Origin of the sequence: Burkholderia cepacia (assembly GCF_001039005.1) — a bacterium.
Classification (GTDB): domain Bacteria; phylum Pseudomonadota; class Gammaproteobacteria; order Burkholderiales; family Burkholderiaceae; genus Burkholderia; species Burkholderia theae.
In genome coordinates this window covers 1-56,747 of sequence record NZ_LDWR01000037.1, presented here as the reverse complement: position 1 = coordinate 56,747, position 56,747 = coordinate 1, and the positions used below count along the sequence as shown (strand labels likewise).

The 56,747-nt window shown below is 68.6% G+C and carries 51 protein-coding genes and 1 pseudogene (1 of these 52 running past the window's edge); 29 read left to right on the top strand and 23 right to left on the bottom strand.

Features of this window, described 5'->3' with window-relative positions; genetic code table 11:
- Together VL15_RS21115 and pdeR are read left to right on the top strand one after the other, a co-directional pair.
- A protein-coding gene (locus VL15_RS21115) for a hydantoinase B/oxoprolinase family protein (RefSeq protein WP_048248290.1) crosses the window boundary here: on the top strand, positions 1–2,560 show its 3' portion. Its footprint begins 1,085 nt before the window's first position; only the last 2,560 of its 3,645 coding nucleotides appear in the window; its start codon lies beyond the left edge, outside the window; its stop codon occupies positions 2,558–2,560.
- A 524-nt stretch (positions 2,561–3,084) separates the two neighbouring features.
- Entirely contained in the window at positions 3,085–5,088 is a 2,004-nt protein-coding gene (gene pdeR, locus VL15_RS21110; protein ID WP_048248249.1) for a cyclic di-GMP phosphodiesterase, read from the top strand.
- Between the two features lie 49 nt (positions 5,089–5,137).
- On the opposite strand, the gene VL15_RS21105 is transcribed toward pdeR, so the two are convergent.
- Complete coding sequence (locus tag VL15_RS21105) at positions 5,138–6,001, bottom strand: crotonase/enoyl-CoA hydratase family protein (protein ID WP_048248248.1); 864 nt, start codon at positions 5,999–6,001, stop codon at positions 5,138–5,140.
- 933 nt (positions 6,002–6,934) lie between these two features.
- On the opposite strand from VL15_RS21105, the gene VL15_RS21100 reads away from it, so the two are divergent.
- From VL15_RS21100 to VL15_RS21035, 14 genes and pseudogenes are all read left to right on the top strand, one after another.
- Positions 6,935–7,657 (top strand): winged helix-turn-helix domain-containing protein, encoded by a 723-nt coding sequence (locus VL15_RS21100; RefSeq protein WP_048248247.1) that lies wholly within the window; start codon positions 6,935–6,937, stop codon positions 7,655–7,657.
- Between the two features lie 13 nt (positions 7,658–7,670).
- Positions 7,671–10,265: an ATP-binding protein gene (locus tag VL15_RS21095; RefSeq protein ID WP_230684494.1), complete on the top strand. Its 2,595-nt coding sequence runs from the start codon at positions 7,671–7,673 to the stop codon at positions 10,263–10,265.
- 157 nt (positions 10,266–10,422) lie between these two features.
- Complete coding sequence (locus VL15_RS21090; protein WP_080970900.1) at positions 10,423–11,700, top strand: ABC transporter substrate-binding protein; 1,278 nt, start codon at positions 10,423–10,425, stop codon at positions 11,698–11,700.
- A gap of 68 nt (positions 11,701–11,768) precedes the next feature.
- Positions 11,769–12,725: a carbohydrate ABC transporter permease gene (locus VL15_RS21085; RefSeq protein WP_048248245.1), complete on the top strand. Its 957-nt coding sequence runs from the start codon at positions 11,769–11,771 to the stop codon at positions 12,723–12,725.
- 1 nt (position 12,726) lies between these two features.
- The gene (locus tag VL15_RS21080; RefSeq protein WP_048248244.1) at positions 12,727–13,557 is read left to right on the top strand and encodes a carbohydrate ABC transporter permease; all 831 of its coding nucleotides are present in this window, start codon (positions 12,727–12,729) and stop codon (positions 13,555–13,557) included.
- 34 nt (positions 13,558–13,591) lie between these two features.
- The gene (locus tag VL15_RS21075) at positions 13,592–14,728 is read left to right on the top strand and encodes an ABC transporter ATP-binding protein (RefSeq protein ID WP_048248243.1); all 1,137 of its coding nucleotides are present in this window, start codon (positions 13,592–13,594) and stop codon (positions 14,726–14,728) included.
- 98 nt (positions 14,729–14,826) lie between these two features.
- Positions 14,827–15,636, top strand: coding sequence for a ThuA domain-containing protein (locus VL15_RS21070; RefSeq protein ID WP_048248242.1), 810 nt, complete (start codon positions 14,827–14,829; stop codon positions 15,634–15,636).
- Positions 15,633–16,781 (top strand): Gfo/Idh/MocA family protein, encoded by a 1,149-nt coding sequence (locus VL15_RS21065; protein ID WP_048248241.1) that lies wholly within the window; start codon positions 15,633–15,635, stop codon positions 16,779–16,781. Before VL15_RS21070 ends, VL15_RS21065 begins: the two co-directional genes overlap by 4 nt.
- Before the next feature lie 148 nt (positions 16,782–16,929).
- Positions 16,930–18,345 (top strand): maltoporin, encoded by a 1,416-nt coding sequence (locus VL15_RS21060; RefSeq protein ID WP_080970899.1) that lies wholly within the window; start codon positions 16,930–16,932, stop codon positions 18,343–18,345.
- A gap of 5 nt (positions 18,346–18,350) precedes the next feature.
- Positions 18,351–19,274: an aldo/keto reductase gene (locus VL15_RS21055; protein ID WP_230684493.1), complete on the top strand. Its 924-nt coding sequence runs from the start codon at positions 18,351–18,353 to the stop codon at positions 19,272–19,274.
- Positions 19,275–19,313: 39 nt separating this feature from the next.
- Positions 19,314–20,321 (top strand): annotated as a pseudogene (locus VL15_RS21050) (glucokinase); the annotation flags it as partial.
- Between the two features lie 186 nt (positions 20,322–20,507).
- Positions 20,508–22,478: an APC family permease gene (locus VL15_RS21045; protein WP_048248239.1), complete on the top strand. Its 1,971-nt coding sequence runs from the start codon at positions 20,508–20,510 to the stop codon at positions 22,476–22,478.
- 167 nt (positions 22,479–22,645) lie between these two features.
- Positions 22,646–23,077, top strand: a complete 432-nt coding sequence (locus VL15_RS21040; protein ID WP_048248238.1) for a DUF3617 domain-containing protein — start codon at positions 22,646–22,648, stop codon at positions 23,075–23,077.
- Between the two features lie 311 nt (positions 23,078–23,388).
- Positions 23,389–23,709, top strand: a complete 321-nt coding sequence (locus VL15_RS21035) for a DUF1840 domain-containing protein (protein WP_048248286.1) — start codon at positions 23,389–23,391, stop codon at positions 23,707–23,709.
- A 117-nt stretch (positions 23,710–23,826) separates the two neighbouring features.
- Here VL15_RS21035 and VL15_RS42765 read toward each other — a convergent pair whose 3' ends face one another.
- The 3 genes from VL15_RS42765 to VL15_RS21025 form a co-directional block, all read right to left on the bottom strand.
- Positions 23,827–23,985 (bottom strand): hypothetical protein, encoded by a 159-nt coding sequence (locus VL15_RS42765; RefSeq protein WP_193101287.1) that lies wholly within the window; start codon positions 23,983–23,985, stop codon positions 23,827–23,829.
- Between the two features lie 45 nt (positions 23,986–24,030).
- Positions 24,031–24,306: a hypothetical protein gene (locus VL15_RS21030; protein WP_048248237.1), complete on the bottom strand. Its 276-nt coding sequence runs from the start codon at positions 24,304–24,306 to the stop codon at positions 24,031–24,033.
- Between the two features lie 76 nt (positions 24,307–24,382).
- Entirely contained in the window at positions 24,383–24,568 is a 186-nt protein-coding gene (locus VL15_RS21025; protein ID WP_048248236.1) for a hypothetical protein, read from the bottom strand.
- Positions 24,569–24,935: 367 nt separating this feature from the next.
- Here VL15_RS21025 and VL15_RS21020 point away from each other — a divergent pair, with 367 nt between their 5' ends.
- Both VL15_RS21020 and VL15_RS42760 read left to right on the top strand, forming a co-directional pair.
- Entirely contained in the window at positions 24,936–26,846 is a 1,911-nt protein-coding gene (locus VL15_RS21020; RefSeq protein WP_048248285.1) for a DUF3857 and transglutaminase domain-containing protein, read from the top strand.
- Between the two features lie 56 nt (positions 26,847–26,902).
- A complete protein-coding gene (locus tag VL15_RS42760; protein WP_164992085.1) occupies positions 26,903–27,070 on the top strand; it encodes a hypothetical protein in 168 nt (55 codons plus the stop codon).
- Between the two features lie 95 nt (positions 27,071–27,165).
- On the opposite strand, the gene VL15_RS21015 is transcribed toward VL15_RS42760, so the two are convergent.
- Positions 27,166–28,215 (bottom strand): AraC family transcriptional regulator, encoded by a 1,050-nt coding sequence (locus VL15_RS21015; RefSeq protein WP_048248235.1) that lies wholly within the window; start codon positions 28,213–28,215, stop codon positions 27,166–27,168.
- A 71-nt stretch (positions 28,216–28,286) separates the two neighbouring features.
- Between VL15_RS21015 and VL15_RS21010 the strand changes: the two genes are divergently transcribed.
- A complete protein-coding gene (locus tag VL15_RS21010; protein ID WP_048248234.1) occupies positions 28,287–29,489 on the top strand; it encodes an MFS transporter in 1,203 nt (400 codons plus the stop codon).
- A 51-nt stretch (positions 29,490–29,540) separates the two neighbouring features.
- On the opposite strand, the gene VL15_RS21005 is transcribed toward VL15_RS21010, so the two are convergent.
- Complete coding sequence (locus VL15_RS21005) at positions 29,541–30,419, bottom strand: aldo/keto reductase family oxidoreductase (protein ID WP_048248233.1); 879 nt, start codon at positions 30,417–30,419, stop codon at positions 29,541–29,543.
- A gap of 96 nt (positions 30,420–30,515) precedes the next feature.
- Between VL15_RS21005 and VL15_RS21000 the strand changes: the two genes are divergently transcribed.
- A complete protein-coding gene (locus VL15_RS21000; protein WP_048248232.1) occupies positions 30,516–31,415 on the top strand; it encodes a LysR family transcriptional regulator in 900 nt (299 codons plus the stop codon).
- A 41-nt stretch (positions 31,416–31,456) separates the two neighbouring features.
- On the opposite strand, the gene VL15_RS20995 is transcribed toward VL15_RS21000, so the two are convergent.
- The 4 genes from VL15_RS20995 to VL15_RS20980 form a co-directional block, all read right to left on the bottom strand.
- Positions 31,457–32,302 carry a helix-turn-helix domain-containing protein gene (locus VL15_RS20995; RefSeq protein ID WP_048248231.1) on the bottom strand — a complete coding sequence of 282 codons (846 nt, stop codon included), beginning with the start codon at positions 32,300–32,302 and terminating at the stop codon, positions 31,457–31,459.
- A 48-nt stretch (positions 32,303–32,350) separates the two neighbouring features.
- On the bottom strand, positions 32,351–32,908 hold the full coding sequence (locus VL15_RS20990; protein WP_048248230.1) for a carboxymuconolactone decarboxylase family protein: 558 nt from the start codon (positions 32,906–32,908) through the stop codon (positions 32,351–32,353).
- Positions 32,909–33,043: 135 nt separating this feature from the next.
- Entirely contained in the window at positions 33,044–33,805 is a 762-nt protein-coding gene (locus tag VL15_RS20985) for an isocitrate lyase/PEP mutase family protein (protein WP_048248229.1), read from the bottom strand.
- Entirely contained in the window at positions 33,792–34,850 is a 1,059-nt protein-coding gene (locus tag VL15_RS20980; protein ID WP_048248228.1) for a saccharopine dehydrogenase family protein, read from the bottom strand. The genes VL15_RS20985 and VL15_RS20980 overlap by 14 nt, the downstream gene beginning before the upstream one ends.
- Before the next feature lie 119 nt (positions 34,851–34,969).
- Here VL15_RS20980 and VL15_RS20975 point away from each other — a divergent pair, with 119 nt between their 5' ends.
- The gene (locus VL15_RS20975; protein ID WP_048248227.1) at positions 34,970–35,563 is read left to right on the top strand and encodes a TetR/AcrR family transcriptional regulator; all 594 of its coding nucleotides are present in this window, start codon (positions 34,970–34,972) and stop codon (positions 35,561–35,563) included.
- 31 nt (positions 35,564–35,594) lie between these two features.
- On the opposite strand, the gene VL15_RS20970 is transcribed toward VL15_RS20975, so the two are convergent.
- Positions 35,595–36,062, bottom strand: a complete 468-nt coding sequence (locus tag VL15_RS20970) for a MarR family winged helix-turn-helix transcriptional regulator (RefSeq protein WP_048248226.1) — start codon at positions 36,060–36,062, stop codon at positions 35,595–35,597.
- A gap of 81 nt (positions 36,063–36,143) precedes the next feature.
- Between VL15_RS20970 and VL15_RS20965 the strand changes: the two genes are divergently transcribed.
- Positions 36,144–36,512 (top strand): YciI family protein, encoded by a 369-nt coding sequence (locus VL15_RS20965; RefSeq protein WP_048248225.1) that lies wholly within the window; start codon positions 36,144–36,146, stop codon positions 36,510–36,512.
- A gap of 98 nt (positions 36,513–36,610) precedes the next feature.
- On the top strand, positions 36,611–37,228 hold the full coding sequence (locus tag VL15_RS20960) for a glutathione S-transferase family protein (protein WP_048248224.1): 618 nt from the start codon (positions 36,611–36,613) through the stop codon (positions 37,226–37,228).
- A 60-nt stretch (positions 37,229–37,288) separates the two neighbouring features.
- Here the strand turns inward: VL15_RS20960 and VL15_RS20955 are convergent, their stop codons facing one another.
- The 5 genes from VL15_RS20955 to VL15_RS20935 form a co-directional block, all read right to left on the bottom strand.
- Positions 37,289–38,011 carry an HAD family hydrolase gene (locus VL15_RS20955; protein ID WP_048248223.1) on the bottom strand — a complete coding sequence of 241 codons (723 nt, stop codon included), beginning with the start codon at positions 38,009–38,011 and terminating at the stop codon, positions 37,289–37,291.
- Positions 38,012–38,033: 22 nt separating this feature from the next.
- A complete protein-coding gene (locus tag VL15_RS20950) occupies positions 38,034–39,005 on the bottom strand; it encodes an ornithine cyclodeaminase family protein (protein ID WP_048248222.1) in 972 nt (323 codons plus the stop codon).
- Between the two features lie 108 nt (positions 39,006–39,113).
- Entirely contained in the window at positions 39,114–40,244 is a 1,131-nt protein-coding gene (locus tag VL15_RS20945; RefSeq protein ID WP_048248221.1) for a DSD1 family PLP-dependent enzyme, read from the bottom strand.
- Between the two features lie 128 nt (positions 40,245–40,372).
- The gene (locus VL15_RS20940) at positions 40,373–41,299 is read right to left on the bottom strand and encodes a LysR family transcriptional regulator (protein WP_155420268.1); all 927 of its coding nucleotides are present in this window, start codon (positions 41,297–41,299) and stop codon (positions 40,373–40,375) included.
- Between the two features lie 87 nt (positions 41,300–41,386).
- Complete coding sequence (locus VL15_RS20935; RefSeq protein WP_048248219.1) at positions 41,387–42,301, bottom strand: NAD(P)/FAD-dependent oxidoreductase; 915 nt, start codon at positions 42,299–42,301, stop codon at positions 41,387–41,389.
- 140 nt (positions 42,302–42,441) lie between these two features.
- Between VL15_RS20935 and VL15_RS20930 the strand changes: the two genes are divergently transcribed.
- From VL15_RS20930 to VL15_RS20915, 4 genes are all read left to right on the top strand, one after another.
- A complete protein-coding gene (locus tag VL15_RS20930; RefSeq protein WP_048248218.1) occupies positions 42,442–42,882 on the top strand; it encodes an Rrf2 family transcriptional regulator in 441 nt (146 codons plus the stop codon).
- Positions 42,883–43,142: 260 nt separating this feature from the next.
- Complete coding sequence (locus VL15_RS20925; protein ID WP_048248217.1) at positions 43,143–43,721, top strand: DUF2760 domain-containing protein; 579 nt, start codon at positions 43,143–43,145, stop codon at positions 43,719–43,721.
- Positions 43,718–45,559 (top strand): Hsp70 family protein, encoded by a 1,842-nt coding sequence (locus VL15_RS20920; RefSeq protein ID WP_048248216.1) that lies wholly within the window; start codon positions 43,718–43,720, stop codon positions 45,557–45,559. The genes VL15_RS20925 and VL15_RS20920 overlap by 4 nt, the downstream gene beginning before the upstream one ends.
- Before the next feature lie 5 nt (positions 45,560–45,564).
- Positions 45,565–48,321 (top strand): Hsp70 family protein, encoded by a 2,757-nt coding sequence (locus VL15_RS20915; RefSeq protein ID WP_048248215.1) that lies wholly within the window; start codon positions 45,565–45,567, stop codon positions 48,319–48,321.
- A 135-nt stretch (positions 48,322–48,456) separates the two neighbouring features.
- On the opposite strand, the gene ctlX is transcribed toward VL15_RS20915, so the two are convergent.
- On the bottom strand, positions 48,457–49,458 hold the full coding sequence (ctlX, locus tag VL15_RS20910) for a citrulline utilization hydrolase CtlX (protein WP_048248214.1): 1,002 nt from the start codon (positions 49,456–49,458) through the stop codon (positions 48,457–48,459).
- Between the two features lie 59 nt (positions 49,459–49,517).
- Complete coding sequence (locus VL15_RS20905; RefSeq protein WP_048248213.1) at positions 49,518–50,597, bottom strand: ornithine cyclodeaminase; 1,080 nt, start codon at positions 50,595–50,597, stop codon at positions 49,518–49,520.
- Between the two features lie 294 nt (positions 50,598–50,891).
- On the opposite strand from VL15_RS20905, the gene VL15_RS20900 reads away from it, so the two are divergent.
- A complete protein-coding gene (locus tag VL15_RS20900; protein ID WP_048248212.1) occupies positions 50,892–51,323 on the top strand; it encodes an Lrp/AsnC family transcriptional regulator in 432 nt (143 codons plus the stop codon).
- Between the two features lie 45 nt (positions 51,324–51,368).
- On the opposite strand, the gene VL15_RS20895 is transcribed toward VL15_RS20900, so the two are convergent.
- Positions 51,369–52,292 carry a LysR family transcriptional regulator gene (locus tag VL15_RS20895; RefSeq protein ID WP_048248211.1) on the bottom strand — a complete coding sequence of 308 codons (924 nt, stop codon included), beginning with the start codon at positions 52,290–52,292 and terminating at the stop codon, positions 51,369–51,371.
- A 146-nt stretch (positions 52,293–52,438) separates the two neighbouring features.
- Between VL15_RS20895 and VL15_RS20890 the strand changes: the two genes are divergently transcribed.
- The gene (locus VL15_RS20890; RefSeq protein WP_048248210.1) at positions 52,439–53,290 is read left to right on the top strand and encodes an SDR family oxidoreductase; all 852 of its coding nucleotides are present in this window, start codon (positions 52,439–52,441) and stop codon (positions 53,288–53,290) included.
- 149 nt (positions 53,291–53,439) lie between these two features.
- On the opposite strand, the gene VL15_RS20885 is transcribed toward VL15_RS20890, so the two are convergent.
- The 4 genes from VL15_RS20885 to VL15_RS20870 all read right to left on the bottom strand — a co-directional run.
- Complete coding sequence (locus VL15_RS20885) at positions 53,440–54,033, bottom strand: peroxidase-related enzyme (RefSeq protein WP_048248209.1); 594 nt, start codon at positions 54,031–54,033, stop codon at positions 53,440–53,442.
- A complete protein-coding gene (locus VL15_RS20880; RefSeq protein ID WP_048248208.1) occupies positions 54,030–54,560 on the bottom strand; it encodes a CMD domain-containing protein in 531 nt (176 codons plus the stop codon). The genes VL15_RS20885 and VL15_RS20880 overlap by 4 nt, the downstream gene beginning before the upstream one ends.
- Before the next feature lie 45 nt (positions 54,561–54,605).
- Complete coding sequence (locus VL15_RS20875; RefSeq protein ID WP_048248207.1) at positions 54,606–56,048, bottom strand: NAD(P)-binding domain-containing protein; 1,443 nt, start codon at positions 56,046–56,048, stop codon at positions 54,606–54,608.
- Positions 56,045–56,747: LysR substrate-binding domain-containing protein (locus VL15_RS20870; RefSeq protein ID WP_048248206.1), on the bottom strand; the 703-nt coding region annotated here is incomplete at its 5' end. The genes VL15_RS20870 and VL15_RS20875, both read right to left, overlap by 4 nt.

Here is a 56,747-nt window from a genome sequence, read left to right as displayed (position 1 = left end):
GTACCGGCGCGGCGGCCCGCTGACGGTGACCGACTGCAACGTGATGCTCGGCAAGATCCAGCCCGATCATTTCCCGCGTGTGTTCGGCCCGCACGCGGACGAGCCGCTCGACCGCGACGGCGTGGTCGCGAAGTTCGCCGCGCTCGCCGACGAGATCCACGCGGCGACCGGGCGGCGCGAGACGCCCGAGGCGCTCGCCGAAGGCTTCCTGGAGATCGCGATCGGCAGCATGGCGAACGCGATCAAGAAGATCTCCGTGCAGCGCGGCCACGACGTGTCGCGCTACGTGCTGACGACGTTCGGCGGCGCGGGCGGCCAGCACGCGTGCGGCGTGGCCGACGCGCTCGGGATGACGCAGGTGTTCGCGCATCCGCTCGCGGGCGTGCTGTCCGCGTACGGGATGGGCCTCGCCGACCAGACCGCGATGCGCGAGCGCGCGGTCGAGGCCGTGCTGTCCGACGCATCGCTGCCGGCGCTGAACGCGGCGCTCGACCGGCTGGCCGACGAGGCCGTCGGCGCGCTGCTCGAACAGGGCGTGCCGCCGGAGCGGATCGCGACCGAGCGGCGCGTGCACCTGCGCTACCAGGGCACCGATTCGGCGCTCGACGTGCCGGCCGGCAGCGTCGACGCGATGCAGCAGGCGTTCGAGGACGCGTACCGGCAGCGTTACGCGTTCCTGATGCCTGGCACGCCGCTCGTCGCCGAGCTGGCGTCGGTCGAGGCGATCGGCCGTTCCGACGCGCCGGTCGAAATCGCACCGCTCGCGCCGCGCGAGGAGGGCGAGGGCGCCGCGCCGCGCGCCGATTCCGCCGTGCGCTTTTATTCCGGCGGCCGGTGGCACGACGCGGCGCTCTACGTGCGCGACACGCTGCTCGCCGGCGACGCGATCGACGGCCCGGCGATCATCGCGGAGAAGAACGGCACGACCGTCGTCGAGCCCGGCTGGTGCGCGCGGATGACCGCGCAGGGCAACCTCGTGCTGACGCGCACGACGCCGCTGCCGACGCGCCGCTCGCTCGGTACCGATGCCGACCCCGTGCGGCTCGAGATCTTCAACAACCTGTTCATGTCGATCGCCGAGCAGATGGGGCTGCGGCTGCAGAACACCGCGTACTCGGTGAACATCAAGGAGCGCCTCGACTTCTCGTGCGCGATCTTCGACGGCGACGGCAACCTGATCGCGAACGCGCCGCACATGCCGGTGCATCTCGGCTCGATGGGCGAGAGCATCCGCACGGTGATCGAGCGCAACCGCGGCCGCATGCGCGACGGCGACGTGTTCATGCTGAACGACCCGTATCACGGCGGCACGCACCTGCCGGACGTGACAGTCATCACGCCGGTGTTCGCGGATGGCGCGGACGCGCCGCTGTTCTACGTCGGCTCGCGCGGCCACCACGCGGACATCGGCGGCACGACGCCGGGCTCGATGCCGCCCGATTCGACCCATATCGACGAGGAAGGCGTGCTGATCGACAACTGGCAGCTCGTGTCGGCCGGCGTGCTGCGTGATGCCGACACGCGCGCGCTGCTTGCGTCGGGCCGCTACCCGGCGCGCAACGTCGAGCAGAACATGGCCGACCTGCGCGCGCAGGTCGCCGCGAACCAGAAGGGCGTCGACGAGCTGCGCCGGATGGTCGCGCAGTTCGGCCGCGACGTCGTGCTCGCGTTCATGGGGCACGTGCAGGACAACGCGGAAGAAGCCGTGCGGCGCGTGATCGGCGCGTTGCAGGACGGCGCGTACCGCTATCCGCTCGACAACGGCGCGGAGATTCGCGTCGCGATCCGCGTCGACCGCGCGGCGCGGTGTGCCGAGATCGATTTCACCGGCACGTCCGCGCAGCTCGACAACAACTTCAATGCGCCGAAGGCCGTCTGCATGGCCGCCGTGCTGTACGTGTTCCGCACGCTGGTGGGCGACGACATCCCGCTGAACGCCGGCTGCCTGAAGCCGCTCACGGTGATCGTGCCCGCGCGCTCGATGCTGAATCCCGAGTATCCGGCCGCGGTCGTGTCGGGCAACGTCGAGACGTCGTCGGCGATCACCAACGCGCTGTACGGCGCGCTCGGCTGCGTCGCGTCGAGCCAGGGCACGATGAACAATTTCACGTTCGGCAACGACCGATACCAGTATTACGAGACGATCGCGGGCGGCAGCGGCGCGGGCGACGGTTTCGCGGGCGTCGGCGCGGTGCAGACGCACATGACGAACTCGCGGCTCACCGATCCGGAAGTGCTCGAATGGCGCTACCCGGTGCGGCTCGACTCGCACCGGATCCGTGCCGGGTCGGGCGGCGGCGGGCGCTGGCGCGGCGGCGACGGCGCGGTGCGGCGGATCCGCTTCCTCGAGCCGATGACCGCGTCGATCCTGTCGAACAACCGGATCCACGCACCGTTCGGCGCGGCGGGCGGCGCGGCCGGCGCGCTCGGCCGCAACACGATCGAGCGTGCGGACGGCACGGTCGAGGCGCTCGAACATATCGGCCGCGCGCAGATGGCGCCGGGCGACGTGTTCGTCGTCGAAACGCCGGGCGGCGGCGGCTACGGCACGGCGAGCTGACGGCATTGCAACGGACTGTGGAATAAAGCCGCGCATTCACGCACAAACAGAATCAAAAATGGCCGAAAGTCGGGTCGCCGGAATGCGATCCGACCCTGCCGCCACGGTCCTGAAGTCTATCGGGCCCTATATTCAAGGTTCGGCCGCAGATGCCCACCCGGCGGGGCTTTCAGCCTGCCTCTCCGGCCCCGATGCGGGCCGCCGCACCCGCTCCGGCGCACGCCGCCAAACATGAAAAATCCGGCTTGCCAACCGAGTCCCGATTCCTTGACACTCAGTTCTAAATGTGAGTGCCAATCCTCATCGTCATTTGATAAGATGGCTCTCATCATTCGTTAGGCAGAACCTGCGCGCGTCATGCGCGAACGCCGGGTCGCATTGGTCGGAAACGAGTACGGAACGAGGAACGTTGTCACGGCAATCACGGCTGCCCTGCCGGGGACGCGCGCTGCGCGGCCCGGGGAGGCGGTCGGCCAACTCGCCTCCGTCTACACTGTGCGTTTTTTCTGGATCGGGGCGTGTCCATGGATGACGAAAACGATAGCGCGGTGCTCGAGGCGCATGTCGGTACGCGCAGCCCCTGCTGGCGTCTCGGCAGCGACAGCAATGCGCTCGAGCTGGCCGCCGTCCGCGGCCTGACCAACGTCGCCGTTGCGCTGACGGTCGAGCAGGCCGCGCGCATCCGTGCGCTGACGGGCGTCACGTCGCACCTCGTGCTCGACATCGTGCTGTTCGGCGATCAGGTCAGCCTCCATCTCGTCGGCAGGAAGGTCAACACGACCGACTGGGCCGGCACGGCCTCCGCCTATTCCGATACCGTGTCCGTCGCGGGCGACCTCGCGCACGGGCTCGCGTTCGCCGAGCAGGTCGTGTCCGAAGTGAATTCGCTCGTCGTGATCCTCGACCGCAACGGGATGGTGCAGCGCTTCAACCGCCTGTGCGAGGAAGTGACGGGCAAGCGCGAGGTCGACGTGATCGGCCGCAGCGCGTTCGAGCTGTTCATGAGCCCCGAGCAGGGCGCGCAGTCGCGCACCAACATCACGGGCTTTTTCGCGAGCAACCACTCGTACGCGGTCGAGCGCTACATCAACACGGTCAACGGGCCGCGCCTGTTCCAGTTCCGCAACAAGTTCGTGCAGAGCGGCAGCGGCGTCGAGGAGCAGTTCCTGATCTGCTCGGGCATCGACATCACCGAGGAGCGCAGCGCGCAGCACCGGCTCACCGAACTGGCGAACACCGACGTGCTCACCGGGCTGCCGAACCGCCATGCGATCAGCGAGCGCATCCACGCGGCGATCGCCGACGAGAACGCCGCGTCGCGCGGCCAGGTCGGCATCCTGTTCCTCGACCTCGACAACTTCAAGCGCGTCAACGATCACTACGGGCACATCACCGGCGACCGCCTGCTGCAGGACGTGTCGGGGATCATCGGCGGCTGCCTGCCGTCCGGCGCGACGCTCGCGCGGCTCGGCGGCGACGAATTCCTCGTGCTGTTCGAGCACGGCACGCGGCCGCTGCTCGAAGCGACCGCGCAGATCATCCTCGAACGGCTGCGCACGCCGATCCACCTCGGGTTGATGGAGGTCTACACGAGCTGCTCGATCGGCATCGCGATGCATCCGCAGCACGGCGATTCGCTCGAAACGCTGATCCGCAGCGCGGACACCGCGATGTACGTCGCGAAGGAAGAAGGCAAGCATACGTACCGCGTGTTCTCGCTGGAGATGAACCAGAAGGTCGCGAAGTACATGTGGCTCGACACGAACCTGCGCAAGGCGCTCGAGGAAGAGCAGTTCGTGCTGCACTACCAGCCGGTCGTCGACATCGCGACGGGCGACGTGCACGGCGTCGAGGCGCTGATCCGCTGGCAGTCGCCCGATCGCGGGCTCGTCGCGCCGGTCGAGTTCATCCGCTTCGCGGAGGAGTCGGGCCTGATCGCGCCGCTCGGGCGCTGGGTGATGCGCACCGCGGCCGCCCAGGCCGCCGCGTGGAAGGCGAAGGGGCTCGGCATCCGGATCGCGGTGAACATGTCCGCGCGGCAGTTGCAGGACATGAACATCGTGCACCAGCTCGCGTCGATACTCGACAGCGCGGGGCTGAAGCCCGGCCTGCTCGACATCGAGCTGACCGAGAGCTGCTTCATCGACGACGAGGATTCCGCCATCGGGCTGATGCGGCAGTTCCGCCAGCTCGGCGCGGAGATCCATCTCGACGATTTCGGCACCGGTTATTCGTCGCTGTCGCAACTGTCGCGCCTGCCGCTCGACGCGATCAAGCTCGACCGCACCTTCATCACGGGCATCGACCGCAATCCGCGCTCGCAGGCGCTGGTGCGCTCGGTCGTGTCGCTCGCGAAGGCGCTCAATTTCACGGTGGTCGCCGAAGGTGTCGAAACGCATGCGGAAGCCGACTTCCTCAAGCAACTCGACGTCGATCACGCGCAGGGCTACTACTACGCGCGCCCGATGCCGGCCCAGGCATTCGAGGCGTGGCTCGCGGAGACGAGAAAGCTCAGGCTGATCGCCTGAGCTTCGTTCCTGCGCGGGGCGCCGCCGGCAAGCGGCGGCGCCCGTCGCGTTACACCGTGCGCAGCTTCGACACGCGCCGGTTCTGCAGCATCACGAGGCGTTCCATGTACGCGAGGTCCTTCGGCTCGATCGTGAACGCCGCATGCACCCACGCTTCCGTGATGTCCATCAGCTCCGAGCGCGACAGCTGGAACACGCGCTCGCGTGCGCGCAGCATCGCGCGCACGCCGTTGAGCTTCGGTTTCGTCACGTCGATGAAGGTGCGCGTCGCGAGATACGCGTCACCGGCGTCGAACGTCTGGTCGATCAGCCCGCAGTCCTGGTACCACTCGGCCGCATGCGGTTCGCCGGTCGAGATCAGCGATTCCGCGAGGCCGCGGTTCGCCTTGCGCGCGACGAGCGAATAACCGCCCATGCCCGGGAACAGGTTGAACGCGATCTCGGGGAATCCGAGCTTCACGCCTTTCTGCGCGAGCACGAAGTGATGCGCGAGCGCGGCCTCGAAGCCGCCGCCGAGCGCGCTGCCCTCGACCATCGCGAGCGAGATCGCACCGGTGCCGAAGCCCGTGTAGATCTCGTAGACGCCGTCGATGCAAGAGCGCGCATAGGCCATCAGTTGGTCGCGCCGGCCGCTGCGGATCGCGTCGACGAAGAAGCTCAGGTCGCCGCCGACGTTGAACAGCTCGGGGACGAGCGAGCCCGTCACCCAGAAGTCGAACGGCAGGCCCGAGTCGCGTGCGACGCGCGCCAGGTGGATGATGTCGGTGACGAGTTGCTGGTTGAAACACGGCCGCGGCTCCGATCGCAGCATCATCCACATGACGTTGCGGCCTTCTTCGTAGAAGGCAGTCAGTTGCGAGAGTTCGCCAGCTTCATAAAACGGGCGGCACGCCGGATGGGATAGGAGTTGCATGGTATGTCCTCGTGAGATGTGGTTATTGAAGACCGCGCGCCCGGCGCCATGCGGGAATCGGGTAACCCGCATGGCGCCGGGCGCGAGGCATTGACATTGTTGCGCGCACAATCTCGGCCGATGTGTTGAGTGGGTCACCCGATTGCGCCGTCGGCGAACACGCGGCGGCAGGAAAATCGGTTACACGCGAACGAATCGATGTGTGACCGCCGTGCGACGCGGGAAGCCGGTTTCTCGCGGATTTCGCGCAAGACGCGCGCGATTCGGCGGGCTGCGCAGGTATTTCGCGTGTGAATTTTTTTGGAGAGGAACCGGCAGCGACGGCGATGCGGAGCGATCGTCGCTACAACGGAAACCGGATGGGCCGCGATCGAGCGATCGCGGTGAGTGGCACTGTGACGCCGAACACGACATGAGCGATCGTGATCGGGCAGCGACAACGAGACGTCGATTTAGTTCGTCATGCAGATCGATTGATGAAATCACCGTGGATCGATGCGCGCGTCAGGCGTGCGTGACGTGTCGGCGGTCCGATCGTGTTCGGGCATCGGGCACGCCGGTGCGGCCGGTGTTTCTGCTCGGCCCGTGAGCCCGATGCAATCGCGTGGCATTCCGTACCGTCGGCTCGCCCGTTCGGGCGGCTATCCGGGCAGGGTATTCACCGATCGCGACACGGTTGCGCCGCAATTTTGCGACGTTAAAATCCCGCGCGCGTTCTATTGCGCCCCGCGCAGGCGAAAGCAGTGCCCCGCCCATCGTCATGCCCATGCGCGTGCACGGGAACTTGCCAGGATTGGCCCGGATCGGCCACCATTCGCTTCCGGCCCGACTGCGTCATCCCACCGCAGTCCGGCCTCATACCGACAAAAATGCCAGCCCGCACCGCGCGGCCGATCGAATCGGCGCGCGCGACCGGCTTGGAGGAGAACACCCATGTCAGAAAAACATCGGATCCTGGTGCTGGACGACGATCCGGACGTGCGCGTCTGGCTGAAGAGCGTGCTGGAAGAGGCCGGGTTCGAGGTCTCGGCCGTCGACAGCGCCGCCGGGATGCAGCAGCAGCTCGCGGCCGCGCCGCACGCGCTCGTGATTCTCGACCTGAAGCTGCGCGGCGAGGACGGCCTGACGGTCGCGCGCGAGCTGCGGCGCCGGTCCGACGTGTCGATCATCATGATCAGCGGCCTGGGCGACGAGACGGATCGGGTCCTCGGCCTCGAGACCGCGGCCGACGATTTCGTCACGAAACCGTTCTCCGGGCGCGAACTGATCGCACGGGTGCGCGCCCAGCTGCGGCGCACGATCGAGCTGTCGATGCCGCGCCCCGCGTCGAACGGCGGCGGCCCGCGCTACTGCTTCGACGGCTGGACGATGGATCTGGCCGCGCGCACGCTGACGCACAACGGCGGCCCGTGCGCGCTGACGCAGGGCGAATTCGAGTTGCTCGCGGCGATGGTGCAGCAACCGTCGCGGGTCTGGTCGCGCGACCAGTTGCTCGAACATACGCGCGGCTTCGGCATCGACGTGTACGACCGGACGATCGACGTGCTGATCCTGCGCCTGCGCCGCAAGATCGAGCCGAACCCCGAGCAGCCGACCTACATCCGCACGCAGCGTGGCATCGGCTACGTGTTCGCGGTGCCCGTCGTGCGCGTGTGACGCGATGCGCACGATGGTGAGGCTGTTGCCGCCCTGGAGTGTCCGGGCCAAGCTGATCGCGACGTTCCTGCTGCTGTTCGGCATCACGCTCGCGGTCGTGGTGGTCGGCGTGCTCGGCATGCGCGCGAACCAGAACGCGCTCGACGAATATGAGGCGAACGTGGTGCCGGAGATTGCCCGCGCGCTCGAGTTGTCGGACAAGGTCGCACAGCTCGCCGCGGTCGCGCCGAGCATGATGCTGACCGATTCGCCGGACTTGCTGCACAACGACACCGAGCTGATGCGCGGCCTGCTCGGCGACATCCGGCGGCTGTCGCCGGGCTTCGGCAAACAGCCGGGCCCCGCCGCGAAGGCGGGCGAGCAGCTCGCGGTGATCGACGATCTCGACGCGATCGACCAGGATCTCGCCCGGCTGCTGATCGTGTCGGGCCGGCAGCGGCAGCTCAAGGAGGAGCTGAACGCGCTGCGCCTCGCGAACGACCGCATCGGCGACAGCATCGCGCGCGACAAGAGCGTGATCGCGCAGCGCGCGCCGACGCTGCTCGAGATCTGGGCCCGCACGGCCGGTGCGCTGCAGGCGGCCAACGCCGCGGAGCTCGGCAGCGCGGAAAGCGACAACGAGGCGCTGTGGCTGCGCGTGCGCGAACGCGCCGAGGACCGCCGCCAGCCGGCGCTTGCCGATGCGCTGCAGCAACTCGACGGCGGCGCGCGCAGTGTGTTCGCGGTGCGCCGCGAGTTTCTGTCGAGCGAAGCGCAGACGGGTTATCTCGTCACGCTCCTGCGTGGCCACGCGGATCACCTGAGCGGCAAGTCGGCACGCTATGTCGAGCGCTTGCGGCAGATCGCCAGCGAGCGCAGCGACAAGGTGCGCAAGGTCGCGGTCTCCAGCCAGTCGGGCCTGCTGCTGCTGGCCGTCGCGGGTGTCGTGGTGGCGCTGCTCGGCGTCGCGTATGCGAGCCGTATCCTGCACAAGCTGCAGGCGATGACGCGCGTGATGGCGCGACTCGCGAAAGGGATCACGTCCGACCGGATGCCGTCGACGCACCGGCCGGACGAAATCGGCGAGCTGGCGCGCGCGTTCGAGGTGTTCCGCACCAACCTGATCGAGAAGGAGCAACTGACCCACGGGCTCGAGTCGCAGCGCCGCCTGCAGGAGTCGGTGCTCAATTCGATGAACGACGGGGTGTCCGTCCACGACACGCACGGCAGCCTGATCGCGTGGAACCCGACCTTCGCGACGCTGCTCGGGATCGACCCGGGCACGCTGCATGCGGGTCTGTCGCTCGCGATGCTGCGCCAGGCCATGCATCAGCCCGCGCGCTGGCGCCAGGTGTCGCGCGCGACCGCGACCCTCACGTCGGACGGCGCGCGCATTGCCGCGTCGGCCGAACTGCACCTGCGCGACCAGCGGACCCTCGAATTCCACTGCCAGCCGCTTCCGGACGGCGGATGGGTGGCGGTCTGCCGCGACCTGACGAGCCGGCGCGCGGTCGAGGCGGAATTGCGCCAGGCGCAGAAGATGGACGTGCTCGGCCAGTTGACGGGCGGCGTCGCGCACGATTTCAACAACTTCCTCGTCGCGATACTCGGCAACCTGGAGTTGCTGCTGCCGCGGCTCGACGGCCAGCAGGACGCGCAGACGATGGCCGAGCGGGCGCGCCGCGCGGCCGAACGCGCGTCGCGGCTCACGCGGCGGCTGCTCGCGTTCGCGCGGCGCCAGCCGCTGCAGGCCGAACGCGTGTCGGTCAGGGCGATGCTCGCGGAGATGCTCGATCTCGTCGAATACTCGGCGGGCCAGCGGGTGACCGTCGTGCTGGAGCCGGCCGCCGAGCCGATGTGGGTGAACGTCGACCGCGGCCAGCTCGAGAACGCGGTCCTCAACCTGGCGCTCAACAGCGCCGCCGCGATGCCGGGCGGCGGGACGCTGGCGCTGGCCGCGCGCCGCGCACCGGCGGCCGACGGTGTCGCCGCGCCGCACACGATCGTGCTGAGCGTGACCGACACGGGTTGCGGGATCGCGCCGGTGCTGCTCGACAAGGTGATCGAGCCGTTCTTCACGACCAAGGCGGCCGGCGAGGGGAGCGGTCTCGGGCTCAGCAGCGTCTACGGCTTCGTGCGCCAGAGCGGCGGCGATCTGCACATCCACAGCGAGGTCGGCCAGGGGACGCGCGTGGAGCTGTGGCTGCCCGAGAGCGCCCCGCCCGAACGGCGCGGCGCGCCGGCCGTCACGGTGGCCGCGCCCGTTGCCGGACCGGCCGGTGCCCGCGTGCTCGTGGTCGACGACGATCCCGAGGTGCGCGACACGGCGCTCAGCCAGTTCGCGGCACTCGGCGCGTGGGCCGACGCGGTGGCGACCGGCGACGCGGCATTGCGCTGGCTGGCCGAGCACGGCCCCGTCACGCTCGTGCTGTCGGACATCTCGCTCGGCGCGGGCGGCAGCGGCATCGCGTTTGCGGCGAGGCTCGCCGAGCGCTGGCCGGCGCAGCGCGTCGCGCTGACCTCGGGCCTGCCGCCCGAGATTCATCAGACCCATCCCGACTGGCGCGCGGACCTGCCGTTCGTGCCGAAGCCGTTCGATCTGGCGGCGCTCGCCGCGCTGCTGGGCTGACGCACGACGGCGATTGTTTCGATTGTTAATGGCGCGGCGCGTTTCCGAAATTTTCGATTAACCGGACTGGAGTCTCATAGACCCACGGCACCCGGCGACGCGCTCGCGACACCGCGGCGCACGATTCGAACGATTCGAAAAAAACTGGAGACACCGAATGATGAAGCTCAAGGCGGGTTTGCTGACGATGGCGCTCGCGATGACGGCCGCCACGGCCACCAGCGCCGGCGCGGCGACGCTGCGGATCGCATGCGGCGCAGCCGGCGTCGACCAGGACATTTGCCAGGTCTCGGCGAAGCGGTGGGCCGAGAAGACCGGCAACGAGGTCGAGTTCATCAGCATGCCCAATAACTCGAGCGAAACGCTGGCGCTGTATCAGCAGTTGCTCGGCGGCGGCTCGGACAAGATCGACGTGATGCAGATCGATACGGTCTGGCCGGGCATCCTCGCGAACCACCTGATCGACCTGAAGCCGTACAGCAAAGGGCTGGAAAGTCAGTCGTTCCCGAGCATCGTCGCGAACGATACGGTGAACGGCAAGCTGGTCGCGATGCCGTGGTTCATCGATACGGGGCTGCTCTACTACCGCAAGGACCTGCTCGACAAGTACCGCGTGAAGGTGCCCGCCACGTGGGAGGAGCTCGATGCCACCGCGCGCAAGGTCCAGTCGGGCGAGCGCGCCGCGGGCAACGAGAAGGTCTGGGGCTACGTGTGGCAAGGGCGCGCGTACGAAGGGCTGACCTGCGATGCACTCGAATGGGTCAGCAGCTACAACGGCGGCACGGTGGTCGACGACAAGGGCCGCGTGACGATCGACAACCCGGGCGCGATCAAGGCGCTCGAGCAGTCGGCGAAATGGGTCGGCACGATCAGTCCGAAGGCCGTGCTGAACTACGGCGAAGAAGAGGCGCGCGGCGTGTTCCAGGCCGGCAATGCCGTGTTCATGCGCAACTGGCCGTACGCATGGGCGATCGCGAACCGCGCGGGCAGCCCGATCAAGGGCAAGGTCGGCATCGCGCCGCTGCCGAAGGGTGGCGCCGACGGCCGCCCGGCCGCCGCGCTGGGCGGATGGCAGCTCGCCGTGTCGCGCTACTCGCCGAACCCGAAACTGGCCGCCGATCTCGTGATGTACATGGCGAGCGCGGACGTGCAGAAGATGCGCGCGATCCAGGCGTCGTTCAACCCGACGATGCCGGCGCTCTACCGCGACAAGGACATCCTGCAGGCCAACCCGTTCATGGCCGACCTGCTGCCGACCTTCAGCACGGCGGTCGCGCGGCCGTCGACCGTGACCGGCGCGAAGTACAACCAGGTCAGCAACCAGTTCTGGAATGCCGCGCACGACGTGCTCGCCGGCAGCGACACCGCAGCGAGTGCGCTCGCGCGGCTCGCCGCCACGCTCAACCGGCTCGCGCCGGGCGGCAGCTGGCACTGAGCGCCGCGGCGCGCGATTGATCGATCGGGCCGGCCTCCGCAGGGTGCCGGCCTGACAGGAGACATCGAATGAGAACCGGAAGCATCGAGATAAGTAGCACTCCTGCATTCGTGCAGGAACCCGTCCGGGCCCGAGCCGGGCTTGCCCGCGCGCGCCGGCGCCAGGCGTGGCTGCTGGTGGCGCCCGCGTTGCTCACGCTGGCGGCAATCGCCGGCTGGCCGCTGCTGCGCACCGCGTGGTTCAGCCTGACCGACGCGCAACTGTCCGACCTGTCGCAGCGTCATTTCGTCGGCCTCGACAACTATCTCGGCGCGGCGGGTGTGCTGCGCGACCCGGCCTGGTGGCAGGCCGTCGGCAATACCGTGCTGTTCGCCGTCGTATCGGTGGTGCTCGAGACGGGCACGGGCCTCGGCGTCGCGCTGCTGCTGGACGTGCCGTCGCGGCTGCGGACGCTGCTGCGTGCGGCCGTGCTCGTGCCGTGGGCGATCCCGACCGTCGTGTCGGCGAAGATCTGGAGCTGGATGCTCAACGACCAGTTCGGGATCGTCAACGCGATGCTGATGTCGATCGGTGCGATCCATGAGCCGCTCGCCTTTACCGCCGATGCGCACCTCGTGTTCCCGACCATCGTGCTCGTCGACGTGTGGAAGACCACGCCGTTCATGGCGCTGCTGATGCTCGCCGCGCTGCAGACCGTGCCGCGCGATTGCTACGAGGCCGCGCGTGTCGACGGCGTGCCGCGCTGGCGCGTGTTCCGCTCGGTGACGCTACCGCTGATCCTGCCCGGCGTGCTGGTCGCGATGATCTTCCGCTCGCTCGACGCGTTGCGCGTGTTCGACCTGATCTACGTGATGACGTCGAACAGCCGGATCACGAAAAGCATGTCGATCTATGTGCGCGAACAGCTGATCGATTTCCAGCAGGTCGGGTTCGGGTCGGCGTCGGCGATGTTGCTGTTCGTCTCGATCGTGCTGTTCACCATCGGCTACATGGCGATCAGCCGCCGCCGGATGCAGGAGGCCTGACATGAAGAAGCATCCGCTCGACATCGCGATTCACGGGCTGCTGTCGGCGCTCGTGCTGGTGATCTCGCTGTTCCCGTTCGTCTACATGATCGGCACGTCGATCAAGCATGGCGACGCACTGTTCGATACATCGCTGTTTCCGGCGAGTCCGTCGCTCGACAACTATCGCCAGCTGTTCCGCGACCAGCCGTTCGGCGCATACCTGCTGAATTCGGCGCTCGTCGCGGGCGGCGCGGTCGCGCTGTCGCTCGCCGTGTCGGTGCTCGCCGCGTATGCGCTCGGCCGCGTGTCGTTCCGCGGACGCGGGGTGCTGATGATGTGCATTCTCGGCGTGTCGATGTTTCCGCAGGTCGCGATCCTGTCGGGCCTGTTCGAGCTGGTCCGCTCGCTCGGCCTGTACGACCACCTCGGTGCGCTCGTGCTGTCCGACCTGATCTTCACGCTGCCGTTCACGATCTGGATTCTCGTCACATTCATGCGCGAGTTGCCGCGCGAGCTGGAGGAGGCGGCGCTCGTCGACGGCGTCGGCGTGTTCACGCTGATCTTCCGGATCTTCATGCCGCTGCTGCGGCCGGCGCTGGCCGCGACGTCGCTGCTCGCGTTCGTGTCGGCCTGGAACGAGTTCCTGTTCGCGCTGACCTTCATGATCTCGTCGAGCCAGCGCACGGTACCCGTCGCGATCACGATGATCTCGGGCGCGAGCAGTTACGAGTTGCCGTGGGGAACCATCATGGCCGCGTCGGTCATCGTCACCGTGCCGCTTGTGCTGCTGGTGCTGGTGTTCCAGCGGCAAATCGTCTCCGGCCTGACTGCCGGTGCGGTCAAGGGTTGACGCGTAGCGGCCCGAACAGGATCAAGAGGAAAACATGAGTCAGATCAAGTTGAGCGGTCTTCGCAAGCAGTTCGGCACGACCCCCATCCTCAGCGACGTGAATCTCACGGTCGAGCAGGGCGAGTTCTGCGTGTTCATCGGCCCGTCGGGCTGCGGCAAGTCGACGTTGCTGCGGATTGTCGCCGGCCTCGAGGAACAGAGCGCGGGCGACGTGTGGATCGACGGCCGTTGCGTCAACGCGTTTGCGCCCGCGCAGCGCGACATCGCGATGGTGTTCCAGAGCTATGCGCTTTATCCGCACATGTCCGTCTACGAAAACATGGCGTTCGGCCTGCGTCATCTGCGTTTGCCGAAGGACGAGATCGACCGGCGGGTGCGGCTCGCTTCCGAGTCGCTGCGCCTCGGCGAGCTGCTCGAACGCAAGCCCGGCGCACTGTCGGGCGGCCAGCGGCAGCGTGTCGCGATCGGCCGCGCGATCGTCCGCAAGCCGAAAGTGTTCCTGTTCGACGAACCGCTGTCGAACCTCGATGCGGCGCTGCGCGTGAAGACGCGCGTCGAGATCGCGAAGCTGCACCGCAGCCTCGACAGCACCAGCATGATCTACGTGACGCACGACCAGGTCGAGGCGATGACGCTCGCCGACAAGATCGTGCTGCTGCGGCCGCTCGAAGGGCGCAGCGGGATCGCCAGCGTCGCGCAGATCGGCACGCCGCTCGATCTGTATCACCGCCCGGCGAGCCAGTTCGTCGCCGGTTTCATCGGCTCGCCCGCGATGAACTTCCTGCCGGCCAGCGTCGCGGTGGCCGGCAGCGGCGAGGTTCGCGTGCTGGTCCGCGATCATCCGCTCGGCGCCGATGTGTCCGGCGACGGCCTCGAGACGGGCGCCGGCGTGACCCTCGGCATCCGCCCCGAACACGTGCGGGTCGGCACCGGCGCCGTGACCGGCCAGGTCGCGCACGTCGAGCAGATGGGCGAACACACCTATCTGTATCTCGACACGCCGCTGTGCGACCAGCCGATCGTCGCGAAGACCGATGCCGCCGGCGCGCGGGTCGGCGAGCGCCTGCGCGTCGATCTGCCGGCGGGCGCGCTGCATCTGTTTCATCCGGACGGACGCGCGGCGGTACGCACGCCGCGCGAGCCTGCCGCACCGGCGCTCGCGATCGCCTGAGCGGCGCGCGGTACCCGGCGAATCCAGCTACAGGTTTCAGGCGGCCACGGCGCATGGCCGCTGTCGAATTGGCGCCAAATCATCGATAAAGGATAGTCATGCTAAACAAGAAGCTTTCAGTGATCGTATGGAACGAGTTCGAGCACGAACGGGAAAACGCGGGCGTGCGCGCGATCTATCCCGATGGCCTGCACCAGGTGATCGCCAGCGCGCTGGCCGAGACGCCGGCGCTCGGCCACGGTGCGTTGCCGCTCGAGATCGGCACCGCGACGCTCGACCAGCCCGAGCACGGCCTCAGCGAAGCGCGGCTCGCCGCGTGCGACGTGCTGATCTGGTGGGGGCACAAGGCCCACGCGAAGGTCTCCGACGAAATCGTCGAGCGCGTGCAGCGCCGCGTGCTCGAAGGGATGGGCCTGATCGTGCTGCATTCCGGGCACTTCTCGAAGATCTTCCGCCGCCTGCTCGGCACGAACTGTTCGCTGAAGTGGCGCGAGGCAGCGGAGAAGGAGCGGCTGTGGGTCGTCGAACCGTCGCATCCGATCGCGGCTGGGCTTGGCGAGTACTTCGAGCTGCAGCACGAGGAAATGTACGGCGAGCGTTTCGACATCCCGCAGCCGGACAGCACCGTGTTCATCTCGTGGTTCGAGGGCGGCGAGGTGTTCCGTTCGGGCTGCTGCTGGGAGCGCGGTCACGGCCGGATTTTCTATTTCCGCCCCGGGCACGAAGCCTACCCGACCTATCACGACCGCAACGTGCAGCGCGTGATCGCGAACGCGGTGCAGTGGGCCGCGCCGCGCGTGAACCTCGCCGACCGCTGCCCGAACTCGCCGCCGCTCGAAAAGCTCAGCGAGAAAAGCCAGCAGTTCGCGCACGTCGGCATCCAGCAGGGCGCAGGAGACCTCGCATGAACGACGATTACAAGGTTGAGCTGCCGGAAGCGGCGGCGATTGCACGCGGCCGGCGCCTGCGTGTCGGCGTGATCGGGCTCGGAATCGGCGGCAAGCATATCGAAGGCTGGCGCGAGCATCCGGACGTCGACGTGGTCGCGATTGCCGACCCCGATGCGAAGCGGCTCGCGAAGGTCGGCGACGCGTTCGGCATCGACGCGCGTTATGCGTCGGCCGACGCGATGCTCGCAGCGGAAAAGCTCGACGTCGTCAGCGTGTGCACGCCGAACAAGTTCCATCGCGAGTTGACGCTCGCCGCGTTCGACGCCGGTTGCCATGTGCTGTGCGAGAAGCCGATGGCGCTGAACGCTGACGAGGGGCGCGAGATGCTGATCGCCGCGCAGCGCGCCGGCAAGCGGCTGATGATCAATTTCTCGTACCGTTTCAGCGCGCAGTCGCGCGCGCTGAAGGCGCAGGTCGAAAGCGGCTTGTTCGGCGATTTCTATTTCGGGCGGACGGTCTGGCATCGCCGGCGCGGGATGCCCGGCTTCGGTGGCTGGTTCGGCACGAAGGCGCTGGCGGGTGGCGGGCCGCTGATCGATCTCGGCGTGCATCGTCTCGATCTCGCGCTGTGGCTGATGGGCTATCCGAAACCCGTGTGGGTGATGGGCAGCACCTACGATCCGATCGCGCGCGAGCTGGCGGCGCGTGCGGGCAAGACGTTCGACGTCGAGGATCTCGCGGCCGCGCTGATCCGCTTCGACAACGGCGCGACACTCGCGCTCGAGGCGTCGTGGGCGACCAACATCCAGGAAGCGGAGCTGATGGAAACCCGCCTGCTCGGCACGCGCGCCGGGCTGTTGCAGAAGAACCTGAACGAGGGCTACACGTTCGACGCGCACGTGTTCATCGAGCAGAACGGCGCGCAGTTCGACATGCGCCTGAATCCGCCCGCGGAGGGCGCGCATTCCGCGATGTACGACTACGCGGAAGCGATTCTGTGCGACGTCCCGCATCCCGCCCCCGGTGAGGAAGGGCTGATCGTGATGGAGATTCTCGACGCGATTTATGCGAGCGCGGCCGCGGGCGAGCCGATCCGCATTCACGCGCCGGGACCGGCGGCCGTCGACGCGTCGCCGGTGGTGGATCTCGACGTCGCGGGCTGAAGCCGCGGGCTGACTTCGTACCGGGCCGGCGCGCGGATCGTCCACCACGCCGGCCCGTCAGCAGCATGACGGACGACGCAGCACACACACCTATTCGATGACGCCGCGCATTGCACGCGGCGCACAAATAACGTTTGGAGACACGTTCATGATCGACGAAGCAGGCTGCGCCGCGCGCGGCCCCGCACGCACCCCGTTCAGGCTCACGCGGCTCGCCGCCGCTTTTTCGCTGGCCGTCGCGTCGGCCGCACTGCATGCGGCGCCGGACCCGGCCACGACAGTCGCCGACAGCGCGCCGGGCGGTCTCTCGCAGGCGACCGGCGTCGTGCCGGCCGACACGAGCCCCGCCAACGTGGTGACACCGACGCCGTCGTCGGCCTGGAACCAGCTGACGCCGTGGACGCAGTTCCATGGTTATATGCGGGCCGGCGTCGGCACGAGCGACGGCCATACGCAGGCCTGCTTCCAGTTGCCGGGCGCACCGAGCAAATACCGGCTCGGCAACGAATGCCAGGTCTACAGCGAGCTGGAGATCGACCAGACGCTGTACAAGTTCTCGAACGGCATGCAGCTGTCGGCAGTGGGGATGGCGAGCCTCGTCAACGATCTCGATCGCACGCCGACCTTCAGCGGCGATCACGGCCGCGTGCGCATGCCGGAGTCGTACGTGCAGCTCACGAATTTTCCAGGGCTCGACGACATGCGGGTCTGGTTCGGGCGCATCTACTACCGGCGCAACGACGTCCACATGAACGACTTCTATTACTGGAACCCGAGCGGCCTCGGCGCGGGCATCGAGAACGTACCGATCGGCGGCGGCCTGAAACTCAGTTATGCGCTGTTCCGCGAGGACTACATCGACCAGCCGAACTACGCGACGCGCCATGACCTGCAACTGTCCGGCGTGCATCCGAACCCCGGCGGCGAACTGCAGTTCGGGCTGTCGTACATCCCGGCCCGCGCGCCGGTGCTGAATTCGAGCGGTGTGCTGCAGGACGCGCACAGCGGCTGGTCGTTCACGGTCCAGCACGTGCAGACCAACCTGCTCGGCGGCAAGAACAAGCTCGCGTTCCAGTATGGCGTCGGCCCGGGCACGGGCCTCAGCTACACGGGCACGCTGACGAACGACAACCGCTACAAGAGCTTTCGCGTGCTCGATGCGTTCGACTGGCAGGCGACGCAGAACTTCAGCGGACAGGTGGTCGGCATCTATCAGCGCGACATCGCACCGTCGGGCGGTTCGCAGACGTGGGTGTCGATGGGCGTGCGTCCCGTGTATGCGTTCACGCAGCACATCAAGCTGCAGGGCGACCTCGGGCACGATCGCGTGACGCCGTCCGGCGGCCCGACGCGCACGCTGCTGAAGGCGAGCGTCGCGTTGACGCTCGCGATGGACCGCTCGTTCTGGTCGCGGCCGGAATTCCGCGTGTTCTACACGTATGCGCGCTGGAACCAGGCGGCGCAGGACGCGGCGGCGCCCGGCGATCCGTTGTCGACGACGGGCATTTTCGGCACCTCGCGCTCGGGCTCGACGGTCGGCGCGCAAGTCGAATGGTGGTGGTGAACGACATGACGGAACGCTGTACGACGATATCGATGGGGGTCGATGCCGCGCCGTTCTCGCGCATCGTGTTCGGGATGTGGCGGATCGGCGATTGGGCGTTGTCGGTCCGCGAGCGCCGTGCGCTGATCGAGGCGGCGCTGGAACTCGGCGTGACGAGCTTCGATCATGCGGACATCTACGGCGACTACACGGCCGAGGGCCTGTTCGGCGACGTGCTGGCCGATGCGCCGCACTTGCGCGAGCGGATGCAGATCGTCACGAAGTGCGGGATCCGGCTCTTGTCCGCGCGCCGGCCCGCGCACGGGATCAAGCACTACGACACGCGGGCCGCACATGTCGTCGCGTCGGTCGAGCAGTCTCTGCGCGCGCTGCGCACCGACCGGCTCGACCTGCTGCTGCTGCATCGGCCCGATCCGCTGATGGATGCCGACGAGGTCGCCGCGACCTTCGCCGCGCTCCGGCGCGATGGCAAGGTGAAGGACTTCGGCGTATCGAACTTTACGCCGGCGCAGGCTGCGTTGCTGCAGGACCGTATGGCGGCGCACGGCATGTCGCTCGCGACGAACCAGGTCGAGTGCTCGCTGCTGCATCTCGCGCCGCTCGACGACGGCACGTTCGACCAGGCGCAGCACTGGCGCTGTCCGCCGATGCTGTGGTCGCCGCTCGCGGGCGGACGCCTGTTGACGGAGGCGTCGCCCGCCGCGGTGCGCGTGCGTGCGAGCGCGGCGCGGATCGGCGACGCGCTCGGCGTGTCCGCGACGACGGTGCTGTTCGCGTGGCTGCTCGCGCTGCCGTGCCGGCCGCTGCCGATCGTCGGGTCGAGCCGGATCGCGGCGCTGCGCGAAGCGGTAGCGGCGACCCGCGTCGCGCTCGGGCGCGAGCACTGGTTCGAACTGCTGGACGCGGCGCGCGGCGTGGAGGTGCCATGACCGTTGCGATCGACACACGATGACAATTCGGGAGATGGGATGAGCGTAGCAACCCTCAACGGGGATCCGGTCGCGCCGCGCGGCGTGCGCGCCGGCGAACCCCGCTTGCTGGCGGACATCGGCGGCACGCATGCGCGTTTCGCGCTGGAGACCGCGCTTGGCGGAATCGGCGACGTGCGCGTCTATCGATGCAGCGCCCATGCCGGCATGGACGACGCGGTGCGCGCGTTCCTGCGCGACACGGGCGGCGCGCGGGTGCGGAACGCGGCGATCGCGATCGCCAATCCCGTGGACGGCGACATGGTCAGCATGACCAATCATGACTGGCGCTTCTCGATCGACGCGACGCGTCGCGCGCTCGGGTTCGACACGTTGCACGTCTTCAACGACTTCGCGGCGCTGGCGATGGCCGTGCCGCATCTGTCCGCCGGACAACGGCGGCAGGTCGGCGGCGGGCACGCCGCGCCAGCGGGTACGATCGGCGTGCTCGGCGCGGGAACGGGGCTGGGCGTCTCGGCGCTCGTGCGCGCGGGCGACGCATGGGTGCCGTTGTCAGGCGAGGGCGGGCATGTGTCGTTCGCGCCCGCCGATGCACGCGAGGCCGACGTGCTGCAGTTCGCGCGGGCGCGCTGGCCGCACGTGTCGTTCGAGCGGCTGGTCGCGGGCCCCGGCATCGCGGTGATTCACGCGGCGCTCGCCGCGCGCGACGGCTGCGACGCCCCTTGTGCCGACGCGGCCGATACGGCCGCGATCATCGATCGCGCGCTCGCCGGCGACGCGCGCTGCATGGCGACCCTGGATTGCTTCTGCGGCATGCTCGGCACGTTCGCGGGCAATCTGGCGCTGACCCTCGGCGCGACCGGCGGCATCCATATCGGCGGGGGCGTCGTGCCGCGCCTCGGGGTATTGTTCGATGCATCGCCGTTTCGAGCTCGCTTCGAGGCGAAGGGCCGCTTTGCCGCTTACCTCGCGAAAATTCCGACCTTCGTGATCACCGCGCCGCATCCGGCCTTCGTCGGTGTGTCGCGCCTGCTCGCCCGCGCGTTGGGCGAGGCCGGCTGACACGAGTCCGGCCGGCGGAGTTGTAGTGCGACTGTCTGCAATAAGTCAGCATGTCGAAAGAAATCCGGTGCGCGCGGCGCCGCCCTATGGAATACGCCGACTGGAAGTCGTCCCGGAACTCATTTACTTTTAGAGGAGTGTCGCCGAGGCGTCGTGCGTTCCGGAGGAGTCGTGACTGCATTCCAGAAGGTGTGGCAGTTGTTCGTCGGAAAGCCGCTGGACCCGCTCGATCCGCGCACGCGGCATGCAATCGCCGTGACACCGTTGCTGGCCTGGGTCGGGCTCGGCGCCGACGGCCTGTCGTCGTCGTGCTACGGCCCGGAAGAGGCGTTCCTCGCGCTGGCGCACCACACGCCGCTCGCACTGTTCCTCGCGCTCGCGACGGCGGCGACCGTGTTCATCATCGCGCTCGGCTACAACCAGGTGATCGAGCTGTTCCCGACGGGCGGCGGCGGCTACCGCGTCGCGACCGCGCTGCTCGGTGCGAAGCCGGGGCTCGTGTCGGGCGCGGCGCTGCTGGTCGACTACGTGCTGACCGTCGCGACGTCGCTCGCGAGCGGCGTCGATGCGTTCTTCAGCCTGCTGCCCGTCAGCGCGCAGGCGTTCAAGCTCACGACCGAGATCGTGCTGATCCTGATGATGACGGGGCTCAACTTCCGCGGGATGCGCGAATCGATCATGGTGCTGCTGCCGATCTTCATCGGCTTCGTGATCCTGCACTTCGGGCTGATCGTGTATGGCGTCGCCGTGCACGGCAGCAACCTCGCGATGATCGTACCCGATGCCGTGCACGAGGCGCACGGGATGTCGCAGTCGCTCGGCGTATTCGTGATGCTCGCGCTGCTGATGCGCGCGTTCTCGCTCGGCGGCGGCACGTATACCGGCCTCGAAGCCGTGTCGAACAACGTCAACATGCTGGCCGATCCGCGCGTGCCGAACGGCAAGGTGACGATGTGGTACATGTCGACGTCGCTCGCGTTCACGGCCGGCGGCATCATCCTGCTGTACATGCTGTGGCACGCGCGGCCCGTCGAAGGCGAGACGCTCAACGCGGTGGTATTCGGCAGCGTGATCGACCATCTCGGGCTCGGCTCGGCGTTCGCGCGCCACGCGTTGCTCGCGGCCGTGCTCGCGTTCGAGGCCGGGCTGCTGATGGTCGGTGCGCAGACGGGTTTTCTCGACGGTCCGGCCGTGCTGTCGAACATGGCGTCGGATTCATGGGTGCCGCGCCATTTCCGCGACCTGTCGACGCGTCTCGTGCGGCAGAACGGCATCATCGTCGTCGGCCTGTCGAGCCTGCTGATCCTGCTGTGGACGCACGGCAACGTCGACGTGCTCGTCGTGCTGTACAGCATCAACGTGTTCCTCACGTTCAGCATGTCGCTGCTCGGGCTGTGCACGTACTGGTGGCGCCATCGCAGCGAGAGCGGCTGGTTCAAGCATTTCTTCCTGTCCGCGCTCGGGCTGAGCGTGACGGCGACCGTGCTCGTCATCACGCTGATCGAGAAGTTCACGGCCGGCGGCTGGCTCACGGTGCTCGTGACGAGCGCGGTGATCGCACTGTGCTTCATGATCAACCGCCACTACGCGTACACGCGCGCGCAGCTCGCGAAAGAGGACGCGCTGTTCTCGGGGCAGCCGCCCGTGGTCGACGAGGCTACCGCGCCGGGCAAGCCCGATCCGTCGCAGCCGACGGCCGTGCTGCTGGTCGGCAAGCATCGCGGCGCGAGCATGCATGCGCTGCTGTGGGTCAACCGGCTGTTTCCCGGGCACTTCCGCAACGTGATCTTCCTCGCGGTCGGCGAGGTCGACGCGAAGGCGTACGACGGGCACGAACATCTCGAACGGCTGCGTCACTCGATCACCGAAGCGCTCGACTACTATGTCGCGCACTGCCGCCGCAACGGCATCGCGGCCGACTACCGGATCGCATTCGGCACGAATCCCGTCGTGGAGTTCATGAACCTCGCGTCGTCGACGCTCGACGTTTATCCGAACGCCGTGTGTTTCGCGAGCAAGCTGATCTTCCGGCGCGTGAATTTCCTGACCGCGTGGCTGCACAACCAGACGCCCGTCGAGCTGCAGGCGCGCCTGCATGTCGAGGGCAAGCAGATGGTGCTGCTGCCGATGAACGTCGGCTGATGGCGGCGCGGCGGCCGGCGGCCAGCGCCGCGAACGCGTGAAAACGATCTCATCGCGCCGGCTCCGAAGAAGACGTTCTGCAGTCGAAATCATCGGAAAAGATTTGCTAAGATGCGCGGCGCGTTGGCGCGATCAATCGAACGACAAATCCTTTCCGAGAGACCTCCATGAAATTCCTGCTTGCCGCCGGACTCGCCGGCTTCGCCGTCTCGGCATTCGCACAGACCGTGTCGCCGGGCGTATGGCACGACGAAACCGCCTACACGTTGAACGGCAAGCCGCTGCCGCAGGCGTCCGGCTCGATGCCGGACCAGTGTCTGACCGACGCGGACGCGAAGAACCTACGCAAGACGATGGCGGCGCGCATGCAGCGCGACAACGTCAACTGCACGATCACCCACTGGGACTATGCGGGCACGACGCTGAAGGTCGCGCTGGCCTGCGCGAACGAACAGGAGCACGGCAACGGGACGGTGACGGGCGCAGTCACGCCGACGAGCTACGACCTGAAGGGGCAATTGCGCGGGCAGCATGCGCAGGCCGGTGCGTACACGCTCGCATGGACGTGGCGCGGCAAGCGCGTCGGCGACTGCCAGTAACGGATCGACACGGCGCGCATCGCTTGCGCGTATCGCGCCGGTCGGCAGTTTCGCGACACGACTGCAGTCATGCCGGGCCCGAACGCTTGAATACATCACATTGTGATATAAAATAGAAACAGGCCTTCGTGCCATCCGGCCTCTACGCCGCAAACGAACCCGGCCGCGCGACGCGCGCATCGTGCCGGGCGAACGTCCGGTTCAGAAGAACGGGGCGGCGATCACGCGCGGCGGGATGGTCGACAGGCCTCGCCGCGACCGGCGGTGCGACGCGCCGTGCGGATTCGCGGCGACGCCAAGGGGAAATGACGATGCTGGTGACGTTTCGGTCTTCCGCCGCACCCGATATCGTGATGTTGCGCGATCTGGCGCAGTATCTGCTGGGGCTCGTCGGCAAGGGGCTCGACGTACGCGGCGTGATTTCCACCGACGAGCTGCCGGGCGCGATCGCGCGGCTCGAGCAGGCAATCAGGGACGATGCGGCGCGGGAGCGCGCGCACGAGCATTCGACGCGGACGCCGCGCGACGATGCGGCGCCGCATGCAGCCGGGCTCGCGCAGCGCGCGTGGCCGCTGCTGGACATGATGCGTGCGGCCCACGAACAGGGCCGGCACGTGATGTGGGGTGTGTAGCGCGCAGCGCGCGTGCTCCCCGCGGAACCGGACCTCCGCTGAAAGGCCGACGACCTCGCGTCGAACGACGCGCAAGCCGTCGGCCGATTTTTTTGCGCGGCGTGATCGTCGGAAAAATTACGGATGACGATGCGTATGCGAGCGCGGCGAGCGCCGCGCGGGCCGGTGCAGCAGCCTGTCGCGCGTACGGTCGCGGCCGCGCCGTGCCGTGAAGAACAGCACCGCGAACACGAGGAGCGCGAGCAGCACGAGGGTCTGGACGATACCGTTTTCCATGTCGCCTCCGGCAGGTTGGGGGACGAGGTGCGCCGCGGCCGGCCATCAGCCGCCTGGCATGGCGGCGTCGGCGAGTTTCGCGTCGATGAAGCGCTTGGCCAGCGCGATCGAGATCCGAAGCGCGTCCGCGTCGCTGCGGAACACGTGATGCTTCGGGTCAAGCAGGTGCGCTTCGTGGCATCCGCCCGCATCGCGCCAGACCACGACCGCGAGCGGCTGGTACAGCGCGCCGAGTTCGAGCCCTTCGCCGGCCACCGGGTCGACGAGCGCGACCGCGCGGATCCCGCAGTGGCGATAGGTCAGGCAGAGCGGCGAATCCATGACGGTTTTCCCGACGGGCACCGGCCGTTCCGACCCCGCGCGACGCATGATCGGACGAATCGGTGCAGGGCCGTGTTCACGTCAGCAGCGGCATCGCCTCGATCAGCGCGATGCCGAGCAGCGCGCCGATCGCGGCGCCGACCAGTTTCGGGTGCCACCGTTCGAGATGCAGCGCCGTCAGCAGTGCGCCGAACAGGATCACGCCCAGCAGCGCGAACGCGATCACGAGATAACCGATTTCGAAATCGTTGTTGATCAGCATGATGTCTCCTTTTCCATGTCGGCGTGTTCCGTCCGGCGGAGCTGCGTTCCGGCGACGTTGTACGACCGGATGACCTGTCTGAATTATATATCACAACGTGATACAAAAATCGATCGGAACCGGTGTGGAGTGAACAAGGCTGACATTGCGATGTTGCGAAGCTTGTGACGTTGCCGTGGCGCGCCGGACGCGTCGCGAGCCGGCCCGCCGCCACGCGGCTTGACGCTCGCCGGCACGTCACCCACACTGGTCCGCACGACCGGCCCGTAGTACACGGCCCGTCATGCGCGCGTCATGCGGGTCGAAGAACCGTCCGCGCCGGCGCGCGGCCCTGGCGTCCAGCAACGAACGCGCGGAGAGTGTCGACGTGGTGCGTTTCCTTTCCCGATGGGCCGGCTGCCTGCTCGTCTGCGCCGTTGCGCTCGGCGCCGGCGCGCTTGCGCGGCCGGTCGCGGCCGACACACGCGATACGCACGACACGGGCGACGAAGCGCCCGTGACGCTCGTCAGCGATGTCCACGAATTCGTGATCCAGCACGACGGTTCGCTCGACGAGCACGACGATTCGACGCTGCGCGCGAACAACGCGAACGGCATCGACGCGGTCGCGCAGCGCTACGTGTGGTTCGACAAGAATCTCGAGCAGGTCGACCTGCTCGCGGCCGAGACGATCGATCGCGACGGCGTCGCGCATCCGGTCGGCGCTGACGGTATCCGCGACGTGCAGGAGCCGCGCTCGGCCGGCGCGCCGACGTTCCAGGACGGGCTGTTGCGCACCGTCGTGTTTCCCGGCGTCGAAGCCGGGTCGAGCACGCGCGTGGCATTCCGCAAGACGCGCACGAAGCCCGTCAATCGCGGCTACTTCGGCTACACCGTCGAGCCGTCGCGCGAGCCGGTCGACAGCCAGCGGCTGATCTTCGACGTGCCGGCCGACCTGCCGCTGTACGCGGACGCGCGCGGCTACGTCGCGCTGCCGCCGGTCACGGCGAACGGCCGCACGCGCTACGAGTTCGATTACCGGCACGGCCCGTACGACCGCATCGAGAACGGCTCGGTCGGCTACCCGACCTACGGCGACCGGCTCGTCGTGTCGACGCTGCCCGACTACGCGGCGTTTGCCGCGCGCTACCGCGACGCGGCCGTTGATCCGGGCGTGAACGATCCGGCTGTCGTGCAGCTGGCCCGCACGCTCACCGCGGATGCCGCCGATCCGCGCGACAAGGCGCGCATCCTGTACGACTGGGTGCAGGCAAACATACGCTACGTCGGTTTGTTTCTGGGCGAAACGGCCGCCGCGCCGCACCGCGCGACGGACATCCTGCGCAACCGCTACGGCGACTGCAAGGACCACGTCGCGCTGTTCGGCGCGCTGCTCGCGGCGGTCGGCATCCGCAGCGAACCGGTGCTGATCAATCTCGGCGCGGTGTACACGCTGCCGTCGGTGCCCGGTTACGGCGGCGGCGCGATCAATCACGCGATCACGTGGCTGCCCGATCTCGCGCTCTACGCGGATACGACGACGGCCGGCATCGCGTTCGGCTACCTGCCGCCGATCGTGATGGATCGCCCCGCGCTGCTCGTCGACACGGGCGTGCTGTCGCGCACGCCGGCCACGCAGCCGCGCGGCCGTGTCGCGCGGGTCGAGATCGATGCCGCGCAGCCCGGTTCCGCGCGTTTTCATGCCTACATCGAGGACGACGGCTGGACGGCCGAACTCGAACGCAACCTGTTTCGCCGCGCGACGCACGACGGCATCGAGCAGCTCGCGACCGCGCGCCTGCGGCAAAGCGGCTTGCGCGGCCGCGCGCAACTGTCGACCAGCGACCGGCGCGCGACCGACGGACCGTTCGACGTGACGCTGTCGGGCACGCTCGATCATTTCATATGGCCCGACGGCACGACCGCGTTGCCCGCGCTGTCGAGTCTCACGGGCGGCATCGCGACGCAGGTCGAAAGCTGGCTGGCCGAACCGGTGCGCACGCAGCCGTGGGGCTGCATCGGCGGCACGTTCGACGAGACCGGCCAGATCGTGCTGCCGGCCGACGTCGTCGTGACCGACCTGCCGGCCGACGCGGCCGTGCACGCGCGCTTCGTTGATTTCACGTCGCATTACGTGTTCGATGCGGCCGCGCGCGTCGTGCAGGTCACGCGGCGAATGACGGCGGATTTCGGCCGGCAGGTGTGCACGCCCGACGAATTCACGGCGCTGCGCGCTTCGCTGGAACGCATCGAACGCGACACGCAGGCGCAGATCGTCGTGCGGGCGAAAGGGCGTTGAACGGGCAGGGGCAGTGAACGCGTCGCCGCCATCGGTCGATGCGCAGGAGAGACATCATGACGGAACGGGACTACGAGATCGCCGATCTCTCGAAGGAATTGCTGGGCCGGATCGTGCAGGGCACCGTCGCGAGCGGCGCGGCCGTGGATGCGGAGCAGTGTGCGGCGCTCGCCGTGCAGTGCGCGACGGCGCTGGTCGACAAGCTCGGGGCGCGTAGCGGTTGAACGCGGAGGGGCGTCACGCACGGTGGCGGTAGTTTGAGCGACGTCGGAGCGACGCATAGCGGCCCCGGTCAGCCTCGTACGTCAAGCGTCAGGCGTTACGCGTCGACGCGCGCGTCGCCGTCCGCGCGCACGGCCCCCGGCGGCTTCCCCACCACCCGCTTGAACGCGCGGCTGAACGCCGCCAGCGAGCCGTAGCCGAGCCGGTACGCCACCGCTTCGATGGCCTCTCGGTCGCGCGCGATCCACTGCGCGGCGAGCCGCATCCGCAGCTCGGTCAGGTAGCGCACGGGCGTCATCCCGGTGGCCGCGAGAAAGCGCTCGGCGAACACCGAGCGCGACACGCCCGCTTCGGCGGCCAGTTCCGCGACGCTCCAGTTGCGGCCCGGGTCGCGATGCAGCGCGACGATCGCGCGGCCGAGCTTCGGCTCGCGCAGCGCCTGCACCCAGCCCGTCGCGTCGCCGCATCCGCACTCGACCCAGCCGCGCACGATGAACGCCGCGACCACATCCGCGAGCCGCGCGAGGATGCCCGCGAAACCCGCGCGCGCCGAGCACGATTCGCGCTCCATCGCGTCGAGCATCGGGCGGATTTCCGGGTAGCGCGCGAGCAGCGTGCCGACGTGCATGAACTCGGGCATCGTGCCGACCAGCGGCTGCATGCCGCCGAGATCGAGCTCCATGCACGCGCTGAAGATCAGCGCATCGCCGGCGCCCGGCTCCGTCGCCGCGCCGGCCGCCGGCGACGCGCCGGCCGATGCCACCGACGCGACCGTATCGCAGATCTTCGCGGCCGCGAAGCCGTGGATCTCGCGGCACGGCGCATCCGGATCGGACACCAGCGCATGCATGCCGCCATGCGGCAGCAGGATCGCGTCGCCGGCCTCGAGCCGCATCGTCGCGCCGGCCGCGTCGCGCAGCAGCACGGGCCCGCGCCCGACGAAATGAAACTGCGCGCGGCCCGGCGCCTCGCCGAAGCTCAGCCCGAACGGCCGCGCGACCTGGATGCGGCGGTACTGGACGCCGCTCAGCCGCATCCCCAGCAGCAGCTCGCTGACGAGGTCGTGCACGTCGGGGACGGGGGGAAGCAGGGGCTCGGACATATCGAGATTCGGACGATCGATCAACAAGAACGGATTGTATGTCATAGACCGTCCTGTTGCCGTTCCTTACGATACGCCGTCATCGGTATTTTCCCTATACGACAACGGAACGACGCATGAATCCCGGAATCTCCCCGGCCGCCTCGATGGCGGCCCCCCGCGAACCGGCCTGGGGCGCGGTATTCGCGATGACGCTCGGCGTCTTCGGGCTCGTCACGGCCGAATTTCTTCCCGCCAGCCTGCTCACGCCGATGGCCGACAGCCTCGGCGTGACCGAAGGCGTGGCCGGGCAGGCCGTCACGGCCACCGCGACGGTCGCGCTGGTCACGAGCCTGCTGATCTCCGCGTTGACGCGCACGATCGACCGGCGGCGCGTGCTGCTCGTGTTCTCGGTGCTGCTGGTCGGATCGAATCTCGCGGTCGCGTTCGCGCCCAATCTGATGACGCTGCTGATCGGCCGCGTGGTGCTCGGCATCGCGCTCGGCGGTTTCTGGACGATGGCGACGGCCACCGCGATGCGGCTCGTGCCGACGGCGATGGTGCCGCGCGCGCTGTCGATCATCTTCAGCGGCGTGGCGGTCGCGACGATCGCGTCCGCGCCGATGGGCAGCTACTTCGGCCACCTGATCGGCTGGCGCAATGTGTTCCTGATCGCGGCCGTGCTCGGCGGCGTCGCGTTCGTGTCGCAGGTGATGACGCTGCCGTCGATGCCGCCGAGCGGCACGACGCGGCTGCGCACGCTGATCGACGTGCTGCGCCGTCCGACCGTCGGCCTCGGCATGTTCGCGACGATCCTCGCGTTCACCGGGCATTTCGCGTTCTTCACGTATCTGCGGCCGTTCCTCGAACAGGTCGCGGGCGTCGGTGTGAACGGGCTGTCGGCGATCCTGCTCGGTTACGGCATCGCCAACTTCGTCGGCACGTCGCTCGCGGGCCGCGTGCTCGAACACCGGCTGCGGCCGATGCTGATCGCGATGCCCGCGCTGATGGTCGTGCTCGGCATCGCGCTCGTCGCGCTCGGCCGTGCGCCGATGATCGACGCGGTGCTCGTCGCGTTGTGGGGGATGGCGTTCGGCGGTGTGCCGGTTGCCTGGTCGACGTGGGTCACGCGCACCGTGCCCGACGAGGCCGAGAGCGCGGGCGGGCTGATCGTCGCGGCGATCCAGCTCGCGATCGCGACGGGTGCGGCGGCCGGTGGCGTCGTGTTCGATGCGAACGGCGCGGTCGGCGTGTTCGTCGGCGCGGCCATCGTGCTGGCCGTCGCGGTCGCGACGATCGTGACCGGCGTGCCGAAGCGGGTCGGCGTGGCGGTGTCCTGACCGGCCGGGCAGGGCCCGCGCGTCGCGGGCCCGCCGGCGATCGTGGGTCCGTCAGGCGGCGTCGGTGTTCGCGATGCGGTCGAGTTCCGCGAGCGCGTCTTCCGGCAGGTCGAGGTCGGCCGCCGCGAGATTCTCGCGCAGATGCGTGATCGACGACGTGCCCGGAATCAGCAGCACGTTCGGTGCGCGGCGCAGCAGCCACGCGAGCGCGACCTGCATCGGCGTCGCGCCGACGCGTGCCGCCACCGCGGACAGCGTCGACGACTGCAGCGGCGAGAAGCCGCCGAGCGGAAAGTACGGCACGTAGGCGATACCGTCGCGGGCCAGCGCGTCGATCAGCGCATCGTCGCCGCGATGCGCGATGTTGTAGTGGTTCTGTACGCAGACGATGTCGCAGATCCGCCGGCCTTGCGCGACCTGCGCGGCCGTCACGTTGCTCAGGCCGATGTGGCGGACAAGCCCGCGCCGCTGCAGTTCGGCGAGCACGCTCAGCGGCGCCTCGATCGATCCTTCGGCCGGCCCGTGCCGGTCGAACATGATGCGCAGGTTGACGACGTCGAGCGCATCGAGTCCGAGGTTGCGCAGGTTGTCGTGCACGGCCCGTTCGAGTTCGTCGGGCGCGAACGCGGGCAGCCACGACGCGTCGTCGCCGCGCCGCGCGCCGATCTTGGTGACGATCACGAGATCGTCGCGATACGGATGCAGGGCCTCGCGGATCAACTGGTTGGTGACGTGCGGGCCGTAGAAGTCGCTGGTGTCGATATGGTCGACGCCGGACGCGACGGCTTCGCGCAACACGTTCAATGCCGCGTCGTGGTCCTTCGGCGGGCCGAATACACCCGGCCCCGCGAGCTGCATCGCGCCGTAGCCGATGCGTTTGACGTTGCGATTGCCGAGCCGGAAGGCGGCGGTGTGTCGAATGTCGGACATGACTCTGCTCCTGTTGATGAGTGCGCCCAGCATAGGTATTGGCCGCCTGCGCGATAAGCCGTCATAATTCGCACGGGTTGTACGAAAAGGCGAACAATGCAAGCCGATCTGGGCGATCTGAATGCGTTCATGGCCGTGGCGCGTGCCAACGGATTCCGTGACGCCGCGCGCGTGACGGGCCTCAGCGCGTCGGGGCTGAGCGAGGCCGTGCGCCGGCTGGAGGCACAGCTCGGCGTCCGGCTGCTGCACCGCACGACGCGCAGCGTCGTGCCCACCGAAGCCGGCGAGCGGCTGCTCGCGCGCCTCGGGCCCGCGTTGACCGAAGTGGCGGCAGCGCTCGACGGTATCGGCGATTTCCGGGACAGACCGGCCGGCACGCTGAAGCTGAACGTGCCGGTCAGCGCGTCCCGGCTCGTGCTGCCCGCGATCGTGCCGCGCTTCCTCGACGCGTACCCGGAGATCCGGCTGGAAGTGATCGCCGACGAAAGTTTCGTCGACGTGCTGGCGGCGGGATGCGACGCGGGCATCCGCTACGACGAGCGGCTCGAACAAGACATGATCGCGGTGCCGATCGGCCCGCGCATTCAGCGGTTTGCGACCGCGGCCGCGCCGCGTTATCTCGACCGTCATGGCCGGCCGCGGCATCCGCGCGACCTGCTCGACCATCGCTGCCTGCGCGGACGATTTGCGAGCGGATCGATGCCGCCGTGGGAGTTCGAGCGCGACGGCGAGGTCGTGCGGATCCAGCCGGCCGCCGGGCCGCTGCTGGTGCAGATCGGCGGCGCGTCGGACCTGGTGGTCGATGCGGCGATCGCCGGCACGGGCATCGTGCATCTGTTCGAAGACTGGCTGCGCCCGTATTTCGAGAGCGGCGCCCTCGAACCCCTGCTCGAACCGTGGTGGCGGCCGTTTTCAGGGCCGTTCCTCTATTACCCGGGGCGCCGTCTCGTGCCGCCGGCACTGCGCGCGTTCATCGATTTCATCAAGGCATCCTGAGCGATGCGATCGAGCGGGCGGGTGCCGCACCGGCCCGCCGCTCAGCGCACCGGCGCGTGCGCGTCGAGCAACTGCCGGTGACGCGCTTCGGTCGCGTCGTCTGCGGGAAACATGCACTCCATGCGCAACTCCTGCGCAGCGGCGCTTTGCGGCGTGCCGACCGTCGTGACCAGCGAGAAGTAACGCAGCACGACGCCTTCGTGGACGAAGCCGATCGGAATGACCGGCAGCGCGGGCGCGGCGGCCGGCGCCGACGGCGTTTTCCAGTCGCGCGGCGCATCGGGGCACGCGAGCAGGTCGTCGAGCAGCTGCCGCGTGTCGTCGTCGATCACGCGGCCGACCGATTCGCGATACACGCGCTGCAGCAGGCTGCGCGACACGTTGTCCCAGTCGGCCACGAACGGCCGCATGCCGAGCGGATCGAACATCAGGCGCAACAGGTTGCGCGGGCCGTCGCGCGCAGCCATGTCGATGAAGCAGTTGAAAAAGCGCGGCGCCGCCTCGTTGGTCATCAGCACGTTCCAGTGGCGGTCCATTACGATCGCCGGAAACGGATCGTGCTGGCGGACGACCCGTTCGAGCGCGCGGATCACGCCGTGCATTTCCTGCGCGTCCCACGGTGCTTCCGAATACACGGGTGCATACCCGGCCGCGAGCAGCAGCGCGTTGCGTTCGCGCAGCGGCACGTCCAGCGTCTGCGCGAGCGTCAGCAGCGTGTCGCGGCCCGGCACGCTGCGTCCGCTTTCGATGAAGCTGATCTGGCGCTGCGAGATGCCCGCGTCGAGCGACAGGTCGAGCTGGCTCACGCCGCGCACGTCGCGCCAGTAGCGCAACAGCTGCCCCAGTTCGCGTGGCGGCGCGTTCGGATCGCGACGGCTGGCGTTCATCGGATTTCCCTGATCGGTGCGTGATCGACGCGAACGACTATATCGGACTCACGCGGCACCCGCCTGCCACGCGAACGCGTCGAACGGCGCTTCGAGCGTTGGCCGCGCCACGCTGCCGACGTAGTTGGTGATCGTCGACGCGGCGACCACCGCGATCACTTCGAGCAACTGTTCGGCGCTGAATCCGGCTGCGGCGAACGATTGCCGGTCGGCGTCGGCGAGACGGCCGCGGGTTTCGATCAGCGCGCGCGCCGTGGCCGACAGCGCGGCCAGTTTCGCGTCGCCGGGCAGGCCGCCGCGCCGGATCGCGTCGACGTCGGCGGCGGGCACGCCCTGTTTCAGCGCGAGCGCGGAATGGAACGCGACCGGCCACTCGCTCGCGTTCGTGACGGCGTTGGTGAGCAGGAGCGTCTGGATCTGCGGCTCGGTGAGGCTGCTGGCGTGCACGCACTCGAACAGGCCGATGAACCCGTTGATCAGCACCGGCGACGCGGCCATGGCCGCCGCGATGTTCGGGATCAGGCCGAAGGTTTGCTGGAGCTGCCGGAGCACGGGCTGCGATTCGGCCGGCGCCGAGTCGATGGTATGAAGCGGATAGGCGGACATGATGTCTCCCGGGCGAGGAGCGCCGCCGGAATGGCGGCGCGACACCCGAAGCGTAGGGACGGGCGTGCCGCGCGCCAATTACATGGGATGTAATCGTTTGTCGTGCACGCGCGTGTCGGCCGTCCCGCGCATCCGCTAACCGCCTTGCTTGACCAACCCCGCCAGCGTCTTCATCGCCTGCAGATACGGATACGGCCCGTGGCTGATGCGGGCCACGCCGTAGTCCGCGAGTTCGGCGAGCGTCGGCGTGTCCGACACGCGCATCACGTTCACCGGCAGCGGCGATGCGGCCGTCAACCGGCGAATGAGCGCCGGCGAGCGCAGGCCCGGCACGAACAGGCCGTCGGCGCCGGCGGCCGCATAAGCGCGTGCGCGTTTCAGCGTTTCGTCGAGCAACCGTTCGTCATGCGTATCGGCCGGCGCCTTGAAGAACACGTCGGTCCGCGCGTTGATGAAGTAGTCGGCGCCCGCGCGATCGGCCTCCTGTCGTGCCGCCGCGAGACGCGCCGCTGCTTCTTCGACGTCGCGCAATTCGCCCGTCGCCGGAAAACTGTCCTCGAGGTTGCAGCCGATCGCGCCGGCCTCGATGCTGAGCGCGATCGTTTCGGCGACATCCTCGGGCCGCTCGCCGTACCCGCTCTCGAGGTCGACGGTGACCGGCAGGTCCGTCGCGCGTGCGATTCGCGCAAGCACTTCCATCATCAACGCGCGCGGCATCTGCTCGCCATCGACGAAGCCGTTGGCCACGGCGACCGACCAGCTTCCGGTCGCCAGCGCGACCGCGCCTGCGTCGGCCACCGTGCGTGCGCTGCCGGCGTCCCACACGTTGAACAGCGCCAGCGGCTGGCCCGCGCGGTGAAGCGACCGGAAAACCGCGCCTTTCTCATTGCTGCTCATGTTCACTGCTCCTTGTAAAAACCGGATCGATGGTCGTGCCGAACGATACTGCCACCGTATCGAGCGCCGCGAGGAAGTCGCGTGCGTCGAACAATTCGCCGAGGCTACGCACGCCGCCCGACGTCACGGTGTTGCCGGTCACCAGGCGCACGGCCGCCTCGACGATGATCGGCGCGCTGACCGCGTAGATGTCGCGTCCCGACGCCGTCGCGCGGTGCGTCGTGCCGCGCTGTACGACAACGGCGTCCATCGCGAACTGCTGCGCCGACCGGCCCAGCGCATCGGTCGGCTCGGGCGGCGGCGTGGCCGCATCGCGCACGTCGCGCAGCGCCAGCGTCGCGAGCCACGATTCGATCGTATCGATGCGCAGATGACGCGACAGTGTCATCACTTCCGAAAACGGCAGCAGCGTCACGTCGACGCTGCCGATCGGCGACGGGAACGGCCACACGCGTTCGCGCGGCGTCGACGGCACCGGCGTCGGCTTCCCGTCCCGCTGGACGAGCCGTACCGCGCGATTGCGTTCGCCCGTCACGCGCGTGCCGCGTGTCGGGTGCCAGCGGTCGAGCCCGGTCGCGATATCGACGCGGTCGATCGGTTCATCCTGGTCGACGACGGCCGTCACGAGCAGGTCGGCCAGGCCGCCGTAGAACGCCGCGGCGGGCACGACGGTCACGCCCGCGGCGCGCGCACGGGCATCGACCTGTTCGGCCAGCGCCAGCACCGACGGCTGTTCGGCCGTCAGGTCGAGATAGGGGATGCCGGCCCGCAGCGCGGCTTCGGCCAGTGGCAGCGCGGTATCGAGGTACGGGCCCGCGCAGTTGATCACCACAGCCGCGCCGCGCAACGCGGCGTCGAGCGCGGCCGGATCGTCGATCGCGGCGACGCGCGCTGGCGCGGCGTCGCTTGTGCCGCCTTCCGCGAGCCGCGTGGCATCGCGGCCGATGCGGATCGCGCCGAGGCCGCGCCGTGCCAGTTCGGCGACGACAAACCGCCCGGTGTGACCCGTGGCGCCATAGACTGCAACCGTCATCCGATCTTCCATGATCATCTCCGCTACAGAACGGTCTGTTTTATAGTACAGACCTGTAGCGTCGTCAAGCGCGCAGTGCTATGATCGGATCCACTGTTGCGGTACGGGCGGCCGTTGGCGGCCGAGCTTGGATGAAAAAGGGAACGGATACACAAGGGGGCGCGCTCGATACGCGCGAGCGCATTCTGCAAACGGCCAGCGAGCTGTTCTATCGGGAAGGCACGCGCGCGGTCGGCGTGGACCTGATCGTCGCGCAGGCGGGCGTCGCGAAGACGAGCCTCTATCGTCACTTCACGACGAAGGACGACCTGATCGAGGCGTTCCTGCTGCGCGAGGACGCGGATTTCTGGGCGCACTGGGACGCAGTGGCCGGGCAATACCGGCGCACGCCGCGCGAGGAGCTGGATGCGCAGCTGCAATGGATCGGCGAGCGCATTGCGCGGCCCGGCTATCGCGGCTGCCCGCAGATCAACATCGCCGCCGAATATGCGGACGGCAACCATCCGGCCCGCAAGGTCGCCGTCGCGCACAAGCAGGAGCTGCGGCGCCGGCTGACCGAGCTGGCGAGCGCGATGCGGATCGACGAACCGGAAACCTTCGCGCTGCGGCTCGCGACGGTCATCGACGGCGCGCTGAGCAGCGGGCAGGCGCTGCATGCGCACGGGCCCGTGCACTTCCTGCAGGAATTCGCGCAACTGCTGTTGCCGAAGAAGGGCAGGAAGTAAGGCGGCATTCGGCCGCGATCCGCGCGCCGGTTCAGTCGCGCGCCGCCGGCTCTACCGACAGCGTGCGCAACTGGCCGCGCAACAGATCGACTTCTCCCGGTGCGAATTGTCGTTCGATATCGGCATGGGTCTGCTGCCACAGCGGAAACGCCTCGGCCAGCAGGTCGTGGCCGGCCGGCGTCAGTTCGAGCAGGCGGCTGCGCCCGTCGTCCGGATCCTGTGAGATCGTGACGAGGCCGCGCCGCTCGAGCGGCTTGAGCGCGGCCGTCAGCGTGGTGCGATCCATCGCGAGCAGCGACGCGACCGATTTCATCGGAGCCGGTTGCGGCCGGTTCAACGACATCAGCAGCGAAAACTGCCCGTTGGTGAGATCCAGCGGACGCAGCACATCGTCGAAGATGCGCGCAAGGTTGCGCGCCGCGCGCTGCATGTGCAGGCACAGGCAGCAATCGCGCACCATCAGCGTCGTTTCGAAAGGGAGCTTTTCTTTTCGTGCCATGTTGCAATTGTGTTGATATCAACCTATCTTGTCAAGGTCGAGGCGCGGCAGCCTGTCGCGCCCGTCACTGGAGGAGAAAGCATGAGTGCTCAACAGCAGTTGTATCTCGCCGTATTCCTCGGCAGCAAGGACAGCCCGGCGATGCAGGCGTGGGTCGCGCTCCCGGAGCAGGAGCGGCACGCGCGCGAGCGGGACGGTATGGCCGCGTGGCACGCGTGGGTCGACCGTCATCAGGATGCGATCGTCGAGATGGGCGGGCCGCTCGGCAAGACCAAGACCATCGATGCCGGCGGCATCCAGGACACGTCCAACGCGTTGAGCGGCTTCACCGTCGTGCGGGCGGCGTCACACGAGGCGGCGGCCGCGCTGTTCGAAGGCCATCCGCATTTCACGATTTTCCCGGGCGAGTCGGTCGACGTGATGCCGGTGCTGGCGATTCCCGGCGCGTGAACGATCGCGGCCCGCCGCGTCGCGTTGATGCGTTGATGTGTCGACGCGCCGTGGCCGGCTTGCGGACATTTTCCCGACATTCTGGATGGAGATTTGCGATGAAGCTTTACGGATTCGCCGGCACCCGCTCGCAACGCGCGCTGTGGGGGCTGAAGGAACTGGATGCGGACTTCGAGTTCGTATCGGTCAACCTGCTCGCGGGCGAGCACAAGCGGCCGGAATTCCTGCGCATCAATCCGGCCGGCAAGGTGCCGGTGCTGGTGGACGGCGACCGCGTGATTCCCGAGTCGGCCGCGATCGTGCTGTATCTCGCGGACAAGTACCCGGAGAAGGCGTTGCTGCCGGTCGATCCGGCGGTGCGTGCGCAGGTGTATCGGTGGGTCATGTTCGCGGTGACGGAGCTCGAGCAGCCGCTGTGGCGGATCACGCGGCACTCGTTCCTCTATCCGCCGGAGAAGCGTTCGCCGGCCGACATCGAGCTGGCGCGCGAGGATTTCGCGACGATGGCCGTGATCCTCGACAAGCATCTCGAAGGGCGCGAATTCATCGTCGGCGACACGCTGACGGTGGCCGATTGCGTGACGGCCTACCTGATCGACTGGGCCAGCGAATGCCACCTGATCGAACCGTTCCCGCAACTGCGTGCGTATCTCGAACGGCTGTATGCGCGGCCGAAGGCGCCGCAGCGGATCGCTGAGGCGCGCAAGGCGGCGTGACGAAGGGCGGTCGATCGCGCCGCACGGCATGATCGGCCGCACCGTTCCGCTCGCGTGCGGTCACGGCAGCTTGTCGGGCCCGCCGAGCGCGCGACACAGCATCGACAGGTCGCTCAGGGTGAGGTGCGCCGACGCGGGATGCTGCGTCTCGCGTGCCACGTCCGGCTGAGGGTCGCGCACCACCCAGGCCGCCTGAAGCCCCGCATTCAAAGCACCGACGATATCGAGGTGGTAGTCGTCCCCGACGTGCAGTAATTCCGCCGGGCTCACACTGAGCGCCTGCGCCGCCGCATGGAAGATTTCGGGTTCCGGCTTCGCGATCCCGAACGCACGCGCGCTGAGCGTTTCCCGAAAGAATTCGCCGCCGCCGGTCAGTCGGAGATCCGCGTTGCCATTGGTTACCGCAATCAACGGAAACCGGGCGCTCAACCACGCCAGCGCCGGCAACGCGTCGTCGTAGAACTCGACCCGGTTGCGCGCCGCATAGAAGACTTCGTACGCAGGGTCGGCCAGCGCGACATCCGCGTTCGCGCGCGCCAGCGCAAGCCGGATCGATCCGAGTCTCAGCGCGCGAAAGTCGTTGGCGAGGTCCGGGCGAGAACGTTCGTATTCCTCACGTAACTCGCTCATCGTCTGCTGCGTGGGCAGGATGCTCGCGGTATCGGGCGCATGCTCGAGCAACCACGCGCGAAGCGTCGCTTCGGCGCGTGCGACGGATGGACCGAACGGCCACAGGGTGTCGTCCAGGTCGAACGAGAGGGCGGATACTTTGGCGAGACGCATGCGGTTGAAGGGGGGAGGTCGTTTACCAGGGCCACGGAATGGAGATTCCGGTGCCGTTTTCGAGAGCCTGCTCGTACAGGAAGCGCGCGACGGTCAGGTCCTGCAGCGCGAGCCCGGTCATGTCGAATACGGTGATCTCGTTCGGCGCGCGGCTGATCGACATCGTTCCGGCGAGCAGATCGCCGATTTCCGTGCGCGGCAGGTCCGGCGCCCACTGGCATTCGCCGATGCTGCGCGCCTGCTCGTGATCGTCGACGAAAATGCGCGCACGTTCCAGCACGCCGGCCGGAAGCTCGCGCTTGCCTGCCGTGTCGGCGCCCACGCAGGTCAGGTGGGTGCCCGGCTGAACCGCGTCCGCGTCGAACAACGCGCCACCGCCGGGCGTCGCCGTGATGACCACATCGCTATTGGCCACCGCGTCGTTCCGGTCGCGCGCCACGCGGATCGTACATCGTTCCCGGAAAGCCGATTCGAACCGCGGATCCGGCTCGCCGCCGACGTTCACGTACTGCACCGTGCAACGTTGCGGCAGCAGCCGGAGCGCGTAGTCGAGCTGGACGCGCGCCTGCACGCCGGTGCCGAACACGCAGATCCGCGTGCTGTCGGGGCGAGCGAGCAACTGCAGCCCGAGGCCGCCTGCCGCGCCGGTTCGCGCGGTGGTGATCGCGTTGCCGTCCATGATGCACAGCGGGCGGCCCGTGGCCGGATCGAACAGCGCGACGGTTGCCTGATGCGGCTCGCCGCCGAGGCCCCGGTTGCCGGGCCAGAATCCGGCTGCCTTGAAACCGAGGAGATCCTGGGTCGCGACGTCGCCCGACTTGATGCCGAACACGCCGCCCGTATGCAGCTTCTCGCGGACCACCGGGAACACGCGGCCGGCACGTTGGCTGTGCAGCACAAAGGCTTCGCGAACCGCCGCCAGCACTTGCTCGGCCTGAAGGGCGGGCCCGACGGCATCGCGGTCGAGAAGAAGGAGTCGGGCGTCTGTCGGCATATCGGGCGAGTTTTTCCGGAGCAGGGCGATTCGGGAAGGTTTAAAGTGTGTCCAAATTTAGACAAATAGTCAATGTCTGGGCGGAACGGCGCGAATACGAGGTGTCGTTCACCACCCGTAGAAGCGCGGCCATGCGTGGACGACACCGTCTTCGTCGATCGCCTGATATTCGGGGTGTTGCGCGCCGGTCGCGCACGCGTGATTCGGCAGGATGCGCAGGCGGGTGCCGATCGGAAACCGCTGCGCGATGCCCGCGTCGGGCGCGCCCGCGCGCGACACGATGCCGTGCTCCTGGTTGGCGGCGCTCACCACGTAGTCGCCGAGCACGTCGCCGTCTTCGGTGCAGACCTGCCCGTAGCCGAAATCGCGGCCCAGGCGCTGCGTGCCGCGGTCGCGGCTCATGGCCATCCAGCCCGCGTCGACGATTGCCCAGCCTTTCTCTTCCTGGTGTCCGATCACGGTGGTCAGCACCGACAGCGCGATGTCGGACAGTTCGCACACGCCGATGTTGTGCATCACGAGGTCGAACATCACATACACGCCGGCGCGAACCTCGGTGACGCCGTCGAGGTGTTCCGCCGCGAGGGCGGTGGGCGTCGAACCGATACTGACGACCGGGCAGGGCAATCCGGCAGCCCGCAGGCGCTCCGCGGCGCGCACGGTGCGGCTGCGCTCCTGTTCGGCGATCGCCGCCAGCGCTTCTGGCGTGTCGTATTCGTAGCTGGAGCCCGCGTGGGCCAGCACCCCGCCGAGCGTCATCCCGCCGTCGACCAGTGCGCGGCCGACGTCGATCAGCAGGTCGGCCTCGGGCGGGACGCCGGAGCGATGGCCGTCGACGTCGACCTCGATCCACACTTCGAAGCGTTCGCCGTGCTCGCGGCCGAATGCCGCGATGGCGTGCGCGGCGGGCAGGCTGTCGGCGACGATCGTCAGGTCGCAGCCCTGCCGGCGCAGCGCCAGCGCCTGGCCCAGCTTGGCGGGCACCATGCCGACCGCGTAGACGATGTCGCGGATGCCACCCGCGAAGAACTGTTCGGCTTCCTTGAGCGTCGACACGGTGATGCCCTGCGCGCCCGCCGCGATCTGCGCGTCGACCACGTGCCGGCATTTGGTGGTCTTGACGTGCGGCCGGAACCGGACGCCGAGTGCGTCCAGATGCGCCTGCATGCGGTCGATGTTGCGGCGCATGCGGCCGGCATCGATCAATGCGGCCGGGGTGTTGAGAGTTTGAATGTTCACGCTGCGTTACCTCGGAGGGTTGCCGATGCGAACACTGTAGGGCCGTCGCCGCGCGCCGTGTTTAACGGATGCCTAATCCATCATTAAATGCCGTTTAATCGGCCGAATCGCGCGGGCCGTGGCGCGGCTCATGCCTTGCCGCGCCACGGCGGTGGGCTGAGAAACCGCGTCGCGGCTTCGAGAAAAATGCGTTGTCGCGCGGAGCGGCCGGTGCGCGACGGCAGCAGCGCCGTCACCGGCGCGGGCGGCAGGTTCCAGCCGGGCAGCAACCGGACGAGCTTGCCGTTCGCCAGCAGCGGGGCGACGTCCCACTCGGAGCGCTCGACGATCCCGAGCCCGGCCAGCGCCCAATCCGTGATGACGGTGCCGTCGTTGGAGGACAGCGCACCGGTGACGCGGATCACCGTGGCGCGTCGCGGCTCGCCTTTGGCGTCGCCGCTCGGCGAGAAGCGCCAGCGCGGGATGTCCTCGTCGTTCTCGCGCAGGCACAGGCAGTCGTATCGGGCCAGGTCGGACGGATGATTCAGGGCCGTGATGCGGCGCGCGTAAGCGGGGCTCGCGCACAGGAAGCGCTCGTTGGGCGCGAGCGGATACCCGATCCACGACGACGACTTGAGGCTGCCGACGTGGACGACCACGTCGGCCCCCGACGCGCTGGTCAACGGGCTCTCCGACAGGTGGAGCGAGATTTCCAGCTTCGGATGCGCACGCTGCACGTCGCGCACGATCCGGGCGACGTACTTCCGCCCGAAGCCGAGCGGGGCGACGACGCGCAGCGTGCCCTGCACGTCGCCGCGGTCGCCCGCGATGTTGACCGGCAGCGCTTCCACGCGCTCGAGAATGTCGACGGCTTCCTGGTACAGCCGTTGCCCTTCGTCGGTCAGCGCAATGCCTTTCGGCTGCCGCACGGCGAGCCGCGCGTTCAACCGCGCTTCCATCCGCTGCAGCCGAATCGTGACCGCGGGCGGCGTGAGATCGAGCAACCGGGCAGCGGAAGCCAACGAGCGCGACGTGCCGATCGCGCGAACGAGTCGCAGGTCATCGAGGTCGAGCATTTCATGTCTCTTAATGCTGGCGTTGCCGGGCATTAAACCGCACATCACGAAACGAATCCATCGATGCGGCTGCTCGCCTCCTTAGGCTTACGCGTGCAGCCCGAAAATCAGCGACCGGTGCACGCCCACTCCCGCCGCCACCCCCGACGCCGACGCGAACGTCGCATTGGTCATCAGGCTCGACGCGTCGCCGGCCGCATATACGCCGGCGACGCTCGTCTGCTTCCACGTGTCGACGCGAATCGCGGCGCCGAGCGGCCCTTCGTCGAACGCACAGCCGAGCTGTTGCGCGAGATCGCTGGCCATCACCGTGCGCGCGCCGACGAACAGCGCATCGATCGGCACGACCTGTCCGTCGGCGAGCCGCAACGCGTCGATCCGCGGCGCATCGCCGAGGATCTCGACGACCGGCGAGCGCTCGATGCGCACGCCGCGCGCGTCGAGCAACGCGGCTTCTTCTTCATTCGCGTCGACCACGCCCTGCGTGAACCACGTCGTCGGGCCCCAGTCCGGAATCAGGATCGCCTGATGCACGGACAGCGGATGCGTGGCCAGCACGCCGAGCTGCCGGCCGCTCACCTCGAAGCCATGGCAATACGGACAGTGCAGCACGCTGATGCCCCAGCGTTCCGCGAGCCCCGGCAGCGCGGGCAGTTCGTCGCGGATGCCGGTCGCGAGTATCAGCCGGTCGGCGCTCGCGCGGCTGCCGTCCGACAGCGTCACGTGGAAGCGGCCGTCCGCATCGCGCTCGGCCGTGCGCGCCTCGCCTTCGATCCGCTGCACGGTCGGATACGCGGCAAGCTGCGCGGCGGCGTCGGCAACGATCTGCGCGGGCGGCTTGCCGTCCTGCCCGAAAAAGCCGTGCGCGTGTTCCGCAAAGCGATTGCGCGGCCGGCCGGCGTCGATCACGAGCACGCGGCGTCGCGCCCGCGCAAGCTGCATCGCGGCCGACAGCCCTGCAAAGCTGCCGCCGATCACGATCACTTCATGATGGGTATGCATGCACCAACTCCTTTCCTGAATATACGTGGATGACGACGTGTCCCGCTGGCGGCCAACTCATGAAACACGTGAAGTTGCATGATAGGACGATGGTATCATTCATGCAACTTCAGAAGTTTCGAGAGAGGGGAGTCCCGCCCGTGAGAACCGACAGCCGTTTGTCGCGCATGCTGCATGCGCTGATCCACATGGACCAGGCCGACGGTCCGCTGACGTCGGAGGCGATCGCGACGATGCTGTGCACGAATCCGGTCGTCGTGCGGCGCCTGCTCGGCGGCTTGCGCGACTGCGGTTACGTGCAGTCGGAGAAAGGGCACGGCGGCGGCTGGGTGCTGAGCGTCGCGCTCGACGACATCACGCTGCTCGACGTCTATCGCGCGGTGGGCGCGCCGCCGCTGTTCTCCGATCTGGTGCCCGAGGACGAGCCCGAATGTCTGGTCGAACAGGCGGTCAACGCGCATCTGTCGGCCACGCTTAAGGATGCCGAAGCGTCGCTGCTGGCACGCTTCGGCGAAGTCACGCTCGGCATGCTGTCGCGCGATTTCGAAACGAAGGCCGCGCTGCGGGGCTATACGCGCTGACGCGCCGCAGCATCGCGATCGATCGCGCCTGACGTGCAATCCGGTACGATCCGCCGCGGCCGAAACCGTCGCGCCGCGATGTTCTGTCCCCCAACTTCTGCCCGGTTCGCCCGCCACAGGGCAAAATACGGGTTTTCCGCACCCGCGAGGGCGCGACCGAATCACGCGCCGGGCGGCGCCAGTGCGCATCGCGCACGCCGCTGCCCGGCGCCCAGGCAAGATCGCTCGCCGTGTCGCGAGCCCACAGGAGTCCAGACCCCATGCCCGAATCCAACCTGTCCTTCTTCGGCCGGCTGTCGCTTGCCGTCGGCACGTTCTTCTCCGTGCTCGGCAACCGCGAGTTCGCGGCCGGCGTGCTGCGCGTGCGCGACGGCGCCCCGGCACCGGTCGCGCCGGCACCGGCCGCGGCGCCCGTGGCACCCGCGCCCGTGAAGGCGCCGGCGCCCGAGCTGCGCGAAGCAAGCCCGCAGGCCGCGCTGCAACTGCTCGGCCTGCTGCAGCGCGATGCGCGCTTCATCGACTTCGTCGAGGAAGACATCGCCGGCTACGCGGACGCCGAGATCGGCGCGGCCGCACGCCTCGTGCACGATGGCTGCCGCGCCGCATTGCGCGAACACTTCACGATCGTGCCGGTGCGCGATGAGGCCGAAGGCAGCCGCGTGACGCTGCCGGCCGGCTTCGACGCGACGGCCGTGCGCGTGACGGGCAACGTGGTCGGCTCGGCGCCGTTTACGGGCACCGTCAGCCATCGCGGCTGGCGCGTGGCCGACGTACGCCTGCCGAAGCTGACGGGCAGCCACGACGCATCGGTGGTCGCACCGGCGGAGGTGGAACTGTGAGCGATCCGCGCTATTCGATCGGTATCGACCTCGGTACCACCCATTGCGCGCTGTCGTATGTCGACAGCGCCGCGAGCGACGGCGAAAAGATCACGCAGCAGGTGCTGCCGATCGCGCAGCTCACCGCGCCCGGCGCGCTGGAATCGCGCGACCTGCTGCCGTCGTTCCTCTATCTGCCGCATGAAAGCGAACTGACGCAGGGCGATCTGACGCTGCCGTGGACGGCATCGCGCGCATTTGCAGTCGGCGAGATGGCGCGCACCCGCGGCGCGGGCACGCCGATCCGCCTCGTGTCGAGCGCGAAAAGCTGGCTGTGCCACGCGGGCGTCGACCGCCGCGCGGCGATCCTGCCGAGCGATGCGCCGCCCGAGGTGGCGCGCGTGTCGCCGCTGGAAAGCTCGATCCGCTACCTGACGCACCTGCGCGAAGCGTGGGACCACGCGCACCCCGACGCGCCGTTCGCCGACCAGGACGTGACGGTCACGATCCCCGCGTCGTTCGACCCGGCCGCGCGTGAACTGACGGCCGAGGCCGCGCGCGCCGCCGGCTATTCGCGGATGACGCTGCTCGAGGAGCCGCAGGCCGCGCTCTACAGCTGGATCCAGAAGAGCCAGGGCGGCTGGCGCAAGCAGGTGCAGGTCGGCGACCTGATCCTGTGCGTCGACGTCGGCGGCGGCACGACCGACCTGTCGCTGATCGCGGTGGTCGAGCGCGACGGCAATCTCGAACTCCATCGCGTGGCGGTCGGCGAGCACATCCTGCTCGGCGGCGACAACATGGATCTCGCGCTGGCGCACATCGTCGCGCGCAAGCTCGCGCAGCAGGGCACGCAGGCCGATCCGTGGCAACTGCGCGCACTCACGTACGCGTGCCGCGCCGCGAAGGAAACGCTGCTGTCCGATCCGTCGACCGACGCGGTGCCGCTCGTCGTGCCGAGCCGCGGCTCGAAGCTGATCGGCGGTTCGATCCGCACCGAGCTCACGCGCGCGGAACTCACGCAGACGATCCTCGAAGGCTTCTTCCCGCAGGTCGACGCAGCGGCGCGCCCGGTGAGCCGCGCGCGCGTCGGCCTGACGCAGCTCGGCCTGCCGTATGCGCAGGACGCGGGCATCACGCGCCATCTCGCGGCGTTCCTCGGCCGCCAGGTCGCGGCGCTCGACACGCTCGAAGGCGTGCAGCGCACGCTGCCGCAGGGCGCGACGTTCCTGCATCCGACGGCCGTGTTGTTCAACGGCGGCGTGTTCAAGTCGACGCTGCTCACGCAGCGCGTGCTCGATACGCTCAATAGCTGGCTTGCCGCTGAAAGCGCGCCGCCCGCGCGCCTGCTCGAAGGCGCGGATCTCGATCTCGCGGTCGCGCGCGGCGCGGCTTATTACGGCTACGTGAAGCGCGGTCGTGGCGTGCGGATTCGCGGCGGCACGGCGCGCGCGTACTACGTCGCGATCGAATCGGCGATGCCGGCGGTGCCGGGGCTCGAACCGCCGGTGCAGGCGCTGTGCGTCGCGCCGTTCGGGATGGAGGAAGGCTCGGACGCGGCGTTGCCGCCGCAGGAGTTCGGCCTCGTCGTCGGCGAACCGGTGCAGTTCCGCTTCTTCGGTTCGTCGGTGCGACGCCAGGACCAGGTCGGCACACTGCTCGACTACTGGTCGGCGGAAGAGCTGCAGGAGCTCGAGGAAATCCAGGCGACGCTGCCCGCGGAAGGGCGCACGGTCGGCGAGATCGTGCCGGTGAAGCTGCATGCGCGCGTGACCGAAGCCGGCACGCTCGAACTCGAGGCGATCCCGAGCGGCACGAACGAGCGCTGGAAGGTCGAGTTCGACGTGCGCGGCGCCGCCTGAGCACGATGAAGCGCTATACGGTCGGCATCGACCTCGGCACGAGCAATACGGTCGTCGCATACGTCGAGGCCGGGTCCGATGCGATCCGCGTATTCGACGTCGAGCAACTGGTCGGCCCCGGCGCGGTGGCCGCGCAGCCGCTGCTGCCGTCGGTGCGTTATCACCCGGCGGCGGGCGAACTGCCGCCGGACGCGCTGCGGTTGCCGTGGGCGGGTGGCGAGCACGCGAAAGCGAAGGCAAACGCGGTTGAAGCACCGCCGGCCGTGATCGGCCGTTACGCGCGCACGCTCGGCGCGCAGGTGCCGGGCCGCCTCGTGTCGAGCGCGAAGAGCTGGCTGTCGCACGCGTCGGTCGACCGGCTCGCGGCGATCCTGCCGTGGGGCGCGGCCGACGGCGTCGACAAGGTGTCGCCGGTCGATGCGAGCGCGAGTTATCTCGCGCACGTGCGCGATGCGTGGGACGCCCGTTTTCCCGACGCGCCGCTCGCGAAGCAGGACGTGATCCTGACGGTGCCCGCGTCGTTCGACGACGGCGCACGCGCATTGACGGTCGAGGCCGCACGGCGCGCGAAGCTGCCCGCGCTGCGGCTGCTGGAAGAGCCGCAGGCCGCGTTCTACGACTGGCTGTACGGGCAGCGCGAGTCGTTGCGCGACACGTTCGCCGATGCGCGGCGCGTGCTGATCTGCGACGTCGGCGGCGGCACGACCGATCTCACGCTCGTCGATGTCGCGCCGGGCGATGACGGCGAGCCGACCTTCACGCGCGTCGGCGTCGGCAACCACCTGATGCTCGGCGGCGACAACATGGACCTCGCGCTCGCGCGCCTGGTCGAGACGCGGCTGACCGAGCCCGGCACGCGGCTGTCGGCCGCGAGCCTGTCGCAGCTCGTCGAACGCTGCCGCGCGGCGAAGGAGCGGCTGCTTGGCGACGACGCGCCGGCGTCCGTCACCGTCACGCTGCTCGGCGCGGGCAGCAAGCTCGTCGGCGGCGCGCGCTCGGCCGAGCTGACGCGGCAGGAAGTCGAGCAGATCGTCGTCGACGGTTTCTTTCCGCAGGTCGAGGCCGGCGAGCTGCCGCGCCGCGCGCGGGCCGCGATCGTCGAATTCGGCTTGCCGTATGCGAGCGACCCGGCCGTCACGCGGCACGTCGCCGCGTTCCTGAATCGTCATGCGGAAGGCCCGCTGCCCGACACGCTGCTGCTCAACGGCGGTGTGTTCCGCGCGGGCGCGCTCGCCGGCCGTCTCGCGCAGACGCTCGGCGCGTGGCGCGGCGCGCCGCTCGACGTGCTGCACAACGCGCATCCGGACGTGGCGGTCGCGCGCGGCGCGGTGGCCTACGGGCTCGCGCGCGCCGGGCATGCGCCGCGCATCGGTGGCGGCTCCGCGCGCAGTTATTTCCTTGTGCTCGACGACGGCGCCGTCGATTCGGCCGCGCGCGGCGTCTGCCTGCTGCCGCGCGGGGCGGAAGAGGGCCGCGAGATCCGGCTCGAGGATCGTACCTTCGCGCTGCAACTCGGGCAGCCGGTGCGTTTCCACCTCGTGTCGACGGTGGCCGAGACCGCGTATCGGCCCGGTGATCTCGTCGCGCTCGATGGCGGCGATTTCGTGCGCTTGCCGCCGATCGCGACGGTCGTCGACCGGCAGGCGGGCAGCGATGCGCGCGAAACGCCGGTGAAGCTCACCGCGTCGCTGACCGAGGTCGGCACGCTCGAAATGCATTGCATCGCGACCGACGACGCGGCGCGCCGCTGGCGGCTCGAATTCCAGTTGCGCGGCGACGCGCCGTCGCATGACGGCGACGCTGCGCTCGCGCGGCATCCGCGGCTCGATCAAGCCATCGAGCTGATCGAGCGCTCGTTCGGCAGCAAGGCCGCGGACGTCACGCCGAAGGACACGCGCCGGTTGCGCGCGCAGCTCGAACACGTGCTCGGCGCACGCGACGAGTGGGACGTCACGCTCGCGCGCGAACTGTTCGACGCGTTGTTCGCGCGTGCACGGCGACGCCGGCGCTCGGCCGATCACGAGCGTGCATGGCTGAATCTCGCCGGCTATTGCCTGCGCCCGGGTTTCGGCCATCCGCTCGACGCATGGCGCATCGAGCAGCTGTGGCCGTTGTTCGACGACGGGATTCAATACGTGAACGACGCGCAGGTGTGGTCCGAGTGGTGGACGCTGTGGCGGCGCGTGGCAGGCGGCCTCGACGACGACGCGCAGACGCAGGTGCGCGACGCGATCGCGTTCCTCGAACCGTCCGACGACAAGCGGCGCAAGCTGCCGTTCGATCCGGGCAAGGTCGGCCCGGCCGACATGACGCGCTTGTCCGCATCGCTCGAACGGCTGCCCGTCGAGCGCAAGGTCGAGCTGGCCGAGCGTCTGATCGCGCAATTGCAGAAGCCGGCCGAGCGTGCGCTGTGCGCATGGGCGCTCGGGCGCATCGGTGCGCGCCGGCCGTTCTACGGCAGCGCGCACAGTGTCGTGCCTGCGGAAGTCGCCAATGGCTGGCTCGACGCGCTGTTCGCGCTCGACTGGAAGCAGGTCGAGCCGGCCGCGTTCGCGGCCGCGCAGATTGCGCGGATGACCGGCGACCGTTCGCGCGACCTGCCGGACGAGATGCGCGAAGCGGTGATCAAGCGTCTGTCGGCTGCGAATGCGTCGGCGGCCTGGATCGACATGGTGCGCGAAGCGATCGCGTTCGACGAAGCCGACACGGTACGTGTGTTCGGCGAAACGCTGCCGGCGGGGTTGAAGCTGCTGGCTGGGTAAGCGGCGCGGCGGGCGTCGGTATCGTTCGGATACCGGAGCATTCTTGAATGCGTCGCCGCATCGATGTCCTTCGAATACGAAAACGGCTGCCGTTGCATCGCATCGGCAGCCGTTTGCGTTTTGCCGGCCTGCCGGTCAGACCTGCGGCGTCGTCTCGCGCGGCGATGCGGCCGATTCCACGGCGATCACGTCCGGCATGCTTGCCCGCCGCGCGAGATGAATGCCCGCGAGCATGCAGCGCACCGATCCGCCGGCCAGTTCGATCGTCGGCACGTCGAGCGGCAGCAGCCGCGCGGAGCGTTCGATCGTCGCGCGCTGGTCGGCCGTGAGGCAATCGAACGCGCGCCGCGACAGCGCGAGCACGCGCCCGTCCTTGCCCGACAATTCCAGCGTATTGCCCGCGAAGTTCGCGATCTGCGATTGATCGAGCGCGATCACCGTGCGACCCGTTTCGGTCAGGCGGCGCGCGATCTCGTCGCGGCGCCGGCGGTCGGCGATCAGGTCGAGGCCGACCATCGCGAACTCGGTCGCGACGCTCATCATCACGTTCGTGTGATAGATCGGGCGCCCGTCGGCATCGGCCGTATCGAAGCAGATCGGCTCGAAATTGAAGTGTGTGCAGAAGCGTTCGAGCGCGACCGGATCGGCGCGGCGCGACCGCGCGGTGTACGCGATGCGCGCGACGTGATCGAGCACCATCGCGCCCGTGCCTTCCAGGAAGACATCGTCGTATTCGAGGCCCGAATAGTCGATGACGTCCTGCACGCGATACTCGGCCTTCAGCATCTCGATGACGTCCGCGCGCCGCTCGCGGCGGCGGTTCGGGCTGTGCATCGGATACAGCGCGACGTGGCCGCCCGGATGCGTCGAGAACCAGTTGTTCGGGAACACGGAGTCGGGCGTGTCGCGCTCGCCGTGGTCGTCGAACACGTGCACGCGCACGCCCGCATCGGCGAGCGTCCGCGCGGCTGCCGTGACTTCGTCGCGCGCGGCGGCGGACACCGTTGACGTGTCTCCCGCGCCACCGGCGGCCGTGCGCTGGAACGCGTTGTCGGCCGCGGTCTGCGGGTTCGGCAGGAAACGATGCGGCCGGATCATCACGACGGCGGCCGGCGCCTGGATCGATACGAGATTCATGGAAGACAGGGGCGAGAGGCAGGGAGCCGGGCGGCGCACGGGCCGCCCGGGGATGACGGTCAGCGCGCGAACGCGGCGACGGCTTCGGTCACGAACGTCGCGTGACCCTGCGCGATCGCGGCCGGGTCATCGATCAGCGCGAACAGGTTCTTCGGGTCGACGGCCGGCGGAATCAGCGCGATCTCGACGCCTGCGTTGTGCTGCTGCGCGAGCGCATACAGGTAGCGCAGCGCCGAGTAATCCTCGAGCGCGAAGCCGACCGAGTCGAACACCGTGACCTCGTTCGCGCGTTCGCGGCCGGTCGTTTCTCCCTGCAGCACGCGCCACAGTTCGGTGACGGGGAAATCGGCCGGCATCTGCTGGATCTCGCCCTCGATGCGCGACTGCGGTTCGAATTCGACGAACACGCGGCCCGCGTGCAGCACACCCGCTTCGAGTTCGGTCTTGCCGGGGCAATCGCCGCCGACCGCGTTCAGATGCATGCCGGGCTCGATCATGTCGGCCGTGACGATCGTCGCGTACGCCTTGTCGGCGGTGACGGTCGTCACGATGTCGGCGCCGCGCACGGCGTCGGCGGTCGACGCGGCACGCACGACACGCAATTCAGGGTACGCGGCGAGGTTTTGCACGAGCTTGTCGGTCGCGAGCGGATCGACGTCGAACACGCGGATTTCGTCGATGCCGAGCAGCGTGTGGAACGCGATTGCCTGGAATTCGCTCTGCGCGCCGTTGCCGATCAGCGCCATCGTGCGCGAGTCGGGCCGTGCCAGTGCCTGCGCGGCGAGCACCGACGTCGCGGCCGTGCGCAGCGCGGTCGTCAGCGTGAGTTCCGCGAGCAGCAGCGGGTAGCCGGTATCGACTTCGGCGAGCGCGCCGAACGCCATCACCGTATGCATCCCGCGCGCCGCGTTGACGGGGTGGCCGTTCACATACTTGAACGCGAACAGCGACGCGTTCGCGACGGGCATCAGTTCGATCACGCCGTCGCGCGAGTGGCATGCGACGCGCGGCGACTTGTCGAAATCGGCCCAGTGCAGGTAATCGGCGCGCAGCGTGTCGACGAGTTCGCGCAGGAACGTCGTGACGCCGGTCTTGGCGATCAGTCGGGCGGTGGCGGGAACGTCGAGGAAGCGAGTCATCGGTCTGTCTCCATTATCTGTGCCGGTACGGGTGTCCTGGCATTCCGGTCGACCGGGCGATGCTTCGGCACGGGCGCGGGCTTGCTGAAAGCGGCGGCGCGGCATAGTCGGCCGGTCGATGGAGTCATTATTTCCGTGAGTCGAGCCAACAAAAAGACAGCAAAAGTGGCAGATTTCTCGATAGACTTGGCAGAATGCCAGCCGATTCCGGCACTTTGTCAGATTCGCGCTGGCCGGAATGCGCGGTCTCCGGCACGCTGGCGGCCGGCTCACGCTCAACAGGAAGGCCCGCTCATGATCACGCTCGACGACGTCGACCGGCAGCTCATCGCACTGCTGCGCGACAACGCGCGACTGCCCGTCGTCGCGCTGGCGAAGGAACTGCGCGTTGCGCGCGCGACCGTGCAGAACCGGCTGACGCGGCTGGAGAAAAACGGCGTGATCGTCGGTTATACGGTGCGGCTCAAGCCGGCGGCCGAACGCCACCGGATCCGCGCGCTGATGTCGATCGCGGTGCAGGGCAATCGCGGCGCCGAGATGGTGAAGGTGCTGCGCGGGCATCCGAACGTCGCGTCGATCCACAGCACCAACGGGCGCTGGGATCTCGTCGCCGAGCTGCATGCCGATTCGCTCGAGCATTTCGATCGCGTGCTCGGCGCGATCCGGCTGATCGACGGCATCGCGAGTACCGAGACGAGCATTCTGCTGTCGACGCACAAGGCGTAACGCGCGGCGGCCCGCGTCGGGAAACCACCCGCCTGTCGATCCCCGTCAACCGAACGTATCGACGCGCGCCCGCCAGTCGCTTCGCGAAAACGACTCCGTCAGAAACTCGACGAACGCACGCACCTTCGGCGGCGTGAGGCGCGCATGCGCGTAGTACACGTAGATCGTGCCGGCCATCGCCGGATAGCGCGTGAGCACGCGCACGAGCCGGCCTTCGTCCAGATGCGGCAGCACATGATGTGCGCCGAGCCGCGCGAGCCCCATGCCTGCCACGGCCGCATCGCAGATGGCGTCCAGATCGGTCAGCACGATGCGTCCATCGATCGGGACCGTCACCGTTTCGCCATTCATCGTGAATGCCCAGTCGCGCATCCGGCCCGTCGTCGCGGAGCGCAAGCGGATGCAGTCGTGGCGCGACAGGTCGGCGAGCGTCGCCGGTTCGCCGTGCTTCGCCAGATACGCGGGGGAGGCGACGGTCAGCAACCTGATCGGCACCAGCTCGCGCGCGACGACGTTTGCGTTGTCCTCGACGCCCGAGCCGATCGCGGCGTCGAAGCCTTCCTTGACCAGATCGACGTGGCGGTTCTCGAGGCTCCAGTCGAGCCGGAGGTCCGGATAGCGTTCGAGAAACGCCGGCATCAGCGGCAACACGTACTGGCGCCCGAACCCCGGCGCGATGCTGATGCGCAGCGTGCCGGCGGGACGCGCGTCGCGCTCGGTCAGCGTCGCCATCGCCCGGCTCAGCGCGCCGGCCGCCGCCGACGTTTCCGCGTACAGCCGTTCGCCGGCCTCCGTCAGCGTGAGGCTGCGCGTCGTGCGGCGGAACAGCCGCGTACCGAGGCTGCGCTCCAGTTTCGCGACATGCTTGCTGACGGCCGCGGGCGTGACGCCCAGCCGGCTGGCCGCCGCGGAGAAACTGCCGGCTTCCACGGTCCGGAGAAAGCTTTCCAGCACACGCAGATCGTTCATGGCGATTCGATCGAAAGCGTTGAAATTAATTCGACGCATTATGGACTATTCGGCATGAATGAGCGCGACTAGGATGAGGCCGGTCGTGTCGTGTTCCGCGGTTCGGCACTACGGCGCGCATTCCATTGGCGATCAGGAGGCACATCATGTCCCACACCATTCTCGTGACCGGCGCGACCGGGACGATCGGGCGCGAACTCGTCGCGCAACTGAAGGCGGCCGGCGCGCAAGTGATCGCCAGCTCGAACAGCGGCAGGGCGGTCGAAGGCGTCGAAACGCGTCGCGCGGATCTTGCCGACGTCGCGAGCCTGACGCGTGCGTTCCAGGGCGTCGACACGCTGTTCCTGTTGCTGCCGTTGCAGGCCGACATGGTGACGCTGGCCGGCAATGCGGTCGCGGCGGCCAGGGCGGCTGGCGTCTCGCACATCGTCCGCTCGTCGGGCGCGGGTGCCGATGCCGCGTCGTCGATCGCGATCGGGCGCGTGCAAGGCGAGATCGACCGGCTCGTGACGGAGTCGGGTATCGCGTACACGATCACGCGGCCCAACTGCTTCATGCAGAACTTCGTGACGTACTACGCGGGCATGATTCGCGGGCGCGCGCTGTATCTGCCGCAGGGCGACGGGAAGGTGTCGTTCGTCGACGTGCGCGACATCGCCGCCGTCAATGCGACGATCCTGCGGCACCCGGCCGATCATGCGGGCCGGATCTACGAGCTGACGGGCGGCGAAGCACTGTCGAACGCCGATGTGGCCGCACGGATCGGCACGGCGCTCGGGCGCAAGGTCGCGTATGTGCCGGTGACGGACGATGCGGCGATCGAATCCATGCGCGCAGCGGGTGCCGACGCGTGGTCAATCGATGCGCTGATGAGCCTGAATCGGATGATCGCGGCCGGCCAGACGGCGGCCGTCAGCGCCGACGTGCAGGCGCTGCTCGGACGGGCGCCGATCGGGTTCGAGCGGTTCGTTGCGGATTACGTTGAAAGCTGGCGCTGAGTGGAGTAGAAGCCGCTTTTTGCTGCGACTTCCGCAGCGGTACGCGCGATGCCCGTCGGGGTCGCGCGTTTTGCATCGTCGACGCATCGCACGATCGATGTGCCGGGCGACGCCCGGGCAGCGTATGCCGCCCGGTGTGCGTCGCTGTGTCAGGCGTCGATTGCCGGCTCCGGAAACACCGGCTCGCCGAGCGTCAGCATCAACCGGTTCGCCCACGCGAAGATCGCGACGGCGTGCGACAGATCGAGGATCTCCTCATGCGTGAGCCCTTCGGCTTCAAGCGCGGCGATGTCGTTCGCGTCGACCGCGTCGGGCCGCTCGGTCAGCGCAATCGCGTAGCGCACGATCGCGCGTTCGCGTGCCGTCGTGCCGGCCGTCGCAGGATCGTCGAACACCTGCTCGATCACATCGGTGCGTTTCGCGAGCTGCGCGAAGCGCTGCGCGTGTACCGACGCGCAATACACGCAACCGTTCACGCGCGACACGGCCGTGCTGGCCAGCTCGCGCTCCGCACGCGACAGCCCGCCGGGGCCGTACATGATCGCGTTGAACACGCCCGAGCGCTGCCGCAGGATCTCGGGCAGGTGGACGAGCAGCAGGTAATAGTCGGAGGTCTTCGCGTGCGGGTGGCTCGCTTCGAGCACGGTCAGCTGATCGGGCGTCGCGACATCGAGCGATACGGTGTCGAGCCACGCGCGCCAGCCGAGCGTGTCGGATGTGAAGCCGTGCGTGGTCGTCGTCATGCGGCCTCCCTGGCGGCGCGCGCCTGAAGCGCTTGCGCAGCTGCCGCGACGCGCAGCTGGTACGCGACGAATGCAACGAGCTGCGACAGCGCGACGATCGCGGGCGTCGTGAGGCCGGCCGATTTCAGCGCATCGAGATCGGCGGGGCGCGCATCGATGGGTGCCAGTGCCAACAGCCGTGCATGAGTGAGGATCGCGCTGAGGCGCTGGGGAAGCGCGTCGAATGCGTCGGTTTCCGCGCGTGCGATGTCCTCGGCGGTGTCGCCCGCATCGAGCAGCCGCGTGCGGTATGTCGAGGCCAATGCATCGGCGTTCGACTTCAACGCGACATACCGCGCCGCATGCAGTCTTTCGATCAGCGAAAGATCAGGCAACGCGGGATCGAACAGCGCGACTTCGCTCAGCCGCGTATGGAGCAGTACCTTGTCGCGTGCGCGACGCAGCGCGGCCACCGCATCGCCGTCGTGCAGGCCGGCCACCGCGTCGATCGTATCCGGCACACCAGCCGGAATGATGGATTCAGTCATCGTTTCGATTTCCCTTCGTCGTTGATGTGTTCGATGGCCGCGCGCTCACGCATCCGCGTCGCGCCATTCGTCGCCTTGCAACTCGGCGTTCGCGTATGCAACGAGCGCGTCGTAATGGCGGTCGCGATCGGCGTCGAACAGCCGGCTCGCGATGCCGCGCGCGAGCCGCTTCGCGCCCGCGCTGATGGCCGGAATATCGCCGGACAGCTTGCCGTGGCTCAGGCTTGCCGCATGGTTGAAGCAATGGATCCGCGTGACGGCTTCGCACGCGCCGGGCTCGCGCTCCTGGAACGCGAACGCGGGGCCGAGATCGGGCGACTCGGCGAGTTCGTCGAGCCACGTGCCCGGCTCCGGGCGATAGCGATCCTTCCAGCGCCGCACGTGCGCGCCGAACGACGCGAATTCCGCGCGTGTCGTCCAGTCCGAATGAAAGCCCGTCGCGAAGATCAGGAAGTCGACGGGATAGCGCCCGCGCGGCGTCGTCACGTCGAGGCCGTCCGGATGATCGGCGAGCGTCTCGATCGGGCTACCCGCGTGAAAGTGCGCGTGCGCGTGGCGCGACACGCGAAGCACGCTGTCGCGCGGCGGCGGCGTTTGCGACGTCAACGCGTAGTGCATGAAGCGCCACTTCGTCGCGTCGTCGAGATCGGCGTAACCGTGCACGAGGCCCGGGCTGCCGATGCCCGTCAGCTTGTTGATGCGCGGAATGTCCGCGCGGCGGAAGAACAGGTCGACGCGCGCCGCGCCGGCTTCGAGCGCGGTGCCCGCGTTGTCGAACGCGGAGGCACCCGCGCCGACCACGCCGACCCGCTTGCCCGCGAGCGCCGCGAAGTCGATCGGCTCGGACGAGTGCGCCCAGCGCGTGCGCGGTGCGCGTTGTGCAACGGGCGGCACGTACGGGCCGCCGAGCCCGTCGCGGCCGGTCGCGAGCACGACATGCCGGGCGAGCAGGGTCTGCGCTTCGCCATTGCCGCGCACGTCGAGCGCGAGCAGCCCGTCGTCGCGCGGGCGCAGCGCGACGAGCGTGGTGTCGTTGCGCACCTGCAGGTCGAGCACGCGCCGATACCAGCGCAGGTAATCCATCCATTGCGTGCGCGGGATCTTGTAGAGCGCGTCCCATGCGTCGCGGCCGTATTGCGCTTCGAACCACGCGCGGAACGTCAGCGCGGGCAGCCCGAGCGCGGGGCCCGTGAGCTGCTTCGGCGAGCGCAGCGTGTCCATCCGCGCGAACGTGACCCACGGCCCTTCGTAGCCGGCCGGCGCACGGTCGATCACGCACTGGTTGTCGATGCCGAGCAGGCGCAGTTCGGCGGACGCCGCGAGCCCCGCCATGCCGCCGCCGACGATCGCGACGTCGAGCACGCGCGCGCCGTCGGCTTCGCGCGGCGGCACCCACGACGGCGCGGGCAGGTCGAGCCAGCGCAGGTCCTGCGCGAGCCGCGCTTCAAGGGCGTCGAGTGCGTTGAGTGAGTTGAGCGGCGTCGTCATGCGGCCTCCGGGCGCGTGCGGCGTGCGCGTGTCGTGCGAGCCGGACGATCGCTGCGCAGCCGGTCGCCGCGCAGCAGCGCGTCGTGCGCGGCGGCTTCGTGAAAGACCACGTCGTCGAGCAGTGCGCGCGTCGTGCGGTGCAGTGCATCGAGCAGCGCATCGACGGCGGCGGTGCGCGCCTTGCCGGCCGGCGTTGCGACGCCGAACGCGAACGGGATGTCGACGTCGAGCGGGCGCGCGACGACGCCGTCCACCGGCAGCGCGACGCCCGTGGCCGGATCGACGATGCCGATCCCGATGCCCGCGCGTGCGGCCATCACCGCATTCAGCGACGCGTTGGTTTCGATGAACACGCGCGCATCGACGCGCGCTGCCGCGAACGCCGCGTCGATCCGCTGGCGCAGCCGGTGCCGGTTCGCGACGGTGACGATGCGGCGGCGCGCGAGATCGCGTAGCGCGATGCGCGGCTTCGCGGCGAGCGGGTCGCCGGCGGGCAACACGGCGACGCACGGTGTTTGCGCGATCCAGTGCACGTCGAGCCCCGCATGCGCCATCGGCAGCGTGACGACGCCGACGTCGGCCGTGCCGCCCAGCACCTCGTGCACGACATGCTCGGCCGATTCGCTGCGCAACTGATAGTGCGGCGCATGCGGGGCTCGACGTGCACTGGATCGCGCAAACACCGTGCGTCGCCGTGTT

Excerpts from the sequence above, each read along its gene's own strand:
- pdeR (WP_048248249.1), top strand. The coding sequence starts at position 3,085 with ATGGATGACGAAAACGATAGCGCGGTGCTCGAGGCGCATGTCGGTACG.
- VL15_RS21105 (WP_048248248.1), bottom strand. The coding sequence starts at position 6,001 with ATGCAACTCCTATCCCATCCGGCGTGCCGCCCGTTTTATGAAGCTGGC.
- VL15_RS21100 (WP_048248247.1), top strand. The coding sequence starts at position 6,935 with ATGTCAGAAAAACATCGGATCCTGGTGCTGGACGACGATCCGGACGTG.
- VL15_RS21095 (WP_230684494.1), top strand. The coding sequence starts at position 7,671 with ATGGTGAGGCTGTTGCCGCCCTGGAGTGTCCGGGCCAAGCTGATCGCG.
- VL15_RS21090 (WP_080970900.1), top strand. The coding sequence starts at position 10,423 with ATGATGAAGCTCAAGGCGGGTTTGCTGACGATGGCGCTCGCGATGACG.
- VL15_RS21085 (WP_048248245.1), top strand. The coding sequence starts at position 11,769 with ATGAGAACCGGAAGCATCGAGATAAGTAGCACTCCTGCATTCGTGCAG.
- VL15_RS21080 (WP_048248244.1), top strand. The coding sequence starts at position 12,727 with ATGAAGAAGCATCCGCTCGACATCGCGATTCACGGGCTGCTGTCGGCG.
- VL15_RS21075 (WP_048248243.1), top strand. The coding sequence starts at position 13,592 with ATGAGTCAGATCAAGTTGAGCGGTCTTCGCAAGCAGTTCGGCACGACC.
- VL15_RS21070 (WP_048248242.1), top strand. The coding sequence starts at position 14,827 with ATGCTAAACAAGAAGCTTTCAGTGATCGTATGGAACGAGTTCGAGCAC.
- VL15_RS21065 (WP_048248241.1), top strand. The coding sequence starts at position 15,633 with ATGAACGACGATTACAAGGTTGAGCTGCCGGAAGCGGCGGCGATTGCA.
- VL15_RS21060 (WP_080970899.1), top strand. The coding sequence starts at position 16,930 with ATGATCGACGAAGCAGGCTGCGCCGCGCGCGGCCCCGCACGCACCCCG.
- VL15_RS21055 (WP_230684493.1), top strand. The coding sequence starts at position 18,351 with ATGACGGAACGCTGTACGACGATATCGATGGGGGTCGATGCCGCGCCG.
- VL15_RS21040 (WP_048248238.1), top strand. The coding sequence starts at position 22,646 with ATGAAATTCCTGCTTGCCGCCGGACTCGCCGGCTTCGCCGTCTCGGCA.
- VL15_RS21035 (WP_048248286.1), top strand. The coding sequence starts at position 23,389 with ATGCTGGTGACGTTTCGGTCTTCCGCCGCACCCGATATCGTGATGTTG.
- VL15_RS42765 (WP_193101287.1), bottom strand. The coding sequence starts at position 23,985 with ATGGAAAACGGTATCGTCCAGACCCTCGTGCTGCTCGCGCTCCTCGTG.
- VL15_RS21030 (WP_048248237.1), bottom strand. The coding sequence starts at position 24,306 with ATGGATTCGCCGCTCTGCCTGACCTATCGCCACTGCGGGATCCGCGCG.
- VL15_RS21025 (WP_048248236.1), bottom strand. The coding sequence starts at position 24,568 with ATGCTGATCAACAACGATTTCGAAATCGGTTATCTCGTGATCGCGTTC.
- VL15_RS42760 (WP_164992085.1), top strand. The coding sequence starts at position 26,903 with ATGACGGAACGGGACTACGAGATCGCCGATCTCTCGAAGGAATTGCTG.
- VL15_RS21015 (WP_048248235.1), bottom strand. The coding sequence starts at position 28,215 with ATGACATACAATCCGTTCTTGTTGATCGATCGTCCGAATCTCGATATG.
- VL15_RS21010 (WP_048248234.1), top strand. The coding sequence starts at position 28,287 with ATGAATCCCGGAATCTCCCCGGCCGCCTCGATGGCGGCCCCCCGCGAA.
- VL15_RS21005 (WP_048248233.1), bottom strand. The coding sequence starts at position 30,419 with ATGTCCGACATTCGACACACCGCCGCCTTCCGGCTCGGCAATCGCAAC.
- VL15_RS21000 (WP_048248232.1), top strand. The coding sequence starts at position 30,516 with ATGCAAGCCGATCTGGGCGATCTGAATGCGTTCATGGCCGTGGCGCGT.
- VL15_RS20995 (WP_048248231.1), bottom strand. The coding sequence starts at position 32,302 with ATGAACGCCAGCCGTCGCGATCCGAACGCGCCGCCACGCGAACTGGGG.
- VL15_RS20990 (WP_048248230.1), bottom strand. The coding sequence starts at position 32,908 with ATGTCCGCCTATCCGCTTCATACCATCGACTCGGCGCCGGCCGAATCG.
- VL15_RS20985 (WP_048248229.1), bottom strand. The coding sequence starts at position 33,805 with ATGAGCAGCAATGAGAAAGGCGCGGTTTTCCGGTCGCTTCACCGCGCG.
- VL15_RS20980 (WP_048248228.1), bottom strand. The coding sequence starts at position 34,850 with ATGGAAGATCGGATGACGGTTGCAGTCTATGGCGCCACGGGTCACACC.
- VL15_RS20975 (WP_048248227.1), top strand. The coding sequence starts at position 34,970 with ATGAAAAAGGGAACGGATACACAAGGGGGCGCGCTCGATACGCGCGAG.
- VL15_RS20970 (WP_048248226.1), bottom strand. The coding sequence starts at position 36,062 with ATGGCACGAAAAGAAAAGCTCCCTTTCGAAACGACGCTGATGGTGCGC.
- VL15_RS20965 (WP_048248225.1), top strand. The coding sequence starts at position 36,144 with ATGAGTGCTCAACAGCAGTTGTATCTCGCCGTATTCCTCGGCAGCAAG.
- VL15_RS20960 (WP_048248224.1), top strand. The coding sequence starts at position 36,611 with ATGAAGCTTTACGGATTCGCCGGCACCCGCTCGCAACGCGCGCTGTGG.
- VL15_RS20955 (WP_048248223.1), bottom strand. The coding sequence starts at position 38,011 with ATGCGTCTCGCCAAAGTATCCGCCCTCTCGTTCGACCTGGACGACACC.
- VL15_RS20950 (WP_048248222.1), bottom strand. The coding sequence starts at position 39,005 with ATGCCGACAGACGCCCGACTCCTTCTTCTCGACCGCGATGCCGTCGGG.
- VL15_RS20940 (WP_155420268.1), bottom strand. The coding sequence starts at position 41,299 with ATGCTCGACCTCGATGACCTGCGACTCGTTCGCGCGATCGGCACGTCG.
- VL15_RS20935 (WP_048248219.1), bottom strand. The coding sequence starts at position 42,301 with ATGCATACCCATCATGAAGTGATCGTGATCGGCGGCAGCTTTGCAGGG.
- VL15_RS20925 (WP_048248217.1), top strand. The coding sequence starts at position 43,143 with ATGCCCGAATCCAACCTGTCCTTCTTCGGCCGGCTGTCGCTTGCCGTC.
- VL15_RS20915 (WP_048248215.1), top strand. The coding sequence starts at position 45,565 with ATGAAGCGCTATACGGTCGGCATCGACCTCGGCACGAGCAATACGGTC.
- ctlX (WP_048248214.1), bottom strand. The coding sequence starts at position 49,458 with ATGAATCTCGTATCGATCCAGGCGCCGGCCGCCGTCGTGATGATCCGG.
- VL15_RS20905 (WP_048248213.1), bottom strand. The coding sequence starts at position 50,597 with ATGACTCGCTTCCTCGACGTTCCCGCCACCGCCCGACTGATCGCCAAG.
- VL15_RS20900 (WP_048248212.1), top strand. The coding sequence starts at position 50,892 with ATGATCACGCTCGACGACGTCGACCGGCAGCTCATCGCACTGCTGCGC.
- VL15_RS20895 (WP_048248211.1), bottom strand. The coding sequence starts at position 52,292 with ATGAACGATCTGCGTGTGCTGGAAAGCTTTCTCCGGACCGTGGAAGCC.
- VL15_RS20890 (WP_048248210.1), top strand. The coding sequence starts at position 52,439 with ATGTCCCACACCATTCTCGTGACCGGCGCGACCGGGACGATCGGGCGC.
- VL15_RS20885 (WP_048248209.1), bottom strand. The coding sequence starts at position 54,033 with ATGACGACGACCACGCACGGCTTCACATCCGACACGCTCGGCTGGCGC.
- VL15_RS20880 (WP_048248208.1), bottom strand. The coding sequence starts at position 54,560 with ATGACTGAATCCATCATTCCGGCTGGTGTGCCGGATACGATCGACGCG.
- VL15_RS20875 (WP_048248207.1), bottom strand. The coding sequence starts at position 56,048 with ATGACGACGCCGCTCAACTCACTCAACGCACTCGACGCCCTTGAAGCG.